Raw genomic sequence first — 45,670 nt, forward strand, 5'->3', positions numbered from 1 at the left:
GCTGCTGGGCAGGCGCGCCCAGCGACTGATCGCCTTGGCGCTGTAACCGGCCAGGAAGCCGGCGACGATACCGCCGATGAAGCCCGCGCCCAAGGTGCTGGCCAGCAGCCCACCGATCATGCCCGGCGCCAGGCCCGGACGGTCGGCGATGGACCAGGCAATGTAGCCGGCCAGCATCGGCACCATCAGCTTGAACGCCGCTTCGCCGCCGATCTGCATCAGCGCGGCAGGCAAGGTACCTGCCTCTTTGTAGGCTTCGATGCCGAAGACGAACGACAAGGCGATCAACAGACCACCGGCCACCACCATCGGCAGCATGAACGACACGCCCGTCAACAAGTGCTTGTACACCCCAGCCTTCTCGCCCTTGGCCGGCGCCTGGGCGCTGGCGGCGTCAGCCGTTTCGACACGCCCCTCGGCCAACGCCTTGTCCAGCGTGGCGCGTGCCTGCTTCAAGGCGATACCGGTGCCGCAGCGATAGATGCGCTTGCCGGCAAAGCGCGCGGTGGGCACTTCGATGTCGGCAGCCAACAGCACCACGTCGGCCTGGGCGATGGCCTCGGCCGACAGCGGATTGCGTGCACCGACCGAGCCCTGGGTCTCGACATTGAAGTCGTAGCCCAGGTCGCGCGCCGCTTGCTGCAGCGCTTCGGCAGCCATGAAGGTGTGCGCCACGCCAGTCGGGCAGGCGGTGACGGCGACGATACGCGGCGCGGCATGGACGTGCGCAGGCTCGGCAGCGACGCTGTGCTCCAGCACCTGGGCCTTGGCCGCCGCGTCGTCGAGGAAGTTTTCCCGGTCGGCCAAGGCCTGGGCCGGCGTGCTCTGGAACAGGCGCTTGCCGACGAAGCGGCTGAGGTCCACGGTCCCGGTGCTGACCACCAGCACCCAGTCAGCCTCGGCGATCTGCGCCGCACTCAGGCGTCGCTCGGGATGGTCGGCATCCCACACCTCGACGCTGGTGCTCCAGCCTCGACGCTGCGCTGCCGCCGCCAGCAGGCGCGCACTCAATACACTCGACACCTGGCCATTCGGGCAGGCGGTGACGATCGCGATGTTCATCGGCGAGCCTCTTGTTGTTGTTCGGTCAGTTGCACGGCGGCCTCCAACTGCGCGAGTTGCTCGCGATCAGTGATCCCGAAGCCAACCTGGGTCACCGCCTGGGCGGCGATGGCGGTGGCGCGGCTCAGGGTCTGGCCGGCGTCTTCGCCCAGTAGCAGCCCGTGCACCATACCGGCGACCAGCGAGTCGCCCGCGCCCACGGTACTGGCGACGCTGACCTTGGGCGGCTGGGCATGCAGGGTGCGCTCGGCGCTGAACCAGTTCACGCCCTGGGCACCCTGGGACACCACCACGTGGCCGACGCCGCTGGCGAGCAGACGCTGGGCCGCCGTCTGCTGGGCGGTGAAGTCTTCGACGCCACTGCCCGTCAGCTCAGCCAACTCGTCAGTGTTGGGCTTGATCAGCCAGGGGGCGGCCTGAAGACCAGCACGCAGGGCCTCGCCGCTGGTATCCAGCACCACTTTCAGCCCTTGCGACTTCAGTTGCTCCAGCAGGTGAGTGAACCACTGCGGGCTGATACCCCGCGGCAGACTGCCCGCCACCACCACCAGCGCATGTTCGCCCGCCAGCGCGGCCAGGCGTTCGAGCAGCTCGGCCTGGGCAGTTGCATCCACCTGCGGTCCTTGCCCATTGACGTCGGTGACTTGCCCGTGCGCTTCGACCAACTTGAGGTTGGTGCGGGTTTCACCGTCCACGCGTACGAACGCGTCGACAAAACCGCGCTGGGCAATCAGCGCCTCGAAAGGCTGCGGATTGTCGCGCCCGAGAAAGCCGCCGACGGTGATCTGGTGGCCGAGATCAGCCAGCACCTGGGCCACGTTCAGGCCCTTGCCAGCGGCGTGGCAACGCTGCTCCGTGGCGCGATTGACCGCACCGATGCGCAGGCGCTCGACGCTGACGGTGAGGTCCAGCGCCGGGTTGAGGGTCAGGGTGAGAATCTTGGCCATTCAATAACGCTCCACCAGCGCCCGTACTGCCTCGGCGCTGTCTTGTTGCAAGGCCTCGCGCGCCAGGGCGCAGGCCGTCGAGTAATCGGCCTGGCGGACCAGGGCCTTGACTTCGGCGATGCTACGCGGCGAAACGCTGAGCTCATCGACCGCCAGCCCCAGCAGCACCGACACCGCTTGCGGGTCGGCGGCCAGCTCGCCGCACACGCCCACCCACTTGCCTTCGGCATGGGCGGCGCGCACGGTCATGTCGATCAGTTGCAGCACGGCCGGGTGCAGGCCATCAGCCTGGGCCGACAGGCTCGAATGGCCACGGTCGATGGCCAGGGTGTACTGGGTCAGGTCGTTGGTGCCGATGCTGAAGAAATCCACTTCGCGAGCCAGTTGCGGGGCCAGCAGCGCCGCCGAGGGCACTTCGATCATGATGCCCACCTGCAGGTCGGCCACTGGGATGTCCTGGCGCAGGCGCTCGACCATGGCCTTGGCCGCTCGCCATTCGTGCATCTGCCCGACCATCGGGAACATGATGCGCAGCGGTCGGTCGTCGGCAGCCTGCAGCAGTGCGCGCAACTGGTCTTCCATGACCTGCGGACGCTGCAGGGTCAAGCGCACCCCGCGCACGCCTAGAAACGGATTGTCCTCGGCGGCGATGGGCCAGTACGGCAGCGGCTTGTCGCCCCCCACATCGAGGGTGCGCACCACCAGGGGACGCCCTTGCAGGCCATCGAGCACACGGCGGTACTCGGCTTCCTGGGTGGCCACGTCCGGCACCTGCGGATGGGCCATGAAGATCAGTTCGGTGCGCAGCAGACCGACGCCTTCGGCGCCCTGTTCGACCACTTTGTCGATACCGCTGCTGTCGCCGATGTTGGCGAACACTTCGAGGGCATGGCCGTCACGGGTCACTGCCGGCGCGTGACGCTGACTCCAGGCCGCCTGCAAGCGTTGTTCGCGCTGGTCGCGCTCGGCCAGCGCACGCTGCAACTCGTCGGCCGGCGGCGCCACGCTGACCTTGCCGCGCTGGCCATCGAGGAGCAATGCCGTGCCGGGCTCGAGCAACAGGATCGCTGCGCCCGCACCGACCACGGCAGGAATGCCCAGGGCGCGGGCGACAATGGCGCTGTGGGCGGTGGCGCCGCCATGGGCGGTGACGATACCGGCGACCCGCTGCGGGTCCAGGCGCGCCACGTCGGACGGCCCGACTTCGGCCATGACCAGCACGTAGGGCTGCTGCGGCTCAGCCTGCTCGGTCACGCCGCACAACTGGGCCAGCACCCGCCGGCCGACATCGCGCAGGTCGGCAGCGCGCTCGGCCAGCAAGGCATCGCGCAGGGCTTCCTGCTGGCTGGCGGCAGCCTCGATCACCGTCATCCAGGCCGCTGCGGCGCTCTCACCCTGGGTCAGGCGCTGATCCACTTCGTCGGTCAGGGCCGGATCGGCGAGCATTTCCTGGTGGGTGACGAAAATCTCCGCGATGGCCTTGTCGCTGCGCTGTACCAGCGCCTGCAACTCATCGTTAACCGCAGCCAAGGCAGCGCGCAGACGCGCGCGCTCCTGGGCGCAGGATTCGCCGCGCAGTGGGTAGTCGATCTCGCGTTCGACGCGCACGTGGGCCGGGCCACTGGCGATACCCGGCGCCGCACCGACACCCTGCACTTGAGTGCCCGGCAGCGGCGCCTGGAGGGTTTCGTGTACGGGCTGCGGGTCAAGCTCAGGCGTGCTCGGCAGCGGCTCGACGTCCTCGCCCAGGCCTTGCTCGATGGCCGCCAGCAGCACCGGCAGCGCGTCGGCGGCAATGCTCGGCTCGGCGATCAGCTCCAGTTCCTGTCCCCGGCGGGCGCCCAGGGACAACAGGCGGCTCAGGCTCTTGACCGAAACGCCAGCCTGACCGCTGTCGGTCACACGGATACGGATCTCGCCGTCGAACCCTTTGGCCAACTGCGCCAGTACCTTGGCGGGGCGCGCATGCAAACCGTGAGGGTTGGCCAGCATCACCCGGACACTGGGCCAATCGGCTGGCACCTCGCCGCCCAGCACCTGAAGCACATCGCGGCTGCTGGTGGCCTGGTAGAGGGTCTGACCCCGACCTTCGATGAGCACCTGGCACAGGCGCTCGAGCAACGCCTGGTGTGCAGCGCCCAGGCTGGCCAGGCAGAACAGGCCATTGAGCGGCTGGTCGCGGTGGCGCAAGGGCTGCTGCGGGGTCACGAAGGCCAGCCCTGGTTGCAGCACCTCGCGCTCGCTGTGCAACCACCACAAGCCCTCGCCCAGCGGCAGCGGCTCGGCCTGTTGCAGCAGCGCGGCAAAGCCACTGTCCACACACCCTGCGCGTTGCAGCAGGCGAGCGCCGCGCCAGGCCAGTTCGTCAAAGTCGTCGGCGGGCAGGTTCAGGCTGATCAGTTGGGCGTCCAGTTCCAGTTCGCGTGGTGCGCCCTGCAACAGCTTGAGCAGCGCGTCGGCGGAACTGGCGCGTCGCAGCGCCTCGGCCAGGTCGGTTTCACCCAGGGCACGGGTGAGCAGTTGCAGCAGGCGCAAGTGCTCGTCCGAGCGCGCGGCGATGCCGATGGCAAGGTAGACGATCTGACCGTCGCCCCAGTCGACGCCGTCGGGGAACTGCAAGAGACGTACACCGGTGGCGAACACCAGGTCGCGGGTCTGCGGCGTGCCATGGGGAATGGCGATGCCCTGACCGAGAAAGGTGGAACCTTGCGCCTCGCGGGCCTGCAACCCGTCGAGGTATCCCTCGGCGACCAGACCATCGGCGACCAACCGGTCCGCGAGCAGGCGCAGCGCCGACGCTTTGTCGACGGCCACCTGGCCCATGGCTATCTGCTCATTGGCGAGCTCGAGCATGACCCTCTCCTTTTGCAGTACCCGCAGTCGGGAACTGAGGTTATTGTTGTGGGATTCAACGTATTTTTCATCCTGGGGCTTTCAGGGCAGACCCCAATTAACGGATGCTGAAACGTTTAACCTGACGAGGCCGCCACGTTACTCGATAATCTGCGTGGGAAAAAGCCCCAGTTTGTCGGAACAATTGCGACAATGGTCGCCTGCACTTGGACACAATTGCGGGTAAGACTACCTCACCACGCGTCTCCGACTGCCTCGGTAATAACAAGGAAAATGCGGTGAAACTCAGCGATATCGCACGTCTGGCCGGTGTCTCCGTGACCACTGCCAGCTATGTCATCAACGGCAAGGCCGAACAGCAGCGCATCAGCAGTGCCACCGTCGAGCGGGTGCGCGCCGTCGTCGCAGCCCATGACTTCACACCCAATCCCCAGGCTGCCGGCCTGCGCAGCCGTCACACGCGGACCCTCGGCTTCATCTTGCCGGACCTGGAAAACCCCAGCTATGCGCGCATCGCCAAGCAACTGGAGCAAGGCGCGCGTGCCCGTGGCTATCAGTTGCTGATTGCCAGCAGCGACGACCAGCCCGAAAGCGAACGTCAGTTGCAGCAGTTGTTCCGCGCCCGCCGCTGCGACGCGCTGTTCGTCGCCAGTTGCCTGCCGGCCGAGGACGACAGCTACCGCGAGATGCAGGCCAAGGGCCTGCCGGTGATCGCCATCGACCGCTGCCTGGACCCCGAGCATTTCTGCTCGGTGATCAGCGACGACCACAATGCCAGCCGCCAGCTCACCGACAGCTTGCTGCTCACCGCGCCGCGCAGCATTGCGCTGATCGGCGCACGCCCGGAACTGTCGGTGAGTCAGGCCCGTGCGGCAGGCTTCGACGACGCCTTGCAGGGCTTCGTTGGCGAGGTGCGACGCCAAGAGGGCGAGGCGTTCAGCCGCGCCTGCGGTCAGCGACTGATGCAGGCGCTGTTGGACGAATTGGGCGGCCTGCCCGACGCCTTGATCACCACCTCGTACGTGCTGCTGCAGGGCGTGTTCGATGCCCTTCAGGCACGCGGCAGCGAAGCCCGGCAATTGCAGTTGGGCACCTTTGGCGACAACCAGTTGCTGGACTTCCTGCCGCTGCCGGTCAACGCCATGGCGCAGCAACACGGGCAGATCGCCGCCACTGCCCTGGAACTGGCGCTGGCCGCCATCGAGCAGAAGCGCTATGCGCCAGGGGTGCACGCGGTGGCGCGGACCTTCAAGCAGCGCATTGCGGTCTGAGCATGCGCCTGATCGACACCCACACCCACCTGGACTTTCCCGACTTCGACGCCGACCGCGAGCGCCTGCTGGCCACCGCGACGGCGCGGGGCATCGAGCGCATGGTGGTACTGGGGGTTGATCAGCAGAACTGGCAACGGGTGTGGAACCTGGCCTGCCATGACACGCGCCTGCCCGCGGCGCTGGGTCTGCATCCGGTGTACCTCGCCCAGCATCGCCCGGAACACCTGACGCAACTGCGCCAATGGCTGGAGCGCCTGCACGGCGATCCGCGCCTGTGCGCCGTCGGCGAATTCGGGCTGGACTATTACCTTCCAGCGCTGGACAAGGCGCGCCAGCAGTCGCTGTTCGAAGCGCAGTTGCAGATGGCCTGCGATTTCGACCTGCCCGCCTTGCTGCACGTGCGCCGCAGCCACGCCCAGGTGATCGCTACCCTCAAACGCTACAGACCGTCACGCGCGGGCATCGTCCATGCCTTCGCCGGCAGCGCCGAGGAGGCGCGTGAGTACATCAAGCTCGGCTTCAAGCTGGGCCTCGGCGGCGCCGCCACCTGGCCCCAGGCGCTGCGCTTGCGCAAGACACTGCCGCGTCTGCCGCTGGAGAGTCTGGTTCTGGAAACGGACGCGCCGGACATGGCACCGGTCATGCACCCAGGCGTGCGCAACAGCCCCGAGCACCTGCCGGACATCGCCCGCGCCCTGGCCGACATCATGGGCGTCGAGGCGCAGGTGCTGGCCGACGCTACCCGCCGCAACACCTGCGAGCTGTTCGGCTGGCCGCACGACGACTGACCGGCGTCGCCCCGGTGCTCACAGCAGCACCGTCCACAAGGCGAACCCGGCATACCACAACACCGCACTGCGCAGCAGCAGTTCCCACAGACTGTCCAGACGCGCCAGTGCGCTCTGCGCCTCTTCCTGCTCAGGAATATCGTCGGCCACCCTGCCTACGCGAGCGATCAGTTGCCCGGCACTGAGGTGCCAGTTGAGCAACTCGTGCAGCATCACCCGCATCACCGCTACGAAGTTGCCGACCAGCGCGAAACTCAGCGCCAGCACCCGCACTGGTAGCCAGTCCATGAGGTGACGCAATTGCACCGCACGCGCTTTGAGCGCGGGCTGATGAGCGTGGGCGGCGCTCAGGGCGAGCAACCGGTAGCCGAGCGCCGCGGCCGGCCCCAGCAGGACATACCAGAAGATCACCGCGAAGAAGCTCTGGTAGGCCTGCCACAGCAGGTTGCCCTGCACCCGGACCAGAAGGTCGCGCGGGTCGTCTGCGGCCAGGCCCAGGTCGCGCTCGGCCACATGCAGGGCGGCCTGTTCGTCGCCGCGACGCCAGGCATCGCGAAACGGTCCGAGGGCCGCCTTCGCATCGCCGCGGCCGAGGCTGTAGAGCAGGACCAGCAGGTGCACCGGCAGCGCCAGCAAGCCATAGGCCACTGGCTGCAGCACATACAGCAGCAATGCCAGCAGCAGCACGGGCGCCAGCACCAGCAGCACCAGACTCCAGTCGGCCGACACGCGTCCTCGGCGCTCCAGACGCGCCAGTTCGGCGAGGAAAAAGCCGTCTCGCTGCAGACGATGGCGCCATGCCGAGAACTGCTCGACCCAGAGGATCAGGACCAACACCAGAAAACTCATACCGCATCCTCGTTCAGCGCGGCGCGGTAACGCCGCCAGTCGAAAGCCGGGCCGGGGTCGGTCTTGCGCCCCGGCGCAATGTCGCTGTGACCCTGGATGCGCTCCAGATCGATCGCCGGCCATTGCTGGCGGATCTGGCGCGAGAGCTGGACCAGAGCGTCGTACTGGGCATCGGTGTAGGCCAGCGCATCGGTGCCCTCCAGCTCGATGCCGATGGAAAAGTCGTTGCAGCCTTCACGGCCGTCGAAACGTGACACCCCGGCATGCCAGGCGCGGTCGAGCAGCGACACGAACTGGGTCACGGCGCCGTCGCGTTCGACGAACAGGTGTGCCGATACGGTCAGGTGCGCGATGCTGTCGAAATAAGGATGCTCGGCCGGATCGAGGCGATTCTGGAAGAACTGTTGGACTTTGCCGGTGCCGAAACAGGCTGGCGGCAAGCTGATGTTGTGAATCACCAGCAGGGAGATCGCCTCGCCGAGGGGACGGGCGTTGAAATTGGGCGAGGGGCAGTGAGTGACACCGCTGAACCAGCCGCTGGCGCGGTCCAATTGCATGAGGCAGATCCTGAAAGACGCCGGGAACAAGGCATCAGTATGCCCCGGCCAGATGACGCGTGCATGTGAATGATAGCCCCGGCTCAACGCACTTCGGCTGAACGCAGCTCTTCCAGCACGGCCTCCAAGGCGCGCTCGAACAGCAAGCCGTCATCCAGCACCCGCGCCTCGCCTCGGCGCAGCGCCAGGGCCAGGCCAGCACTGCTCCATTCGCGCACTTTCATGCCGGTGCGATTGGCGAAGACCAGCCGATCGCTCCCTTCGACGCGTGCCACCAACTTGCAGCGCAGCGGCTCATCTTCGTCATGCAACTCGACCCAAGTGCCCAGGCGCAGGCGCCTGACCTGCTGCAACTGCAGGCTGTGCGCCGCCAGCGGCGGTACGCAACTGCCGGCCGGCTCCTCGGCGATGGCCAGGATGATCGGCTCACGTATCCGGACCTCGTCGATCTCGCCCTGCCATTGACCGGGCTCGGCGCAAGCGCGCAGGTGCAGACGCTCCAACTCCATGAAGAACGCCCGTTGTACGGCCGAGTCCAGCACCACCCCGGCCAGGCCATCGCGCAAGGCCTTGAGCAGGCCGGGCAACTGCTCGATCAAACGTTGGCGCGCCGGGGGCTGGGGCCGCACGGTGATGCTCTCGAGCAAGGCGTCCAGTGTCGCCAGACCGTGCTCCCAGGCTTGCGAGCCTTCGCCATGCTTGAGCCAGGCGAGCAACAACACCTGACTCCAGCACTCCATCAGCATGGTCTGCACCACGCGTGGCACCAGGCGCCCGCGCAAGCGGCGGTCGAGTTCCAACTGGACCTGTCGACGCGCCTGCAACGCACGCGCCCGCCCCTGTTCGGCATCACGGGTGCGCTGTTCCAGCAACTCGCTGCGCCGACGCTCTTCTGCGCTGAACTGCAGGAACTCCTCGAGCACATCGTTAACGACCTGCAGGTCGTCGTCGAAATCGCTGAGCAGGCGCTGGATGACACGTTCCATCCGCGCATGCAGCGCCTCGCCGGCGCCCTCCCAGTCGATGGCCATGGCGGCGATTTCGTTGAGCAACCGACGCGCGGGATGACTGGTGCGGCTGAACAGACTTTTGTCCAGCAAGGCCACCTTGAGCAGGGGAAGGTGCAGACGGACCAGCAGCGCCCGCAGGGCTTCGGGCAGGTTGTCGTCGCGACGGACATGATCGAACAACAGTCCGATGAGGTTGATCAAGTCTTCATCGTCCGTGGCCAGGCGCCGCCGGGTGCCACTGCGTACGCCAATGCGCAGCAGCAGTTGCTCCAGTTGCTGGCCGAGATCGAAATCATCGGCCTCGACCGGTTCCGGCAGGTAGTGCTGCAAGTGCGTGAGCAGGCGCAACAGGTCCGCAGTACCGATCGCCTGGGCCGCCGCCACGCTCTGTACGCGTGGGGCGAGGCGACCGCGACGGGGCGCCAGCAGGTCCTGCAGCGATGCAAAGAAGGCCTGTCCGGCGCTGTCGGCATCCAGGTCAGGCCCGCCAATCAAAGAGGTCGGACCGCAGCGTCCGACCAGCGCCCGATCCTCGACGCGCCGACGCGGCCCCGGCGCCAGATGCCCAAGCACGCCGGCGGCGGCCAGCAATTGGTTGGCTTGCGCGTACAGCACATCGACATCGCGTAGCACGTAACGCTCGAACAATTGCAGCAGGATCAGTTTGACCCGCTGGCCCACGCCCAGCTCGCGGCCCGCATCGAGAAAATAGCGGCACAGACAGGCAGGCCCGAGGGGATTGCCGTGCACCTGCACGGGCCGGTCGAGCAGCGCGGTGAAACGCTGGCTCAGTTGTTCCAGGGCGAACCCATCGCGCGCCAGCACGCGCTCGACCATCGCCCCGACTGCCAGGGTGCGCTCGCGCGAGGGTTTGCCGATGGCCAGGTCGAAGTTTCCCAGCGGGTCGATCTGACCGAGTTGCAGGAAGGTGTCGTGAAGGGTGTCGAGAAAGGCGCGCTCGATACTTTTACGCTTGAGCCGCAGATCGCGCATGGCTTCGAAATACAGGTGCTGCGGATCGCCACCGCCGGCCTTGTCGGCCATCTCGAAGAGGGTGTCGTCGGCGTTGTCGAACAACGCCTGGAGCCCCTGGCGCAAGTGCAACGCGGCTTTGTCACGCACTTGCAGGAGGACCATGGGAAGGCCAGGCAAGGGCGCTGGCCGCCTGCTGTCGAGGGTCACCCCGAAGGGGCCCACCCTGCCTTCATCGCGCATCCCGAACTCCTTGCTGGGTATTGATCGACAGTCGAATTCGATTCGTCAAAGCGATGACGTCAAATACAAGGCGTCATTATTGATGAAAAAGATGACAGCTGCCAACACGCCCTGCCGAGTACGCGACCCGGTGCACAGTTATCGACATCGGCTTGCACGGCTGTAAAGCGTGGTCCCCTGCCCTATAATCGGCGCCACCTTGCTTGTGGAGCCGACCATGCCGAACCTACGTCTCGCCGACCTCACCGCCGAAATCGAAGCCAACGTGCGCCGTGCACTGCTCGAAGACGTCGGCAGCGGCGACATCACCGCCCAGCTGATCCCTGCCGAGCGGTTGGCCAAGGCCACCGTCATCACCCGCGAGCGCTGCGTGATCGCCGGTACCGCCTGGGTCGACGCGGTGTTCCGCCAGCTCGATCCGCGCGTAGCCGTACACTGGCGCGTGGTCGACGGTGAGCAGGCTGAAGCCGACCAGGCGCTGTTTCACCTCGAAGGACCGGCGCGCTCGCTGCTCACTGGCGAGCGTTCGGCGTTGAATTTCCTGCAAATGCTCTCAGGCGTGGCGACCCGCGCACGCTTTCTGGCCAACCTGGTCGAAGGCACCCAGGTGCGGCTGCTCGATACCCGCAAGACCCTGCCCGGCCTACGCCTGGCACAGAAATACGCCGTGACCTGCGGCGGTTGCGACAACCACCGCATCGGCCTGTTCGACGCCTTCCTGATCAAGGAGAACCACATTGCAGCCTGTGGCGGCGTGGCCGAAGCCGTCGCAGCCGCACGGCGCATTGCGCCCGGCAAGCCGGTGGAAATCGAGGTGGAAAGCCTGGACGAACTGCATCAGGCGCTGGCAGCGGGCGCAGATATCGTGATGCTCGACGAGCTGAGCCTGGACGAGATGCGTGAAGCCGTTCGCCTGAACGCAGGCAAAGCCAAGCTGGAGGCCAGCGGCGGGGTCAACGAAAGTACACTGCGGGTGATCGCTGAAACCGGCGTGGACTACATCTCCATCGGCGCGATGACCAAGGATGTGAAGGCGGTGGATCTGTCGATGCGATTGAGCCTGTAACTGCGGCCCGTTCAGGTGGATCGCCGGGCTGCTGTCGTGGCCCAGCGATCGCAAGCGCGGCGCGTTGCGCGCCGCGCCTTCTATCAGAACGACGCGTTGGCCAGGCCGTCCAGATAACGCTCCACATCCAGCGCGGCCATGCAGCCGGCGCCCGCCGACGTGATGGCCTGACGGTACACATGGTCAGCCACGTCGCCCGCCGCGAACACACCGGCGACATTGGTGGCAGTGGCATTGCCTTCGCGACCGCCGCTGACCACCAGGTAACCATCCTTGAGCGTCAGTTGCCCTTCGAACAGCGACGTGTTCGGGGTATGACCGATGGCGATGAACACGCCATCGACCTTGATCTCGTCGCTGCTGCCATCGTTGTTCTTCAGGCGTGCGCCGGTCACGCCCATGTTGTCGCCGAGCACTTCGTCCAGGGTGGCGTTGAGCTTGAGTTCGATCTTGCCCTCGGCCACACGAGCGTGCAGCTTGTCGATCAGGATCTTCTCGGCGCGGAAGGTATCGCGGCGGTGCACCAGGGTTACTTTGCTGGCGATGTTGGCCAGGTACAGTGCCTCTTCCACCGCGGTGTTGCCCCCACCGACCACGGCGACCGGCTTGTTGCGATAGAAGAAACCGTCGCAGGTCGCGCAGGCCGACACGCCCTTGCCCATGAAGGTTTCTTCCGACGGCAGGCCCAGGTAGCGCGCGCTGGCGCCGGTGGCGACGATCAGCGCGTCGCACGTGTAGGTGCCGCTGTCACCGCGCAGGGTGAACGGCTTGTTGGCCAGGTCGACGGCATTGATGTGATCGAAAACGATCTCGGTCTCGAAGCGTTCCGCGTGCTCCTGCATGCGCTGCATCAGCGCAGGGCCAGTCAGGCCATGGGGGTCGCCCGGCCAGTTGTCCACTTCGGTGGTGGTGGTCAGCTGGCCGCCGGCCTGCATGCCGGTGATCAGCAGCGGCTTGAGGTTGGCACGGGCCGCGTACACCGCAGCACTGTAACCGGCAGGACCGGAACCGAGGATGATGACGCGGGAATGACGAACTTCGGACATGGCGTGCTCCTGTCGAGCCGGCCTGAACAGGCCGACACCGCTGTGCCGGCAAAGCCGGCTGGAAATGAAAAAGGACCTGCGCAGCACTTGGGGAAGGCTACTACGCGCAGGTCCGAAAACCTGGGGGCCACCTCCCACAGAGGGCTCGCGGCGTTTCGTGGCGTAAAGAAAGTGAACGCACTGTAGCGAGGTGGCAAAGAGTAAGGAAATATCCTTCGACAATCCACCTCATAGGCAGGCTCTATCCGCACGCGCCGTCGTTGCCGGTACTGTCGCTCAGCTTTGTTACAGAGGGTGTCGCGTCTTTCGCCGACGCCGCAAACTCGGTAAGGTCAGCGCGTTTTCCCTTACGTGGAGCCTTTCGATGCAAGCCCCCGTCCTGTCCGGCCCGCAGTACCTGCGCGAAGGCCTGAAGCTGGTCCTGAGCCCCAGCCTGCGCCTGTTCGTGCTGCTGCCGTTGGCGATCAACATCCTGCTGTTCGGCGGCCTGATCTACTTCGCCGGCCATCAGTTCAGCCTGTGGGTCGACACACTGATGCCGACCCTGCCCAGTTGGCTGAGCTTTCTCACCTACATTCTCTGGCCACTGTTCGTCGTGCTGGTGGTCCTGATGGTGTTCTTCACCTTCACCCTGCTGGCCAACATCATCGCAGCACCGTTCAACGGCTTCCTGGCCGAGAAGGTGGAAGTGGTGGTACGCGGCGAAGACCACTTTCCGGCGTTCAGTTGGGGCGAGCTAATGGCCATGGTGCCGCGCACGCTTGGCCGCGAGATGCGCAAGCTCGGCTACTTCCTGCCACGGGCCATCGGACTGTTCATCCTGTCGCTGATTCCAGTGGTGAACGTGGTCGCCGCGCCGCTGTGGCTGGTATTCGGTGTGTGGATGATGGCCATCCAGTACATCGACTACCCGGCCGACAACAACAAGATGAGCTGGCAGGACATGCTCGCCTGGCTGCGCCAGAAGCGCTGGCAGAGCCTGGGCTTTGGCGGCATCACCTACCTGGCGCTGTTGGTTCCGGGTGTGAACGTGCTGATGATGCCGGCGGCGGTGGCGGGGGCGACGGTGTTCTGGGTGCGCGAGCGCGGTCCGAAGGCGGTGACTGGCGCTTGAGGGCAAACAGCACCCGCCGGGGCAGAATGATATCAATGAGCCACTTATCCGTGTAAAGTTGCGCGCCGCGACGCAGGTTGCGCGCTAGAAACGTACTTACACTTAGGAAAAGTTGGATGTCCACAGTTAGAAATTTGACCGCTGCCGCGCTGATTGCCATGACCACCGGCTGTGCATCGGGCCTGAACTCGGCCCAGGAAGCGGAGCTGAACGGCTATCGCGCCCGCAACCTTGCGGTCGAAGAAAAGAAACCCGGTCTTGCTGCCGGTCTGGGCCTGCTGCCAGGCGGGGGTTCATTCTACGGCCGGGCCTATGGTTATGGCGTGGTCAACCTGCTGTTCTGGCCTCTGTCGATTTTGTGGGACCCGGTCAGTGGCTACGATGCGGCAGAAGCCATCAACTACCAAGCGACCAAAACCCGTGTCTCGGCATTGAAAAAACAAGAGATGGAGCGGTTGGATGCTCAACTCGAGTCCGACGCCATCGACTTGAAGCAGTACACGCTCGACAAACGCAAAGTCGAAGACAAGTACAACCTCTGAAGCCAGCTCTTACCCGGCCGCTCGGCTGGGTGCCCGGCGCGGGGTCCGCCCCCGCGCCAGGCGGTCAGTGGGTCAGTGGCTCAACTGATTGGAAAACTGCCCCACCGCGCTGACCACTTGCCGCGCCCCATCCTGAATCTCCACGATCACCTGGCCGGTCTCATCGGCCAGTGCCAGGCCTTGCTCGGCCTGACGCTTGCTGGTGTCGATGATGTCCACCGCCGCCTGGGCCAACTGCTCGTTCTGCTGCACCACGCGGGCGATTTCCTCGGTGGCGCTGCTGGTACGCGAGGCCAGTTGGCGGACCTCGTCGGCGACCACGGCAAAGCCCCTGCCCTGCTCGCCAGCGCGCGCTGCTTCGATTGCCGCGTTGAGCGCCAGGAGGTTGGTCTGCCCGGCGATGTCGCTGATGGTCTTGATGATCGAACCGATCACCTTCGACTGCTTGTCCAGCGCCTGAATGCCTTCGGCCGCCTCCTGCATGGAGCGCTCCAGGCCACGCATCACCTCGAAGGTCTGGGTCACCACCTCGGTCGCCTTGCGCGCGGCGGCATCGGTGTCCTGGGAGGTGCCGTAGGCCATGTCGGCGGCCCGCGCCACGGCCATCTCCTGATTCACCTGATCGGTGATCACGGTGGCGAACTTGACCACCTTGTACAGCACATCATGGGCATCGATGATCGGGTTGTAAGACGCCTCCAGCCAGACAACCCGCCCGTGGGCGTCGATGCGCTTGAAGCGCTCGACCACGAATTCACCGCGGCGCAGCTTGTCCCAGAATTGCTGGTAGGCCGCCGAATTGGCTTCCTCGGGTTCGCAGAACAGGCGGTGATGCTTGCCGCGGATCTGCTCGAGGCTGTAGCCCATCGCGTGCAGGAAACGGTCGTTGGCAGTGAGCACGATGCCGTCGAGATTGAACTCGATCACTGCCGTGGAGCGCATCAATGCCTTGATCAGGCTTTCGTGCTCACGCGACGTCTTGATGGTACGCGTCAGGTCGCTCGAATGCAGGCTGAAGCACTGGATACGCCCGTCGGTGCCCTTGACCGGTTGCAGGATCGAGCGCAGCCAAGCCTCCTCACCGTTGCCACGCAGCAGACGGAAGGCACCGTTCAGGTGCTCGCCACGGGTGATGGCGGTGTTCATGCGCTGATAGAAATCCAGCGACTTCACATGCTCGGGAACGATGTCCTCGATGTTGCGGCCGATCAGGCGATCACGGGTGTAGAGCATCTCCTTCTCGAAATTGCCGTTGGCCGACTCGATGCGCCCTTTGGGGTCGAGTTGCAGCACGAGCATTTCGCTGTCGAGGCTGTTCTTGATCTGCTCGATGGATTGCAGCTCCTCGCGCAGTTGCTGGATTTCTTGCTTCAGTTTGCTATTGAACATCACCGCTCTCCCCGAGCGCACGCGCCCGCCAATGGCATCTTCATCGGCGGAGACAAGACAGTCTTGAACCGCCGAAAAACAAATAATTGCGCAGCGGAAAAGTGCCGGAAAACAGGCGTCATAAGGCCATCATTTTTGTGTCACATGACGGCAATCAAGCAGGCGGAAAATTTTTCACATGAATACACCGCCGCTACGCGTCACCCTGGTCAGCGAGACCTTTCCACCCGAGATAAACGGCGTGGCCAACACCCTGGGCCGGCTCAGCGATGGCCTGCGTCTGCGCGGGCATCTGGTCGAGGTGGTGCGTCCGCGCCAGGCCGGCGAAATGGCCACCAACGCCGACGATAGCCTGCTGCTGTGCCGTGGCTGGCCGCTACCGGGCTACCCGGGACTGCAATGGGGCGAAGTGTCGATGCACAAATTGTGGCGGCGCTGGCGGCGGCAGCGTCCGGACGTTCTGTACATCGCCACCGAAGGCCCACTGGGCCTTAGCGCCCTGCGTGCGGCCCGACGCCTGGGCATCGCCGTGGTCAGCGGCTTCCACACCAATTTCCCGCAGTATTCCGGACAATACGGCCTGGGCCTGCTGGCCCGCCTGCTCACGCATTACCTGCGCTGGTTCCATCGGCGCACGGCCACCACCCTGGTGCCCAGCGCCAGCCAGCGCCTGGAGCTGGAACGGCGCGGCTTCGAGCGTCTGGCATTGATGGCTCGCGGCGTCGATGGACAATTGTTCAATCCGGCAAAGCGCGATCAAGCGCTGCGCGATCACTGGGGGTTGGCGGCGGACGATATCGCGGTGCTGCATGTCGGGCGGCTGGCGGCGGAAAAGAACCTGGCCCTGCTGCAACCCTGCCTGCGCGCCCTGCAACAGGCCCATCCACAGCGAAAGCTGCGCCTGATCGTGGTGGGCGACGGGCCGCAGCGTGCGCAGTTGCAACAGCAGATGCCCGAGGCGATCTTCTGCGGCGCGCAACGCGGCGAAGTGCTGGCTCAGCATTACGCCAGTGGCGACCTGTTCCTGTTTCCCAGCCTGACTGAAACCTTCGGCAACGTGGTGCTCGAAGCGCTGGCCTCGGGCCTGGCAGTGGTCGCCTACGACGAAGCCGCCGCGGCCCAGCATATTCGACACGGTCATAGCGGCGCGCTAGCCATGCCGGGCGATCAACCGGCGTTCATCGACGCCGCCTGCTGGCTGCTCGAGGACGACGAAACCCTGCGACGCGTGCGCCTCAATGCGCGCCAGCACGCCAGCCGCCAAGGGTGGCAGACGATCGTCGAGCAATTCGAAGGTCATCTGTATGCCGCCTGCGCGGCGAGCACCACCCACGATGCCCAGGCAATCAAGCCGCTGGCAATAAAGCCGGGCTCGACTGCCTCGAACAACTGAGCGTCAGCCTGGTCGGCGCGCGATCAGCCCAGCGCCTTCTCGATCGCCTGCAGCACGCTCGGCTCGTCCGGCGCGATGCGCGGGGCGAAACGCGCCAGCACACGGCCGTCCTTGCCGACCAGAAACTTCTCGAAATTCCAGGTGATGTCCCCCGGAAACTCGGCGCCCTCGCCCGCCAGTAGCCGGTACAGCGGGTGACGCTCGGGCCCATTGACCTCAAGCTTGGCACTGAGCGGGAAACTGACCACGTAGTTCAGGCTGCAGAACGCCTGGATCTCCTGCGCCGATCCTGGCTCCTGCCCGGCAAACTGGTTGCAGGGCAAGCCGAGCACAGCAAAGCCTCGATCCTTGAACTGCTGGTACAGCTTCTCCAGTGTCGCGTACTGGGGCGTCAGGCCGCACTTGGAGGCGACGTTCACCACCAGCACGACCTGCCCCTTGAACGGCGCCAGAGGCAAGTCCTCGCCGTCGAGCGACTTCAGCGTCAGGCCGTGAAATGCACTCATGTTGATTTCCCTCTCAGGTGACCGATGGTCGCTGGGGCGAATGGCGCCCACTAAAAAGGCGCTCGGCCAAGCCGTTCACCCTCCCTTGATGGGCGGGTCGGCTTGCCCGAGCGCCTGACGACTCTCAGAGCTTAGCTGAGAAATCAGTGCTGATGGCCACCTTCGCCATGCACGTGGCCATGGGCGAGTTCTTCCTCGCTGGCATCACGCACATTGACCACCTTGACCTTGAAGTTCAGGCGCTGGCCGGCCAGCGGGTGGTTGCCATCGACGGTGACGTCGTCGCCATCGAGGTCACGGATGGTGACGATCTGCATCTGGCCGTCCGGCGCCGAAGCGTGGAACTGCATGCCGACTTCCAGTTGGTCGACGCCTTCGAACATGCTGCGGTTCAGGGTGCTGACCAGCTCGGCCATGTACTCGCCGTAGGCCTCTTCCGGCTCGATGGCAACGGTGAGTTCATCACCGGCCTGCTTGCCTTCCAGCGCCTTTTCCAGGCCCGGAATGATGTTGGCGGCACCGTGCAGGTAGACCAGCGGCGCGCCACCGGCGGAGCTGTCGATGGTCTCCCCGGCGTCGTTGGTCAGGGTATAGTCGATGGAGACTGCCTTGTTGGCGGCGATCAGCATGGGGCAAGACCTTTTGCAAAAGTATGTAGAGCGCACAAGTGTAACGAAGGGTTCGCCCGAATGCGAACGCGCAGCCGAGGGGGAACGCCCCATCAGTCGGATCGTCGACTTCCTGCAAGACGAGAACGGCCATTGGGTGGTGGCACTGTCCTGCGGCCATACCCAGCACTTGCGCCATCAGCCGCCCTGGCAGAACCGAGCCTGGGTGCTCGCCCCAGAGCAGCGCGCCGCCCGTGTCGGCCAGGTCTTCACCTGCGGCTGGTGCGCGAGAGGGGCTGATGGCGCTACCCTTGACCGTTGATTCCTTGCACCGCTCATTCGAGACGCCACGCATGCAGACATTTTTCATCGCGCCGACCGACTTCGGGGTCGGCCTGACCTCCATCAGCCTGGGCCTGGTGCGCACGCTCGAGCGCGGCGGGCTCAAGGTCGGGTTCTTCAAGCCGATCGCCCAGCCGCATCCCGGTGACACCGGCCCGGAACGCTCCACCGAGCTGGTCGCCCGCACCCACGGCATCAAGCCACCGACGCCGCTGAGCCTGGCCCAGGTCGAGCGCATGCTCGGCGACGGCCAGCTCGACGAACTGCTCGAGCAGATCATCCGCCTGTACCAGCAGGCCTGCGTCGGCAACGACGTGGTGGTGGTCGAAGGCATGGTGCCGACTCGCCACGCCAGCTACGCGGCGCGGGTCAACCTGCACCTGGCCAAGAGCCTGGACGCTGAGGTGATCCTGGTATCGGCTCCGGAAAACGAAGTGCTCAGCGAGCTCTCGGGGCGGGTCGAATTGCAGGCGCAGATGTACGGCGGCCCGCGCGACCCGAAAGTGCTCGGGGTCATTCTCAACAAGGTGCGTACCGACGAGAGCATGAGCGACTTCGCCACTCGCCTGCGCGAGCATTCGCCGCTGCTGCGCGGCGACGACTTCCGCCTGCTCGGCTGCATTCCCTATCAACCCGAACTGAACGCGCCACGTACCCGTGACGTGGCCGAGCTGCTGGGTGCCCAGGTGCTCAATGCAGGCGACTACGAACAGCGGCGCATGAACAAGATCATCCTCTGCGCGCGCACGGTGGCCAATACCGTGCCGCTGCTGACGTCCGGCACCTTGGTGGTGACCCCAGGCGATCGCGACGACATCATCCTCGCGGTGAGCCTGGCGGCGATCAATGGCGTGCCGCTGGCCGGGCTGCTGCTGACCAGCGACAGCAAACCGGACGCGCGCATTCTCGGCCTGTGCCGCGGTGCGCTGCAGGCCGGCCTGCCGATTCTGTCGGTGAGCACCGGCTCCTACGACACCGCCAACCTGCTGAACTCGCTGAACCGGGAAATCCCGGTGGACGATCGCGACCGCGCCGAGTTCATCACCGACTTCGTCGCAAGCCGCCTGGACGCCGCCTGGCTGCACCAGCGCTGCGGCACGCCCCGTGAACTGCGGCTGTCGCCGGCGGTATTCCGCTATCAGTTGATCCAGCGCGCACAGCAGGCCAACAAGCGCATCGTCCTGCCCGAAGGCGCCGAACCGTTGCTGGTGCAGGCTGCTGCCATCTGCCAGGCCCGAGGCATCGCCCGCTGCGTCCTGCTGGCCAAGCCCGAAGACGTCGAGGCCGTAGCCCGCGCGCAAGGCATCAGCCTGCCGGCAGACTTGGAAATACTCGATCCCGAGTTGATTCGCGCGCGCTACGTGCAGCCGATGGTTGACCTGCGCAAAAGCAAGAACCTCAATGCGCCGATGGCCGAGCAACAACTGGAAGATCCGGTGGTGATCGGCACCATGATGCTCGCCCTGGACGAGGTCGATGGCCTGGTGTCGGGCCTGGTGCACTCCACGGCCAACACCATTCGCCCGGCCCTGCAACTGATCAAGACCGCGCCCGGCGCCAGCCTGGTGTCCTCGGTATTCTTCATGCTGTTTCCCGAGCAGGTGCTGGTGTACGGCGACTGCGTGATGAACCCGCACCCCAACGCCAGCGAGCTGGCCGAGATCGCCCGGCAGAGCGCCGAATCGGCGCAGGCCTTCGGCATCGCTCCACGGGTGGCGATGATCAGCTATTCGAGCGATTCGGCGAGCGATGAGGAAGTGGAGAAAGTGCGGGAGGCCACGCGCCTGGCCCAGGATACCGAACAGGGGCTGCTGATCGACGGCCCTCTGCAATACGACGCAGCAGCCAACCCGCAGGTCGCCCGCCAGCTCGCGCCCAACAGCGCGGTGGCCGGGCGCGCGACGGTGTTCGTTTTCCCCGACCTGAACACCGGCAACACCACCCACAAAGCCGTGCAGCGCAGCACGGACGGGGTCAGCCTGGGGCCCATGCTGCAGGGGTTGCGCAAGCCGGTGAACGATTTGCCGCGCGGCGCACAGGTGGATGACATCGTACACACCATCGCCTTGACCGCCATCCAGGCCAGTCAGGTGCGGTGATCAGACATCGGGGCCGCAGTGCGGCCCCTTCCTGGGATCAGGGATACTGCTGGACAGTGCCCTGCTGGCCGGCGCCCTGTTGGTCATACTGCTGACCCGGAATCGGCTTGAGGTTGACCTCGACGCGACGGTTCTGCGCACGGCCATTGGCGTCGGCGTTGCTGGCAATCGGCTGGTCCGGGCCCATGCCACGCACGCTCACGCGCGAAGCATCCACGCCTTGGGACGTCAGGTAGGTGCTGACCGCCTGGGCACGACGCTGGGACAGGTCCATGTTGTGCTGGCGACTGCCGGTGCTGTCGGTGAAGCCGACCACTTCGATGGTGTTCTGGTTGAACTGCTTGAACGAGTTGGCGAGGTTGTTCAGCGGGGTGTAGAAGCTGGGGGCGATGTTCGCCGAGTCGGTGGCGAAGGTGATGTTACCCGGCATGATCAGCTTGATCTGGTCGCCTTGGCGCTGCACCTCGACACCCGTATTGGCCATCTGCGCGCGCAGCTCGGCTTCCTGCTTGTCGGCATAGTAGCCATAGCCGGCCGCGGCGGCGCCCACGGCGGCAGCACCGATCAGCGCGCCCTTGCCACGGTGGTTGTGGTCGATGGCGGCACCGGCCAGCGCACCGGCCAAGGCGCCCAGACCACCATACTTGGCGGTCTTGCTCATCCCGGAACCGTCACCCTGGGCCTGCCCCTGGTTGTCGTAGGGGTTCTGCCCGGCACAGCCGGTCATCAGGGCAGCGGTAGTAGCGACGATAATCAGACGGCGCATGTTGAACATGGACAAGCTCCTGGTGAAGTTCGGAAAGTGCGGCGGATCGCAGGCAGGTTTCTGCTGGGATTGGATCACAGCGAAGCGCAAAGATTCCATGAAATGCCGTTCATAGAGCGGGCGCGACCGGATCTTCGGAACACGCCTACCTCCACTCAGGAAAGCACACTCACCGCAACAGACCACTCAGGGCAAGTACAAGCGGAACAGCCCACCACCCAATGCACCGCCATTGGCCAACTCGATTCGCCCACGCACGCCGTCACGCTCATGCAGCGCGGCGATCCTGGCGGCGAAGTACAGGCCCAGTCCGGTACTGCCGCTGCGCCCATCGATGCCCTGGATGTAATCGTGCTGACGTTCGAGCATGTAGGGCGGGTATCCGGCGCCGTCGTCGTTGACGCTGATCACCAGTTGTTCGCCCTGCTGCTCGACGCCGATCAGCAAGGCATGCCCGGCATGGCGAATGGCGTTGGTCAGTACATTGCCCACCACCGAGGCGACCAGTTCGCGGTCGAAGAAACCCAATGGGCTTTCGCTGTCGATGCGCCAGGTGGCCAGCAGGTCGCGATGGCGAATGACCTCCTGCTGCTGCGCCAACTGCGCTTCGACGAAGTCCTCGAGCTCGTGATAGTCGGGACAGATGGGCAATTGGTTGATGCCCAATTTGTACAGCCCCAGCATCTGCACCAGCATGCCGTTCAGATGGCGGAACTCATGCTCGATCACCCCTTGTTCGCTCCCGCTGCGCGCCTCTTCGGGCAGGCGCGCCAGCCACTGGTCATGGGCCTGGATCAGCGCCGACAGCGAGTTCTTCATGTCATGGACGGTGGAGGCGATCACCGTGGAGAAGTCCAGCCCCTGCTCATCCTGGCTCATGCCCCGAACACCCGTACATGCAGTTTGCGGTAGCGATCGAAGCGGTTGTCGCTGGCCGGAATGCCGGCCACGCTGTTCAGGCAGTTGCGGCATTCCTGCATGATCGCCTCCGGCGGGCTTTCACCCCCCACGCGCAGCAGCGCCTGGGCGGTGTTGAGCGCGATACTGATGTTTTTCGGCTGCAGCGAGAGTGCCTTGCGGAACATCTCCAAGGCCTCGTTCAATTGACCGCCCTGGTAGCTGCGCACCCCTTGGCGGTTGAGATCGACGGCTTCGGTCACAGCGCCGAGCACGGTGGGATCGTCAGTGATCTTGGCCACGCTCTGCATCACCTTCGGATCGTCACCATAGGTTTCCACGCAGCCTTTGAGAATGGAGGTGCCGGCCGATGCCTGGCCCAGCGCATTGAGCTGGCTGGCCACGGTCAGCGCCGCATCGACCGAGAAGAATTGGTCCATCTTCTCCAGCCGCTGCATGGCCTGCTCGGTCAGCTTGGCGGCGGTCTCCGCATCGCCCGCCTGCTGCAGACTGGCGGCCTTCATCAGGCGCGCCCGCACCTGCAAGCCCTGGTCCTCGGTATTCTCTTTGGCCACTTCGCTGAGCACGCTGTTGATTTCCACGCGGGTGCGCGCATCCAGGCCATTACCGACGTTCTTGTTCATCAGCGCCTGGGCCAGGCCGAGGTTGCTCTCGGCATCCTTGTAGCGCGAGCTCTGCCCCTGACTGACCGCATGTCGGTAAGCCTTGGAGGCGCCTTCGAAGTCCTCGTTGTCCAGCGCCAGCTTGCCCAGCGCCGCCTGACGCCGAACAGCCAAGGGCGACAGGCGCACGGCTTCTTCAAGCATGTTCTGGGCACGCTTGGTCTCGCCCTTGGCCACCAGCACCTCGGCCATGCCGTCGTACAAGGCAGGCATGATCGGGAAGGCCTTCAGGGCCTGCTCGTACACACCCTGGGCCTGGTCCTGCTGACCGCGCTTGTGCAGCAGACTGCCCAGGGCGGCATAGGCCCAGGGCTGTGGGCGGCTGGCCAGGATACTGGTGAGGAACTTCTCCAATTCTTCGAAGCGGTTGAGCTCGCGCAGCGCGTCTGCCCGATAGCGCAGGCACAGCGGGGCGAAGCGCGGATCCTGCTTGCACAACTGCGCACAGGCGGCCAGCACTTCGGCCGGCCGTCCCCGGTCCAGGGCCTGGAGGATCGGCTTGAGCAGCGTCTTGCGCTGCGTCAGTTTCTCCAGGCGCTGGGCCAGCCCCACACGGTTGAACGGTTTGGTCAGGTAAGCATCGGGTTCGTGCTCCAGCGCACTGAGCACAATGGACTGACTGCTCTCGGCGGTGACCATGATGAACACGCACTCATGGCTGATGAGCTTGTCCAGCAGCAGGTCTTCGAGCACTTGCTGGCCATTCTTCTTGCCATCGCCCAGGTGGAAGTCCTGGAGGACGAAGTCGTAGCGCTTCTGCGCGCACATGCGCAGGGCCTGCTCGCCACTGTCGGCGGTGTCCACGTCGCGCACGCCAAGTTCGCGCAGCATCGAGCGCGTGGAGGTACGAAAGTCGGTGTAGTCGTCGACGATCAGAAAGCTTTTTTGCCCGTACTGCAGCATCGACACGACCTGTATTGGGGAATGGGAAATTGACTGCGGCGCTTTGCTGTATCGGCCGTGCGTCGGAAAAGATGAGGCGAGGATGACGGCAGCAGGATAGCTATTAGCCATCATCCTAACGGGCCGCGCGCACCTAGGCCAGCAAGCCCAACGATTTGGCCCTGGCCACCGCCTGGGTACGCCGCTCCACGCCCAACTTGCTGTTGATGTGACTGGCGTGGGTTTTGACCGTGTGTAAGGAAATGAACAGGCGCTCGCTGATCTGCTGGTTGGAACAGCCCTGGGCGATCAGTTCCAGAACCGCCAATTCGCGACCGCTGAGGGTCTCGCTGGCGACCGCACCCAGAACAGGCGCCTGCGGCAGGCGCGCCAACAGTCCTCGCTGAACGGGGCATGCCGGCAGTTTATCGAGCAGCTCGCGCAGCCAGGCCGGGTGCTCGTCGAGCAGCGCCTGAAAGGGATAGAGCGCACCGCCGCGGGCCGCCAGCAGGGCGTGACCGGCCACCTCGGACGCCTCCTGCCAACGCCCTTGCCCCAGTAACACGCTGATCAACTGGCACGCGGCACTGAGCACCAGCATCAAGCCGCCGGTGTCCTGACCCTGCCTCATCAGCGCCCGCAGGCGTTGCTCCGCCACATCGGTACGCCCAAGGGTGGCGTCGAGCAACGCCTGTTGCAGGTCGATGTGCAGCGCCAGCAAGGGGTGAAATTCCGGCGCTGCCGCCGCCTGTTCACCGCCGTAGGTCTGCCCCAGGCGTTGCAGCCAGGACTCGGCCAGGTCGGTGCGGCCCTGGGCCTGCCACAGCTCGCATTTGATCAGGGTGATCATCGCCAGATAGAAGATCGGTGGGACGTCCCAGATATGCATCAGCCGCTCGGCCTCAGCCAGTTCGGCAAAGGCCTCGGTGAATCGACCCTCCCGCCCCTCCAGCGAAGCGATCATGCAATGGCCGATCAACACGCTGATATCGCGACAGGCGCGCGCCTCGGCGATCCCGGCGCGCAAGCGCACACGGCCCTGCTCAGGCTGCAGCCGTGAAGCCTGCAGATAGCCTTCGTAGAGCACCAGTCGAGCACGCACCGCATACAGACGCTGGCTCGACAACCCCTGCAGTCGCTTCAAGCCGCTCTGCACCTCGTCCAACGCCCGCAGCACCTGGCCGCGGGCATGCAGCACACGGGCGCGGTCGTAGTGCGCCAGCGCTTCGAACAAGGGATTGCCGACGCGCTGAGCCAACTCCAACGCCTCACGGTTCCAGCTCCGCGCCCGCCAGAAGTCGCCATCGGCAATGGCCAGGTTGGACAACGTCGACAGGCACACCAGGCGCTGCCCATAGCGTTTGCACGGCAGGCTGTGCAGCGCTTCTTCACAGTACGCCAGCGTGCGCTGACGATCTCCGCGACCACGCGCGATGACACCGCTGAGCGCCAGCCACTGGGCGAGCATGGACCGTTGTGCAGTGGCTGACGGCGCCGGCAGAAAACGACTGAGATGGGCTGCCAGCTCCTCGGCGGCATCGAGCTGGCAAGCCAGACCCAGCGCCCAGCTGTACAGCACGATCAGCCGCGGCGTGCTGATCAGCAGGCTGTCGGGCAGGTCCATCTTCCAGCGCAGCAACATACCGACGTTCTGCTCGGCCAGCAGTTGCTCCTCGGAAAGGCTCTGCACCAGCTCGGCGGCGGCCTCCAGCGACCCCGCACGCAGCGCCTGCTCCACGGCTTCGTCGAGCAGCCCCTGGCGCTCGAACCAGCGACAGGCGCGCAGGTGCGAGGCGCTCGAAGGGTCGCTGACCTGCCGGCTGCGCAGCAGGTCGGAGAACAGGTGGTGGTAGCGAAACCAGCGTCCGTGCTCATCCAATGGCACCAGAAACACCTGGTGGGCCTGGAGGTAGCTGAGGATCTGGGCGCTGTCCTGGCGCTCGCGCAGGGCATCGCACAGGTCGCTGCAAAAGCGCTCCTGACACGCGGTGTCGTAGAGAAAGGCCTGAACCTGCGCAGGCAGAATCTCGATCACCTCCTCTAGCAGGTAGTCGCGAATCAGGCCCTGGGCGCCATGCAAGGCGTGGGGCAGCGCCTGTTCCTCGCCTGCCTCGCTGGCCGCCAGTTGCCAGAAGCGCAGGCCGGCGACCCAGCCATCGCTGCGCTGGATCAGGTTGTCCAAGGCTTGCCCGCGCAGACCGGTGGGCTGCCGCCCGATCACCGCCAGGGCTTCGTCAGGGGTCAGGCGCAGGTCCTGTTCGTTGAGTTCGACCAACTGCCGCGACAGGCGCAGCCGGGCCAGATGCCAATCCGGCCGCTGACGGCTGGTGACCAGCAGCGTCAAGCCCGACGGCAGATGATTGAGCAGAAATTGCAGGCAGCGGTCGAGCACCGGCCCTTGTGCCAGGTGATAGTCATCCAGCACCAGCAGCAACGGCATCTCGGCATCGAGGTGCAGGGCCAGTTCGTCAAGCAGGCCGTCCAGCCACGCTTCATAGGCAAACGGCTGATGGCGCTGGCGCATGCGCAGCAGACCCATGGCCTGACCGCCGACCGCCGGACAGCACTGCTGCAGGCCTTCGAGCAGGCGCTCGAGAAACCGACCAGGCTCGGCATCGCGCGCACTCAGACCCAGCCATAGACTGCGCCAGCGCTGCGGCAGGCGCTCGCAGAATTCGATCGCCAACGAGCTCTTGCCAAAACCTGCCGGCGCATTCACCAGCAGCAGACGCCCCTGCAACCCGGCCTGCAACCGCTGGCACAGACGGCCACGCAGCACATGCCCCTCCGGTAGCGGTGGGCGAAAGAAACGCCCATCCCGCAGACCCTGGGCCTCGCTGGCGACTCCATGCATGCGGGACAGATCTGTCATGGCCGACTCGTTCGAACAGGAAGGTAACGGCGCGGATGTGCTGCGAGACTAGCGACAATTCCCCCGCGTTTGAAGCAGATGAACGCGCTTGCTGGGAAAAAGACTACGACAAAAAGCAACAAGACTCACAGGCATCAGTGAGATCTATGGCGAGTCATAGAACAGCGGGTGCATTACCCAACGCAGTCAGCGAGCAGCCAACCAGACCAACGAAGCGAAACGCCCGCCTTGAGGGGTACGGCGATAGGAGAAGAAGCGGGGGTCGTTAACCGTGCAGAAACCACCGCCATATACGGCAGTGACGCCGCAGGCGGCCAAGCGAATGCGCGCCAGCGCGTAGATATCGGCCATCAGTTTGTCTGGGCGCTGGCCTGGCACGAAGGCACTGGCCGCGTGCGGATGGAGGTCGGTAAATGCATCGCGCACCTCCAGACCGACTTCGAAGGCGTGTGGACCGATTGCCGGCCCGAGCCACACCAGCACCTCCTCAGACGCCAGCCCCAGGCGCTCGAGGGTGGCTTCCAGCACGCCGCCAGCCAAGCCACGCCAGCCGGCGTGGGCGGCGGCGACACGGGTACCGGCACGGTCGCAGAACAGCACCGGCAGGCAGTCGGCAGTCATCACGCAACAGGCGATGCCCGGCTGATCGGTCCAACTGGCATCGGCCTGCGCCACGTGAGCGGGGTCGGCGTCGGCCACGTGCGTACCGTGCACTTGCTGGAGCCAGACGGGTTGGGTATCCAGCGTGTCGCGCAGACGCCGACGGTTTTCGGCAACCGCTGCCGGATCGTCACCGACGTGATCGCCCAGATTGAAGGTGGCATAGGGCGGCAGGCTGACGCCGCCATCGCGGGTGGTGACGCAAGCGCGAACCGAGGCCGGGGCCGGCCAGTCGGGGTTGATCAGCGATTGCGTCAGTTCACTCATCCGATGAAGCTCTCGCGGTCCTGATCCAGCAGCGACAGCAGCCACATGAAGTCATCCGGCAGTGGCGACTTCCACTCCATGCGCTCACCCGTGGCCGGATGGTCCAGCGCCAGGAAGCGCGCATGCAGGGCCTGGCGAGGGAAATGCTTGACCGCCTCGACCATCGCCACACTGGCCGCCGGCGGGATGCGGAAGCGACCGCCGTAAGTCTGGTCGCCCACCAACGGGAAACCGACATGGGCCATGTGCACGCGGATCTGGTGGGTACGCCCCGTTTCCAGCTTGACCCGCACATGGGTGTGCGAGCGGAAGCGCTTGAGCACGCGATAGTGGCTGACCGCCGGTTTGCCACCGTCGGTGACCGCCATGCGCTGGCGCATGCCGCCATGACGACCGATGGGGGCGTCGATCTTGCCGCCGGCGGTGACCACGCCGACCACGATGCATTCGTAGATGCGGCTCACCGAGCGCTTCTGCAACTGATCGACCAGGTTGATCTGCGCCTGCAGGGTCTTGGCCACCACCATCAGGCCGGTGGTGTCCTTGTCCAGACGATGAACGATGCCGGCGCGCGGCACGTTGACGATGTCCGGCACGTGGTGCAGCAAGGCGTTGAGCAAGGTGCCACTGGCATGCCCGGCGGCCGGATGAACCACCAGCCCGGCCGGTTTGTTGATCACCAGGATCTGATCGTCTTCATAGACGATGTCCAGCGCAATGTCCTCGGCCTCCCACTCGCCCTGGGCTTCCTGTTCAGCCTCGAGCGCCAGGACCGAGCCACTGTGGACGGTGTCGCGCGGGCGCAGTACCGCACCATCGACGGTCAAGCGACCTTCCTTGATCCACGAAGTCAGGCGCGAACGCGAGTACTCGTCGAACAATTGGGCGGCGACTTGGTCGAGGCGTTGCCCCCCCAGTTCGGACGGGACCTCTGCACTTAATTGAATGATCTCGGACATGCTCGAATCGATGGGCTTACAGCCTTTGGTTTCGGCTGCGTGCTTGTGGTTAAATACGGCTTCTTTTGCCCCGGGGTTCGCCGGGGGCGCTCATCATAACAGGACGGCACCGCCCAAGACAGCGGCCGTCAAAGGACGCAAGCCGCCATGCAAGTGAAACACCTGCTGCTGATCGCCATCCTCGGGCTCACCGCTGCCTGTTCCTCGAACAAGGAAGTCATTGACGAGAACCTCAGCGAAGCCGAGTTGTACCAGCAGGCGCAGGCCGACCTGGACAACCACAGCTTCACCAGCGCCGTGAACAAGCTCAAGGCCCTGGAATCGCGCTACCCGTTCGGCCGTTACGCCGACCAGGCCCAGCTCGAACTGATCTACGCCAACTACAAGAACACCGAGCCGGAAGCCGCCAAGTCGGCCGCCGAGCGCTTCATTCGCCTGCACCCCCAGCACCCGAACGTCGACTACGCCTACTACCTCAAGGGCCTGACCTCGTTCGACCAGGATCGTGGCCTGCTGGCGCGCTTCCTGCCGCTGGACATGACCAAGCGTGACCCGGGCGCAGCCCGCGACTCCTACAACGAGTTCGCCCAGCTCACCAGCCGTTTCCCCAACAGCCGCTACGCCCCGGACGCCAAGCAGCGCATGATCTACCTGCGCAACCTGCTGGCCTCCTACGAGATCCATGTCGCCGACTACTACCTGAGCCGCGAGGCCTACGTCGCTGCCGCCAACCGTGGCCGCTACGTGGTGGAAAACTTCCAGGAAACCCCTTCCGTGGGCGATGGTCTGGCCGTGATGACCGAGGCCTACCAGAAGATGCACCTGGACGAGTTGGCTGCCACCACCCTGGAAACCCTCAAGCTCAACTACCCGAATCACCCGAGCCTGGTCGATGGCCAGTTCGTGCCGCAGCAAAAAGACGATGACGACCGCTCCTGGCTGTCCAAGGCCACCCTGGGCTTGATCGAGACCGACACCCCGCTGCCACCGGGCGAAACCCGCGCCAACCAGGATGTGGTGCGTCAGTTCAAGGACGCCCGTTCGGAAATGCCAGCCGAACTGCTGCCCAAGGACGAGAACGGCGATCCGATCCTGCCAGCAGGTCCGAAGGATGCCGACGAAGATCGCTCCTGGTTCAGCTATCTGACCTTCGGTCTGTTCGACTGACCGCTCGCGTAACGACAGAAAGGGAGACCCGCAGGTCTCCCTTTTTTCATGGCCGCAGCCTAGACTGTGGCCTCTTCAATTCACGACAAGCTGGACACCATGGTTCGTCTACTCTTCTGGATCGCCCTGATCGCCGCCGCGTTCTGGCTGTGGCGCAAATTCAAGATCAGCCAGCAATCGCGCCCAGAGCAACGCCTCGAAGATCCCCTGACCATGGTGCGCTGCGCCCACTGCGGCGTGCACCTGCCTAACGACCGGGCGCTGCGCCTGGGCAGTGACTGGTACTGCAGCCAGGCGCATCTGGAGCAGGGGCCTGGTCGGCAAGGCTGACCTCGATCGTCATCGACCCCATTGCGCTGACGAAACGTTCAATCGACCCGTCCTGCTGGCGCATAGGGAGCAGGATCAATGAGCGGCCTGGCGCCGCTCATCAGGTCGACCAACAGCTTGCACGAGGCCGGGGCAAGCACCAGTCCATTGCGATAGTGGCCACAGTTCAGCCATAGCCCTGCATGCCCCGGCACCGGTCCTATATAGGGAACGCCTTCTGGCGACCCAGGCCGCAGTCCCGCCCAATGCGCCACCACTGGCGCCTGCGCCAACTGCGGCAACAACTCGATCGCCGATGCCCGCAGGCTGTTCAGCGCCACCTCGGTCGGGGTCTTGTCGTAGCCTTCGTGCTCCAGGGTGCTGCCCACCAGAATGTGCCCATCCCGACGCGGAATCGCATACCGCCCTTTGGCCAGCACCATACTCGGCAGAAAATCGGCGGCGCACTTGAACAGGATCATCTGCCCTTTAACCGGCTCCACTGGCAGCGCCAGACCCAGCGTGCGCAACAAGTCGCCGCTCCAGGCGCCAGCGCAGAGCACGACCTCGTCGGCACTGAGCACACCCTCCTGCGTGACCACACCGCTGATCCGCTCGTGCGTGCGCACAAAGCCGCTGATCTGGCAGTGTTCGCGCAAGCTCACATTCGGCAGCGCCAGCAATGCTGCTTTCAGCGACTTCACCAAGCGGGGATTACGCACATTGGCCACCCCAGGCATATACAGGGCTCGCTCGTAGCCAGGACCCAGCGCCGACACCGCCGCATAAGCGGCCGAAATGGCCACTTCACTCAGCGGCCGCTGCTCACGCGCGGCCCAGGCCAGGGCCTGATCCTGGTCCTCCAGGTCGAGCCAGTACAATCCAGTGGTGTGAACCTGCGGGTCGATACCCGTACGGGCGAACAGATGGTCGCCCAACTGCGGATAGAAATCCTGCGACCAGTGCGCCAGCGCAGTCACTGCCGGGCTGTAGCGCCACGGGTACAACGGCGAGACGATTCCCCCTCCTGCCCAGGACGACTCTCGCCCCACGGCCCCCTGATCGCACACCACCACCTGCTCGACGTTCGCCGCCAAGTTGTAGGCCGTCAGCAGGCCGATCACGCCACCACCGACAATTACTACGCGCTTGCTCATCTGTCGTTCCACTGCCTGAAGGAAAATGCCTCACCAGCACGCTGTCGCGTCCTGAGCACCGGGGTTGTCGCGCACGCCTGCCTGATCGAGAAGATAATCACCGCAACGATCATCGGCCATCAGTCCACCGGGCAGACGTACGGCCAGCAAACGATAGCGATCCGCCTCTCGCCAGGCGTGCAGGCGATAGAACCGGCTGCCTTCTGGCAGCGTCGTGTGCAATGGGTCGGTGTCGGCATACTGGCCGGTGCGCGCATGATGATACTCCAGGCGCTGGGCGGCATCATGCAACAGACCGACCACCTCACTGCGAGCTGCGCGCCGCAAGGAGTCGCTGTAGCTGGGATAGGCAACGCCCGCCAGGATGCCGAGCACCGCCAGCACAAGCAACAGCTCCATCAGGCTAAGGCCGCGCTGCATCGCTGCGCTCCCTGAACCGCTGGCGCCAGACGAGACGCCGTGGCGGGTGGGCCTCGACGCTGTCCTGCGCATAGATCGCCTCGATCACTTGACGCGCACGAACCTCGCGACTCACGGCGGTGACACGGTACAGCGTCACAGGCGTACCCTGCGGCACATGCACTGCGCGGGTCGTGACGCCAAGATGCTGAACGAGAAAGAAGCCATGCTCGCTGGTTTGCCAATCTCCTTGATCAGCGATCAGCTTGTGAGGATCCGCAGGCGGCGCACAGGCACTGCACGCTTGCACCGGTGTTTGTGCAAGCGCCCGGGCTCCGGCCAGCAGACTCGCCTCGGCCTGCTCCAGCGCAATGGCGGACGCCAGCACATTGCCCGCCAACGTGGACTGCAACAAGGCTTCTCGCAATGCCGAGGTTGCGAACAGTCCAAGCAACAGGCTCGACATCAGCGCCAGCAGCAGCACCATGCCTCGCTGACGACTCATGACGGGGGCAACCGATTGCGCAGGGCCACACTCAGGGCATAGGTGCGCTCCACCTGCCCCTCCAGGTCGCCCAGGATCAGCTGTAAATCGAGCCGTGTGCCCTGCGCGGCCTCAACGCGCGTCACCCGGAAATCACGCACGTTGTCGATCAGCGACGCATTGAATCCGCCGCTGGCAAGCATCAGGCTGCCGCCCTGGAGCCTATAGGTATGGCGGCGCAAGCCAATCGACAGCGGCGCACCCGGGAGCGAGTGACGCTTTCCATGCACTTGCGCCCATTCCAGGCAGTCGGTGTGCAAGGTCCAGTCGGGTGAGCCCGCCGTATCGGACAGCTCGGCCGTGACGAGACTGAGCCTGGCCAGGCGGCCATCGCTGAGGTGCTCGATGTGCAAGGGGTGGGCGAACGCCTGCCGCGCGCTGGCATCGTGGAACTCGACGGCCTCCGGGGACAGGCAGCCAAAGCTTGCAGTCATGCGAATGTCCAGAGCCAGCCGTTGCAGCACCAGCATGGCATCCTCCTGCAGGCGCGCCAGAGCGCCTTGCACACGCCACAACTGCTGGCCCGAGAACAGCACCTGGCCCGCTGCGGCCAGTACCATCAAACCCAACGCCAGTGCCAGCAGAGCCTCCATGAGCCCGAAGCCGCGCTGCCGGGCGCTCATGGCAAGACCCAACCCTGCAACTGGATGGTCTGAGGCTGGGCACCGCGCGCATCCTGCCAGCAGGTTTCCAGACGCAGCCACTGACCCGCTACCACCGCCTGCCCCCGACCGGAACTCCCCAACAGCGCCTCCAGGCGCGCTCGCCAGTCATGCAACGCGCGGGGCTGAAGCTGCCCGGCACTACGCGTCTGCTCGATGAGGCTCTGCCCCAAGTGCACCACCTGGGCATCACGCCGTGCGCCCTCCGCCGCGTGCAGCGCGCGCATCTGCAGCGACGCCGAGGTGAACAGCCCCACCCCCAGTACCAGTACCGCCACCACCACCTCCAGCAAGGTCATGCCCTGCTCCCTGAGCTTCATCATTCGCCTCCTGCGAAATTTCCCGCCTGACGTGATCGGTTCGGCCGACTGGACCTCCTGGCCCCAGACCTCGAAGCTACAGAGAAGCACTTCCAGGGAGGAATGCACGATGCGGCAACAGGGAGTAACACTGATGCAACTGCTGGGCGTCCTGGCCCTGCTCGGTGTTCTGACACAACTCGGCGCGCCGGCCTACGCCGACTGGCGCGAACGCGCCTATCAGGCTGCCGTCGCACGGGAGTTGGCACAGAGCCTGCGCAGCGCCCGCAGCCAGGCACTGCTGCACAGCCAGGCCATGGTTGTGCGACCTATCGAGCAAGAGTGGGGACAGGGGTGGCGCGCAGTGCTGGAAGCCAGCGGGCAGGTGGTGCGTGAACACCGATTGCAGCGTCAGTCGAGCATCGCCGCCAATCTGGCCGAAGTGAGGTTCGATGCCCTGGGGATACCGAGGCGCGACAACGGCGCTTTCGTCGGGGGAACGTTGCAGATCTGCACAGAGGCTCGAGGCCTCAGCCAGCACCGTGTGGTACTGGCGCCCAGCGGGCGTGTCAGTGTGCGCAGCGAGGCAATGCAGACACCCCGCTGCGCAGAGCCCTGATCAGATCAGAGAACGCACGCGCAGCTCTTTGGGCATGGAGAAGGTGATGTTCTCCTCGCGCCCATCGAGTTCCTCCGCGCCACTCGCGCCCCAGGCCCTGAGCTGATCGATCACGCCACGCACCAGCACTTCGGGCGCCGATGCACCAGCGGTGATGCCGATTCGCTGAACACCGTCGAACCAGCTGCGCTGCAGGTCCTCGGCGCCGTCGATCAGATAGGCTGGCGTGCTCATGCGCTCGGCCAGCTCACGCAGGCGATTGGAGTTGGAACTGTTCGGGCTGCCGACCACCAGCACCACATCGCACTCGTCGGCCAGTTGCTTGACGGCATCCTGGCGATTCTGGGTGGCATAGCAGATATCGTCCTTGCGCGGCCCGCCGATGTTCGGAAAGCGCGCTCGTAGGGCGTCGATGACGCGACTGGTGTCATCCATCGACAAGGTGGTCTGGGTGACGAACGCCAGATGTTCCGGGTCGCGCACCTGCAAGGTGGCGACATCCTTCTCGTCCTCGACCAGGTAGATCGCACCGCCATTGCTGGCATCGTACTGACCCATGGTGCCTTCGACTTCCGGGTGCCCGGCATGGCCGATGAGAATGCACTCACGACCATCACGGCTGTACTTGGCCACCTCGATGTGCACCTTGGTCACCAACGGACAAGTGGCATCGAATACCTTCAGTCCGCGCCCCGCCGCTTCTTGACGCACAGCCTGGGACACGCCATGGGCGCTGAAGATGACGATGACATCGTCTGGCACCTGGTCCAGTTCTTCGACGAACACCGCACCACGGTTACGCAGGTCTTCCACCACGAACTTGTTGTGCACCACTTCATGACGCACATAGATCGGCGGACCGAAGACTTCCAGCGCACGGTTGACGATCTCGATCGCCCGGTCAACGCCCGCGCAAAAGCCGCGCGGGTTGGCGAGTTTGATTTGCATGCTCGGCTCCAGACTCACAGGGCCTTCACGTCGAGGATCTTGACCTCGAAGCTCAAGGTCTTGCCAGCCAGCGGATGGTTGAAATCGATGGTCACCTGGTTATCGTCGAAGGCTTTGACCACGCCCGGAAGCTCGGTGTTGGCAGCATCGTTGAAAATCACCAGCAGACCGTCGGACAGTTCCATACCTTCGAATTGCGTACGCGGCATCACTTGGACGTTCTGTGGATTCGGCTGACCGAAGGCGTTTTCCGGGGCAATGCTCAAGGTGCGCTCGTCGCCAGCCTTGAAGCCGAACAGCGCATTCTCGAAGCCCGGCAACAGGTTGCCATCACCTACCTTGAACGTGGCCGGCGCCTTGTCGAACGTACTGTCGACAGTGTCGCCGTTTTCCAGATGCAACGCGAAGTGCAGGGTGACTTCGGTGTTCTGGCCGATACGGGTGTCAGTCATGCACGGCCTCCTCGGACTTCTTGCTCTTGAACATGTCCAGCGCCAACATCACCGCACCCACCGTAATTGCGCTGTCGGCCAGGTTGAAGGCGGGGAAATAGTGCGTATTGCGCCAGTGGACCAGGATGAAGTCGACCACATGGCCAAGCACTACCCGGTCCCACAGGTTGCCGATGGCGCCGCCCAGTACCAAGGCCAGCGCGACAGCCAGCCAGGTCTCGTTGCGCCCCAGGCGCTTGAGCCAGACCACCAGCACGGCGCTGACCACGACCGCGATGAGCGCGAACAGCCAGCGCTGCCAGCCCGAGCTATCGGCCAGGAAACTGAAGGCCGCGCCTGTGTTGTAGGCCAGCGTCCAGCTGAAGTAGTCGGGAATCACCACGATCTGCTGGTACATGGTCAGGGCGTTGTCGAAGTACAGCTTGGTGGCCTGGTCGAGGACCAAGACCAGCAAGCTCAGCCACAGCCAGGCCAGCCGGCCGAAGCGCCCTGCGGCAGGATTAGGCATAGCGGCGCACCTCGCCCTTGCCGCTGATGTTGTCGACGCAACGCCCGCAGATCTCCGGGTGCTCCGGATGGCTGCCGACATCGGCGCGGAAGTGCCAGCAACGACCGCACTTGGCGTGACCGGACTTGACCACCTTGAGCTTCAGGCCCTCCACCTCGGTTGCCACCGCCTCGGCCGGGGCCTGGGCGAATGGGGCCAAACTGGCGGCCGACGTGATGAGCACGAAGCGCAGTTCATCGCCCAGTTTGGCCAGGTCGGCGCTCAGGCCCTCTTCAGCGAACAGGCTCACTTCGGCCTGCAGGTTGCCGCCGATGACCTTGGCCGTGCGCTGGTTCTCCAGCTCTTTGTTGACCGCCGCCTTGACCGCCATGATGCGGTCCCAGTACGCGCGGTCCAACTCACTGTCCTGCGGCAGCTCGGTCAGGCCCTGATACCACTCGTTGAGCATCACCGATTCATTGCGCTCACCGGGCAGGTACTGCCAGATCTCATCGGCGGTGAAGGACAGGATCGGCGCAATCCAGCGCACCAAGGCCTCGCTGATGTGGTACAGCGCGGTCTGGCAGGAGCGGCGGGCGACGCTGTTGGCGCCAGTGGTGTACTGACGGTCCTTGATGATGTCGAGGTAGAAGCCGCCCAACTCCTGCACGCAGAAGTTGTGCACCTTGGAATAGACGTTCCAGAAGCGATACTCGCCGTAGTGCTCCTGCAGCTCGCGTTGCAGCAGCAACGTGCGGTCGACCGCCCAGCGGTCGAGCGCCAGCATGTCTTCGGCCAGCAGCAGATCGCGGGCCGGGTCGAAACCGGACAGGTTGGAAAGCAGGAAGCGTGCAGTGTTGCGGATGCGCCGGTAGGCATCGGCGCTGCGCTGCAGGATCTGCTCGGAAACGGCCATCTCGCCGGAGTAGTCGGTCGCGGCCACCCAAAGACGCAGGATATCGGCGCCCAGGGAGTTGTTGACCTTTTCAGGCTCGATGGTGTTGCCCAGCGACTTGGACATCTTGCGGCCGTTCTCGTCGACGGTGAAGCCGTGGGTCAGCAGCTCGCGGTAGGGGGCATGACCATCGATGGCGCAGCCGGTGAGCAACGAGGAATGGAACCAGCCGCGGTGCTGGTCGGAGCCTTCCAGATACAGGTCGGCGCGAGGCCCCGTGGCATGACCGATGTCATGCGAGCCGCGCAGCACGTGCCAATGAGTGGTGCCAGAGTCGAACCAGACGTCCAGGGTGTCGGCGATCTTCTCGTACTGCGCGGCCTCATCACCCAGCAGCTCGGCAGCGTCGAGCTTGAACCAGGCCTCGATACCCTGCTGCTCGACGCGTTTGGCTACCGCCTCCATCAATTCGACGGTGCGCGGGTGCAATTCACCGGTCTGTTTGTCGAGGAAGAACGGGATTGGCACGCCCCAGTTGCGTTGACGCGAGATGCACCAGTCCGGACGGGTGGCGATCATCGCATGCAGGCGCGCCTGGCCCCACGCCGGCACGAACTGGGTGTCCTCGATGGCCTTGAGCGCGCGCTCACGCAGGTTCTCACCGCTGGCAGGCTGCTTGTCCATGCCGACGAACCATTGCGCCGTGGCGCGATAGATCAGCGGGGACTTGTGGCGCCAGCAATGCATGTAGCTGTGGGAGATGGTTTCTGTGTGCAGCAGCGCGTCGACTTCCTGCAGCTTCTCGACGATGGCCGGATTGGCCTTCCAGATGAACTGGCCACCGAAGAATTCCAGTGAAGGCGCGTACACGCCGTTGCTTTGCACAGGCGTGAGAATTTCATCGTTTTGCATGCCGTAGCGCTTGCAGGTGATGAAGTCGTCCTCACCATAGGACGGCGCAGTATGGACGATACCAGTGCCTGCGCTGAGCTCGACGTAGTCGGCCAGATAGATCGGCGAGTTACGGTCGTAGAAGGGATGACGGAAGTTGATCAGTTCCAGGGCCGCACCTGGCGTACGCGCGATGATCTGACCCTCACGGCCGTAACGATCGAGACAGGCAGCCACCAGCTCCTCAGCCAGCACGAGCAGGCGGTCGCCCACATCCACCAAGGCGTAGCTGAAATCGGCATGGACACTCAACGCCTGGTTGGCAGGAATCGTCCAGGCAGTAGTGGTCCAGATCACGATGGAAGCAGGCTTGGGCAGCGTGTCCATGCCGAACGCTGCCGCCAGCTTGCCGGTGTCGGAAGGGCTGATGGGGAAAGCGACGTCCAGCGTCTGGGACTTCTTGTCCGCATACTCGACCTCGGCCTCAGCCAATGCCGAGCCGCAATCGAAGCACCAGTTCACTGGTTTGAGGCCCTTGAACACGAACCCTTGCTTGACCATCTCGGCCAGCGCACGGATTTCACCGGCTTCGTTGGCGAAGTCCATAGTCTTGTAGGGATTGTCCCAGTCGCCCAGCACACCCAGGCGAATGAATTCGGCCTTCTGCCCTTCGATCTGCTCGGCGGCGTAGGCGCGGCACAATTCGCGGGTCTGGTCGGGGCTCAGGTGCTTGCCGTGGGTAACCTCGATCTTGTGCTCGATCGGCAGGCCGTGGCAGTCCCAGCCCGGAACATACGGCGCGTCGAAGCCGGACAGGGTCTTCGAACGCACGATCATGTCTTTCAGGATCTTGTTCAGTGCATGACCGATGTGGATCTTGCCGTTGGCATAGGGCGGGCCGTCGTGCAGGACGAACTTCGGACGGTCCTTGCCAATCTCGCGCAACTTCCGGTACAGGCCAATGCTGTCCCAGCGCTGCAGGATCTGCGGTTCGCGCTGAGGCAGGCCGGCCTTCATGGGGAAGGCGGTGTCCGGGAGGTTAAGCGTGGCTTTGTAGTCGGTCATTTCAGGCTCTTGGTTAGCGGTTGAGCGTGCCAGTGGGCACGTGCGGCGGCGATGTCCGCGTCGATCGCCGACTTCAGCGCCTCCAGGGAGGCGAATCGCTGCTCCTCGCGCAGCTTGTGGTGGAATTCCACCGTCAGGCGCCGGCCATACAGGTCGCCGGCGTAATCCAGCAGATGAATCTCCAGGTGGGGACGGCCGTCACCGGCGACGGTGGGTCGAACCCCGATATTGGCGATGCCTGGCCAAACCTTGCCGTCGATCTCGGCGCTGGTCAGGTACACGCCGGACAACGGTATGCGGCGACGCTTGAGCTGGACGTTGGCGGTCGGCGTGCCCAGCTGGCGAGCCAGTTTCTGGCCGTGCAGGACGCGTCCGCTGATGGTGTAGGGACGGCCCAGCAGGTGCGCAGCCATGGCGAAGTCAGCATTGGCCAAGGCCGTGCGCACTTGCGTGCTGCTGACCCGCAGACCGTCCTGAACCACGGTTTGCGCGGCCTCGACGGTAAATCCATGGCGCTTGCCAGCCTCGACCAGAAAGGCGAAGTCGCCGGCGCGATCGCAGCCGAAGCGGAAATCGTCGCCCACTTCGAGATGACGCACACCGAGGCCGTCGACCAGGATCGTCTCGACGAACTGCTCGGCACTCAGCTCGCTCAAGCGCTGGTTGAAGGCCATGCACAGCACTCGGTCGATGCCCTCGGCGGCCAGCAACTCGACCTTGTCGCGCAGACGCGCCAGGCGGGCCGGCGCAGTATCCGGCGCGAAGTACTCGCGCGGCTGGGGCTCGAAGATCACCACGCACGTCGGCAGCCCGAGCGCTTGTCCGCGCTCGCGCAGGCGCGCCAGGATGGCCTGGTGGCCCCGGTGCACTCCGTCGAAGTTGCCAATGGTGGCGACACAGCCCCGGTACTCGGGGCGCAGGTTGTGAAGACCTCGAACCAGCTGCATAACGCGCTTCTTGCTCATAAAGTGGTCGATTATAACCACACCAGGGCGCTGGTGACAGGCAGCAACGACTTGGTGGGCCATGGAGTTGGAAAAATCGACGCCAGGGCGACGGAGGGTCTCAGTGCAGCGCCTTGCGGGCAAAATGCCGTGGCCGGAAGCCGCACAGCAGCAGGCAGCCGAAGTAAGTCACCACGCCAGCAAAGATCAAAGCCCCCAGGCGCAGAAAGCGCGCGAGCATGTTGCCCTGCTCCCAGGCCGGCATGACGTGCATGCCCAGCAACAGTACCGCCGACATCAGCGTCACCGCCAGCACCAGTTTGGCGAGGAACAGCATCCAGCCAGGCTGTGGCTGGAACAACTGATGGCTGCGCAGCTTCCAGAACAGCAGTCCGGCATTCAGGCACGCGCCCAGACTGATGGCCAGGGCCAGGCCCGCATGCTGCAGCGGGCCGACCAGCGCCAGGTTGAACAACTGGGTGCAGACCAGCGTGAAGACCGCGATCCTGACCGGGGTACGAATGTTCTGCTGGGCATAGAAGCCTGGAGCCAGTACCTTGACCAGAATGATCGCCAGCAGTCCCACGGAGTAGGCGATCAGTGCTCTCTGGGTCATCGCGGCATCGGTCGCGGTGAACTTGCCATACTGGAACAGCGCTACCGTCAGGGGTTCGGCGAGGATCGCCAGGGCCAGGGTGCAGGGCAATACCAGCAGGAAGCACAGGCGCAGGCCCCAATCGAGAATTCGCGAATACTCTTCACGATCCCGATTGGCGTAGGTCTTGGCCAGCGTAGGCAGCAGAATGGTTCCCAGCGCTACACCCAGCACCCCCGAGGGTAACTCCATGAGACGGTCGGCGTAGTACATCCAGGACACCGACCCGGCGACCAGGAACGAGGCGAAGATGGTGTTGATGATCAACGAGATCTGGCTCACCGACACCCCGAGGATTGCCGGCAGCATCTGCTTGAGCACGCGCCATACACCTGTATCGCGCAAATTCAGGCGCGGCAGTACGAGCATGCCGATTTTCTTCAACGCGGGCAGTTGGTAAAGCAACTGCGCAAGGCCGCCGGCCAGCACACCCCAGGCCAACGCCATGATCGGCGGGTCGAAGTAAGGCGTGAGGAACACGGCGAAGCCGATCATCGCCACGTTCAACAGCGTGGGCGTGAACGCCGGTACCGTGAAGCGGTTCCAGGTGTTGAGAATCGCCCCTACCAGCGACGACAGCGAGATCAGCAATATATAAGGAAAGGTCACTCGCAGAAGCGCAGTGGTGAGCGCGTACTTCTCGGTGCTGTCGACGAAACCTGGCGCGGTGACCCACACCACCCAGGGCGCAGCCAGTATCCCCAGTGCCGTGACCAACGCCAGCACCAATGTCAGCAGGCCGCTGACATAAGCGATGAAAGTTCGCGTCGCCTCCTCGCCTTGTTGGGATTTGTACTCGGCCAGAATAGGCACGAATGCTTGGGAAAACGCGCCTTCGGCAAAAATACGTCGCAGCAGATTGGGCAGTTTGAAGGCGATGAAGAAGGCGTCGGTGGCCACGCCAGCGCCGAAAATGCGCGCCAGTATGGTGTCGCGCACAAAGCCGAGCACCCGGGAAATCATGGTGATCGAACTGACGGCAGCCAGGGATTTGAGCAGGTTCATCGAAAAGTTTTACGCCTGAGACTTGAGAGCGCTGCCAGATGGCGCTGGAGTATGCGATAATCCCGCTTCTCTGCAGGGGTGCAATAAACTTCCGAGTTTACAGGTCGTTGCGCAGAAAGGAATCTCTCCTTCCGCGCTCGCATGCCACTCGGCAGATCCTTGCAACTGGCCTTGACATCCGTCCGAGTCATCGGCATGATTCGCGGCCTTATTTGTTTGCTATTTACCCAAAAGTCTTTCGAGGAGCTCGACGGTGGCCAACACACCTTCCGCCAAGAAACGTGCAAAACAGGCTGAGAAGCGTCGCAGCCACAACGCCAGCCTGCGTTCCATGGTCCGTACCTACATCAAGAACGTAGTCAAGGCCATCGACGCTAAAGACGCCGAAAAAGCGCAAGCTGCCTACACTCTGGCTGTGCCTGTCATCGACCGTATGGCCGACAAAGGCATCATCCACAAGAACAAGGCTGCTCGCCACAAAGGCCGTCTGAATGGCCACATCAAGGCGCTGAAAGAAGCTGCAGCTGCCTAAGCGACGCGCTTGAACAAAAAAAACCGACCTTAGGGTCGGTTTTTTGTTGCCTGAAATTTGAGCATGCCTTGTAGTCAACGTGCGTTCACAAGAACGGGCTGCGCTTGGCAGCCCGGCAGTTGTTCTATTTGCCCAGCGGAATCTTGGGCGCCCACACTAACCAGGCGTCGTCTGGCTTGTCGAACAGCGGGAAAGTCTGCTGCGCACGTGCAGGATTGCCCATCTGCTCCCCGTCTGGCGTCGCGAAGGCGATACCACCGTCAATGAGAGTTTCCAACGATTCGGTACGCACTGTGGCGCCCTTGAACAGGCCCCAGTCGAAACCAAAGCCGCTGCTGTTCCAGAAACGACTACCGCCGCGCACCAAGGCCGCATAACGAGGCTCGATGAGTATGTGGATCAACACACGATCGGCACTCTGGCCCAGCTCATAGCCGGTGACCTTGCCTACTTGCACCTCTCGATAAGTGACCGGTACGCCAGGCTTGATGGAGCCGCGCCTCGGTGCGCTGAGTGTCAGCGGCAGGCCAAGTTCAGGACCTTTCACTTCAGGGGCCTCGCTCAAGGCGATGAAATCGCGCTGCGGCCCTCGATTGTTCGAGGCAGGCTGCACCTCCAGGTACTGCCCACTGACCAAGGTATCCAGGTTCTCGGTGCGAACGAGCCCGAGCGCCGGCTTCACCACCCAGAATTGAGTCCCTACACGAGCGATACGGTCTGCCGACTCGGTAATCCGCGCACGCAGCAGCACAGCCTGCAGGTCGGCAGTGAGGTCGACGCTTTCGAGGCTGCCGACTTCAAGACCACGGAAGCGGATCGGCGTACCGGGCTTCAGACCATCGGCGCGATCCACGCGAATGGTAATCAGGCTGCCAGCTCGATTGGCGGCCTCCTCGTTCTCCAGCAGACGGAAGCGCGGAATATGGCGTTTCAAAGGCACGTTTGGCTGCGGCGTATCGAATGCGATACCCCCAGCCATCAGCGTTTGCAGCGACTCACTCTTGATCTTGATACCCGATAGACCGCCGGTGAGCGTGATGCCGCTGGCATTCCAGAAACGTGTAGAACCATTGACCAGATTGGCGTACTCCTTCTCGATATGAACGCCAATCAGAATACGCTTGCTGTTGCGAGCGAACTGATAGCTCTGCACGCTGCCGACCCGGACCTGGCGGTAGGTCACCGGACTGCCCACTTCCAGCGAACCTAGCGTATCGGCGAACAGCACCAAGTGCAGCCCGGGCGCCTTGAGATCGAGTGGCGGCGCCTTGGGGCGGGCTTCAAACTCGCGCTGCGGACGCGCCCCTTTCTCGCCCGGCCGAATGGCGATGTAGTTACCTTTGACCAGCGCCTCGATACCGGTGATACCGGCCAGGGAAATGGACGGTTTGACCACCCAGAACTGCGTACCCTCGACCAGGTAGTCCTCGGCCAGCGGATCGAGCGTCAGTTCTGCCATTGCACCGGTGAGGTCGTCGTCGATCTTCAGGGTCTTCATCGAGCCGACCTGAATCCCCTTGTACATCACAGGCGTACGGCCAGCCTGCAAACCGTCATAGTCGGTCAGGTGCACCTTGACCCGGATACCGGCTTGGGCAGCATCGAAATCCTCGTACAGCCGGAACGGGAGATTCGGGTCGGTGGGCGGGCTGTCCTTGCGATGCTCAGGCGTGGCGAAGGCGATACCGCCGGCGATGATGCTCGACAGCGACTCACTGCGCACCTTCACGCCGGACAGGTTGGCGTCGATGCTGATACCGCTGGCATTCCAGAAGCGCGTGTGTTTGCGCACCAGGTTCGCGTATTCAGGTTCGATGAACAGCTTGATCTCGACCGTATCGTGATCATCGGACAGTTTGTAGCTCTTCACCTTGCCGACTTGAATCTGTTTGTAGAACACCGGACTGTCACGGTTCAGCGACCCCAGACGGTCAGCCTTGAGGGTCAGGTGCAAGCCTGGCTCCTTATCGGACAGCGGCGGCGCCTCGGCCAAGGCCTTGAACCGCTTGGTAGGCTCACCCTGCCCCGGATCGACTGCAATGTAGTTGCCGGAGACCAGCGTTTCGAGTCCCGATATGCCAGCAAGGCTCACGCTCGGTTTGACCAGCCAAAAGCGCGTGCCTGTGGTCAGGTGTACTTCGGCTGCCTTATTCATCTCGATGGTCGCGATCACGCCTTTATTGCTGCCTTCGGCATCCAGCACCAATGACTTGACCTTACCGACCGACATCCCTTTGAAGATGACCTCAGTCTTGTTGGCGACGATCCCCTCACCCGTTTCGAAGCGCACCTGGATCTCCACACCCGCCTCACGATAAGCCTGCCAGGCAAGCCAACCGCCGATAAGTAGCGCAATCAAGGGAAGGATCCAGATGGCCGACCAATTGGAAGCTGGGCGGGTTTTTGCCGTTGGCAGATCACTCATGGTCGTCATCCGACTCCGTGTTGTCCCAGATCAGTCGGGGATCGAAGGTTAAGGCAGCAAGCATCGTCAAAATCACTACGGCAGCGAAAGCAACGGCGCCGAGATTGGGTTCGACACTGGCAATACGGCCGAATTTCACCACGGCCACCAAGATGGCGATGACGAAGATATCCAGCATCGACCAGCGACCGATGAACTCAATGAACCGGTACATCAGAATCCGCTGCCGTGCGGAAAGAGGCTGGTGACGCTGAACCGAGTACAGCAACAGCCCTATACCGATCAGCTTGAAGGTAGGCACCAGAATACTGGCGGTGAAGACCACGGCGGCAATCGGCAACATGCCATGCTTCATCAATGTAATGACTCCGGACATGATGGTGTCCGGACTGCCCTGGCCCAGTGTGCTGACGGTCATGATCGGCAGCAGATTGGCCGGAATGTAGAGAATCATCGCCGTGATGAGCAAAGCCCAGGTGTAGACGATGCTATTAGGGCGCCGGGCATGCACTACAGCGCCACAACGGCTACAAGCCTGCGAGTCGTGGCCATGACGCTGACGGTTTAACGCATGACATTCGTTGCACACCAGAATACCGGCATCAATCGCCCGCATGGGTGTCCTCCCCCGACAGCGCGACCCAGATCTGATGTGGGGACATCACCACCTCGAGCCACACTTGGACCAGTAACAGGCTGATAAAGCAAAACAGCCCCAGGCCCAGCGTCAATTGCGCAAGATCGACCAGTTTGACGATCGCCACCAGTACACCCATGAAATAGACCTCAAGCATGCCCCACTCACGCAGGTGGTGATAAATGCGATAGACCAGCAGGCCATGACTGCGACCGATATTCAGGCGAATACTCAACAGTACCAGCAACTGACATAGCAGCTTGAGCAGCGGAATAGCCATGCTGCAGAGGAACACCACCACGGCGACTCCTCGCATATCGGAATGATACAGACCTAGCACGCCGCTCCAGACGGTGTCGTCGGAGGTCTGGCCGAACAGGTGAAGCTGCATGATAGGTAGGAAGTTGGCCGGAACGTAGAGCAACAGGGCGGTCAGGACCAATGCCAGACTTCGATTGACCACATTGTGTCGATGCGCGTAGAGCTCATAGCCGCAACGCGGGCATAGGGCTTTCTCATCGTTTTTCAAAACGGGCCTGCGTAATAGCAGGTCGCACTCATGACAAGCCACGAGGTCATCCAGCGGCAGATCGGCCAGCGCTTCAGGGTCGGCGACGTTAGGCATAGGGAGGTCTGGTAGGAAAGTCGGCTCTATTCTAGTGTTCCGACCGAAAATGTGGGAGATGGTGCGTTACAGGCGCAGTTAGCATTGATTGCAGAGGAAAGGCGCGTCTGAGCTCGTCGTGAGACCCGTCCTCGATCCTATCCTGTCAGAAATTATCAGCCACTAGAAAAGACAAAACCCCTACCTGCTCGCGCAGATAGGGGTTTTGCGAAATGAATCTTGACGATGACCTACTCTCACATGGGGAAACCCCACACTACCATCGGCGATGCATCGTTTCACTGCTGAGTTCGGGATGGGATCAGGT

At 63.9% G+C, this 45,670-nt stretch carries 42 protein-coding genes and 1 rRNA gene (1 of these 43 running past the window's edge); 12 read left to right on the top strand and 31 right to left on the bottom strand.

Annotated elements, in window-relative coordinates:
* The 3 genes in view from Q7C30_RS03985 to ptsP are tightly spaced (each overlapping or abutting the next) and all read right to left on the bottom strand, a layout consistent with a single transcriptional unit that may run on beyond the window.
* Positions 1-1,062 carry the 5' portion of a PTS fructose-like transporter subunit IIB gene (locus Q7C30_RS03985; RefSeq protein WP_317870737.1) on the bottom strand. Its footprint begins 678 nt before the window's first position, so the window shows 1,062 of its 1,740 coding nt (coding positions 1-1,062); the start codon lies at positions 1,060-1,062; its stop codon lies beyond the left edge, outside the window.
* The gene (pfkB, locus tag Q7C30_RS03990; protein WP_317870738.1) at positions 1,059-2,009 is read right to left on the bottom strand and encodes a 1-phosphofructokinase; all 951 of its coding nucleotides are present in this window, start codon (positions 2,007-2,009) and stop codon (positions 1,059-1,061) included. Before pfkB ends, Q7C30_RS03985 begins: the two co-directional genes overlap by 4 nt.
* Positions 2,010-4,862, bottom strand: a complete 2,853-nt coding sequence (gene ptsP, locus Q7C30_RS03995) for a phosphoenolpyruvate--protein phosphotransferase (protein WP_317870739.1) — start codon at positions 4,860-4,862, stop codon at positions 2,010-2,012. It lies immediately after the preceding gene.
* Between the two features lie 278 nt (positions 4,863-5,140).
* Here ptsP and cra point away from each other — a divergent pair, with 278 nt between their 5' ends.
* Positions 5,141-6,133: a catabolite repressor/activator gene (gene cra, locus Q7C30_RS04000; RefSeq protein WP_039575340.1), complete on the top strand. Its 993-nt coding sequence runs from the start codon at positions 5,141-5,143 to the stop codon at positions 6,131-6,133.
* A 2-nt stretch (positions 6,134-6,135) separates the two neighbouring features.
* Positions 6,136-6,924: a TatD family hydrolase gene (locus tag Q7C30_RS04005; RefSeq protein ID WP_317870740.1), complete on the top strand. Its 789-nt coding sequence runs from the start codon at positions 6,136-6,138 to the stop codon at positions 6,922-6,924.
* A gap of 18 nt (positions 6,925-6,942) precedes the next feature.
* Here the strand turns inward: Q7C30_RS04005 and ampE are convergent, their stop codons facing one another.
* The 3 genes from ampE to Q7C30_RS04020 all read right to left on the bottom strand — a co-directional run bounded on the left by ampE (position 6,943) and on the right by Q7C30_RS04020 (position 10,555).
* Positions 6,943-7,773: a regulatory signaling modulator protein AmpE gene (gene ampE, locus Q7C30_RS04010; RefSeq protein ID WP_317870741.1), complete on the bottom strand. Its 831-nt coding sequence runs from the start codon at positions 7,771-7,773 to the stop codon at positions 6,943-6,945.
* A complete protein-coding gene (ampD, locus tag Q7C30_RS04015) occupies positions 7,770-8,330 on the bottom strand; it encodes a 1,6-anhydro-N-acetylmuramyl-L-alanine amidase AmpD (protein WP_029614597.1) in 561 nt (186 codons plus the stop codon). The genes ampE and ampD overlap by 4 nt, the downstream gene beginning before the upstream one ends.
* A gap of 83 nt (positions 8,331-8,413) precedes the next feature.
* The gene (locus Q7C30_RS04020; protein ID WP_317870742.1) at positions 8,414-10,555 is read right to left on the bottom strand and encodes a DUF1631 domain-containing protein; all 2,142 of its coding nucleotides are present in this window, start codon (positions 10,553-10,555) and stop codon (positions 8,414-8,416) included.
* A 217-nt stretch (positions 10,556-10,772) separates the two neighbouring features.
* On the opposite strand from Q7C30_RS04020, the gene nadC reads away from it, so the two are divergent.
* The gene (gene nadC, locus Q7C30_RS04025) at positions 10,773-11,621 is read left to right on the top strand and encodes a carboxylating nicotinate-nucleotide diphosphorylase (protein WP_304484718.1); all 849 of its coding nucleotides are present in this window, start codon (positions 10,773-10,775) and stop codon (positions 11,619-11,621) included.
* An 83-nt stretch (positions 11,622-11,704) separates the two neighbouring features.
* Here nadC and trxB read toward each other — a convergent pair whose 3' ends face one another.
* Positions 11,705-12,667, bottom strand: a complete 963-nt coding sequence (gene trxB, locus Q7C30_RS04030; protein ID WP_039575324.1) for a thioredoxin-disulfide reductase — start codon at positions 12,665-12,667, stop codon at positions 11,705-11,707.
* Positions 12,668-13,031: 364 nt separating this feature from the next.
* On the opposite strand from trxB, the gene cysZ reads away from it, so the two are divergent.
* Both cysZ and Q7C30_RS04040 read left to right on the top strand, forming a co-directional pair.
* Positions 13,032-13,781, top strand: coding sequence for a sulfate transporter CysZ (cysZ, locus tag Q7C30_RS04035; protein WP_317870743.1), 750 nt, complete (start codon positions 13,032-13,034; stop codon positions 13,779-13,781).
* 116 nt (positions 13,782-13,897) lie between these two features.
* Positions 13,898-14,323 (top strand): hypothetical protein, encoded by a 426-nt coding sequence (locus Q7C30_RS04040; protein WP_317870744.1) that lies wholly within the window; start codon positions 13,898-13,900, stop codon positions 14,321-14,323.
* 72 nt (positions 14,324-14,395) lie between these two features.
* Here Q7C30_RS04040 and Q7C30_RS04045 read toward each other — a convergent pair whose 3' ends face one another.
* Complete coding sequence (locus Q7C30_RS04045) at positions 14,396-15,712, bottom strand: PAS domain-containing methyl-accepting chemotaxis protein (protein ID WP_317870745.1); 1,317 nt, start codon at positions 15,710-15,712, stop codon at positions 14,396-14,398.
* A 178-nt stretch (positions 15,713-15,890) separates the two neighbouring features.
* On the opposite strand from Q7C30_RS04045, the gene Q7C30_RS04050 reads away from it, so the two are divergent.
* On the top strand, positions 15,891-17,105 hold the full coding sequence (locus Q7C30_RS04050; protein ID WP_317870746.1) for a glycosyltransferase family 1 protein: 1,215 nt from the start codon (positions 15,891-15,893) through the stop codon (positions 17,103-17,105).
* Positions 17,106-17,128: 23 nt separating this feature from the next.
* Here the strand turns inward: Q7C30_RS04050 and Q7C30_RS04055 are convergent, their stop codons facing one another.
* Both Q7C30_RS04055 and Q7C30_RS04060 read right to left on the bottom strand, forming a co-directional pair.
* Positions 17,129-17,611, bottom strand: a complete 483-nt coding sequence (locus Q7C30_RS04055) for a glutathione peroxidase (RefSeq protein WP_317870747.1) — start codon at positions 17,609-17,611, stop codon at positions 17,129-17,131.
* 143 nt (positions 17,612-17,754) lie between these two features.
* Complete coding sequence (locus Q7C30_RS04060) at positions 17,755-18,240, bottom strand: peptidylprolyl isomerase (protein ID WP_039575313.1); 486 nt, start codon at positions 18,238-18,240, stop codon at positions 17,755-17,757.
* Here Q7C30_RS04060 and Q7C30_RS04065 point away from each other — a divergent pair.
* Together Q7C30_RS04065 and pta are read left to right on the top strand one after the other, a co-directional pair.
* Positions 18,239-18,541 carry a DUF3565 domain-containing protein gene (locus tag Q7C30_RS04065; RefSeq protein WP_317870763.1) on the top strand — a complete coding sequence of 101 codons (303 nt, stop codon included), beginning with the start codon at positions 18,239-18,241 and terminating at the stop codon, positions 18,539-18,541. The two genes, Q7C30_RS04060 and Q7C30_RS04065, sit on opposite strands and share 2 nt — an antisense overlap.
* 31 nt (positions 18,542-18,572) lie before the next feature.
* Positions 18,573-20,660 carry a phosphate acetyltransferase gene (gene pta, locus Q7C30_RS04070; protein ID WP_295488054.1) on the top strand — a complete coding sequence of 696 codons (2,088 nt, stop codon included), beginning with the start codon at positions 18,573-18,575 and terminating at the stop codon, positions 20,658-20,660.
* Between the two features lie 37 nt (positions 20,661-20,697).
* Here the strand turns inward: pta and Q7C30_RS04075 are convergent, their stop codons facing one another.
* The 6 genes from Q7C30_RS04075 to rluD all read right to left on the bottom strand — a co-directional run bounded on the left by Q7C30_RS04075 (position 20,698) and on the right by rluD (position 28,646).
* Positions 20,698-21,435 carry an OmpA family protein gene (locus Q7C30_RS04075; RefSeq protein WP_039575305.1) on the bottom strand — a complete coding sequence of 246 codons (738 nt, stop codon included), beginning with the start codon at positions 21,433-21,435 and terminating at the stop codon, positions 20,698-20,700.
* Positions 21,436-21,612: 177 nt separating this feature from the next.
* The gene (locus Q7C30_RS04080) at positions 21,613-22,305 is read right to left on the bottom strand and encodes a HAMP domain-containing sensor histidine kinase (protein WP_029614588.1); all 693 of its coding nucleotides are present in this window, start codon (positions 22,303-22,305) and stop codon (positions 21,613-21,615) included.
* Positions 22,302-23,909: a response regulator gene (locus Q7C30_RS04085; protein WP_317870748.1), complete on the bottom strand. Its 1,608-nt coding sequence runs from the start codon at positions 23,907-23,909 to the stop codon at positions 22,302-22,304. The genes Q7C30_RS04080 and Q7C30_RS04085 overlap by 4 nt, the downstream gene beginning before the upstream one ends.
* Positions 23,910-24,042: 133 nt before the next feature.
* A complete protein-coding gene (locus tag Q7C30_RS04090) occupies positions 24,043-26,760 on the bottom strand; it encodes a LuxR C-terminal-related transcriptional regulator (RefSeq protein ID WP_317870749.1) in 2,718 nt (905 codons plus the stop codon).
* Positions 26,761-26,946: 186 nt separating this feature from the next.
* The gene (gene pgeF, locus Q7C30_RS04095; RefSeq protein ID WP_317870750.1) at positions 26,947-27,687 is read right to left on the bottom strand and encodes a peptidoglycan editing factor PgeF; all 741 of its coding nucleotides are present in this window, start codon (positions 27,685-27,687) and stop codon (positions 26,947-26,949) included.
* Positions 27,684-28,646 carry a 23S rRNA pseudouridine(1911/1915/1917) synthase RluD gene (rluD, locus tag Q7C30_RS04100; protein WP_317870751.1) on the bottom strand — a complete coding sequence of 321 codons (963 nt, stop codon included), beginning with the start codon at positions 28,644-28,646 and terminating at the stop codon, positions 27,684-27,686. Before rluD ends, pgeF begins: the two co-directional genes overlap by 4 nt.
* 147 nt (positions 28,647-28,793) lie before the next feature.
* Here rluD and Q7C30_RS04105 point away from each other — a divergent pair, with 147 nt between their 5' ends.
* A complete protein-coding gene (locus tag Q7C30_RS04105) occupies positions 28,794-29,813 on the top strand; it encodes an outer membrane protein assembly factor BamD (RefSeq protein ID WP_317870752.1) in 1,020 nt (339 codons plus the stop codon).
* 99 nt (positions 29,814-29,912) lie between these two features.
* On the top strand, positions 29,913-30,143 hold the full coding sequence (locus tag Q7C30_RS04110) for a PP0621 family protein (RefSeq protein ID WP_029614584.1): 231 nt from the start codon (positions 29,913-29,915) through the stop codon (positions 30,141-30,143).
* Between the two features lie 38 nt (positions 30,144-30,181).
* Here Q7C30_RS04110 and thiO read toward each other — a convergent pair whose 3' ends face one another.
* The 5 genes from thiO to Q7C30_RS04135 are packed head-to-tail and all read right to left on the bottom strand — an operon-like array spanning position 30,182 to position 33,204.
* Positions 30,182-31,279, bottom strand: a complete 1,098-nt coding sequence (gene thiO / locus Q7C30_RS04115) for a glycine oxidase ThiO (RefSeq protein ID WP_317870753.1) — start codon at positions 31,277-31,279, stop codon at positions 30,182-30,184.
* Positions 31,280-31,309: 30 nt separating this feature from the next.
* Positions 31,310-31,699 carry a type IV pilin protein gene (locus Q7C30_RS04120; protein WP_317870754.1) on the bottom strand — a complete coding sequence of 130 codons (390 nt, stop codon included), beginning with the start codon at positions 31,697-31,699 and terminating at the stop codon, positions 31,310-31,312.
* Entirely contained in the window at positions 31,683-32,183 is a 501-nt protein-coding gene (locus tag Q7C30_RS04125) for a hypothetical protein (RefSeq protein ID WP_317870755.1), read from the bottom strand. Before Q7C30_RS04125 ends, Q7C30_RS04120 begins: the two co-directional genes overlap by 17 nt.
* Positions 32,180-32,845, bottom strand: coding sequence for a prepilin-type N-terminal cleavage/methylation domain-containing protein (locus tag Q7C30_RS04130; RefSeq protein WP_317870756.1), 666 nt, complete (start codon positions 32,843-32,845; stop codon positions 32,180-32,182). The genes Q7C30_RS04125 and Q7C30_RS04130 overlap by 4 nt, the downstream gene beginning before the upstream one ends.
* The gene (locus Q7C30_RS04135; RefSeq protein WP_317870757.1) at positions 32,842-33,204 is read right to left on the bottom strand and encodes a prepilin-type N-terminal cleavage/methylation domain-containing protein; all 363 of its coding nucleotides are present in this window, start codon (positions 33,202-33,204) and stop codon (positions 32,842-32,844) included. Before Q7C30_RS04135 ends, Q7C30_RS04130 begins: the two co-directional genes overlap by 4 nt.
* Positions 33,205-33,337: 133 nt before the next feature.
* Here Q7C30_RS04135 and Q7C30_RS04140 point away from each other — a divergent pair, with 133 nt between their 5' ends.
* Positions 33,338-33,802, top strand: coding sequence for a GspH/FimT family protein (locus Q7C30_RS04140; RefSeq protein WP_317870758.1), 465 nt, complete (start codon positions 33,338-33,340; stop codon positions 33,800-33,802).
* Here Q7C30_RS04140 and ispH read toward each other — a convergent pair whose 3' ends face one another.
* The 6 genes from ispH to murJ form a co-directional block, all read right to left on the bottom strand.
* Positions 33,803-34,750: a 4-hydroxy-3-methylbut-2-enyl diphosphate reductase gene (ispH, locus tag Q7C30_RS04145; RefSeq protein WP_295488044.1), complete on the bottom strand. Its 948-nt coding sequence runs from the start codon at positions 34,748-34,750 to the stop codon at positions 33,803-33,805.
* Between the two features lie 14 nt (positions 34,751-34,764).
* Positions 34,765-35,202 carry a peptidylprolyl isomerase gene (locus Q7C30_RS04150; protein ID WP_029614581.1) on the bottom strand — a complete coding sequence of 146 codons (438 nt, stop codon included), beginning with the start codon at positions 35,200-35,202 and terminating at the stop codon, positions 34,765-34,767.
* Complete coding sequence (lspA, locus tag Q7C30_RS04155; RefSeq protein ID WP_039575279.1) at positions 35,195-35,710, bottom strand: signal peptidase II; 516 nt, start codon at positions 35,708-35,710, stop codon at positions 35,195-35,197. The genes Q7C30_RS04150 and lspA overlap by 8 nt, the downstream gene beginning before the upstream one ends.
* On the bottom strand, positions 35,703-38,540 hold the full coding sequence (gene ileS / locus Q7C30_RS04160; RefSeq protein WP_317870759.1) for an isoleucine--tRNA ligase: 2,838 nt from the start codon (positions 38,538-38,540) through the stop codon (positions 35,703-35,705). The genes lspA and ileS overlap by 8 nt, the downstream gene beginning before the upstream one ends.
* Complete coding sequence (gene ribF / locus Q7C30_RS04165; protein ID WP_317870760.1) at positions 38,537-39,487, bottom strand: bifunctional riboflavin kinase/FAD synthetase; 951 nt, start codon at positions 39,485-39,487, stop codon at positions 38,537-38,539. The genes ileS and ribF overlap by 4 nt, the downstream gene beginning before the upstream one ends.
* A gap of 118 nt (positions 39,488-39,605) precedes the next feature.
* A complete protein-coding gene (gene murJ, locus Q7C30_RS04170; protein WP_317870761.1) occupies positions 39,606-41,144 on the bottom strand; it encodes a murein biosynthesis integral membrane protein MurJ in 1,539 nt (512 codons plus the stop codon).
* Positions 41,145-41,397: 253 nt separating this feature from the next.
* Here murJ and rpsT point away from each other — a divergent pair, with 253 nt between their 5' ends.
* A complete protein-coding gene (rpsT, locus tag Q7C30_RS04175; protein ID WP_029614579.1) occupies positions 41,398-41,676 on the top strand; it encodes a 30S ribosomal protein S20 in 279 nt (92 codons plus the stop codon).
* Positions 41,677-41,800: 124 nt separating this feature from the next.
* Here rpsT and Q7C30_RS04180 read toward each other — a convergent pair whose 3' ends face one another.
* From Q7C30_RS04180 to rrf, 4 genes are all read right to left on the bottom strand, one after another.
* Entirely contained in the window at positions 41,801-44,101 is a 2,301-nt protein-coding gene (locus Q7C30_RS04180) for an MlaD family protein (RefSeq protein WP_029614578.1), read from the bottom strand.
* Entirely contained in the window at positions 44,094-44,717 is a 624-nt protein-coding gene (locus tag Q7C30_RS04185; RefSeq protein WP_039575270.1) for a paraquat-inducible protein A, read from the bottom strand. The genes Q7C30_RS04180 and Q7C30_RS04185 overlap by 8 nt, the downstream gene beginning before the upstream one ends.
* Positions 44,704-45,363, bottom strand: coding sequence for a paraquat-inducible protein A (locus Q7C30_RS04190; protein ID WP_317870762.1), 660 nt, complete (start codon positions 45,361-45,363; stop codon positions 44,704-44,706). Before Q7C30_RS04190 ends, Q7C30_RS04185 begins: the two co-directional genes overlap by 14 nt.
* Positions 45,364-45,580: 217 nt before the next feature.
* Positions 45,581-45,670: ribosomal RNA gene (rrf, locus tag Q7C30_RS04195) — 5S ribosomal RNA — on the bottom strand; the annotation flags it as partial.

Origin of the sequence: Pseudomonas sp. RAC1, assembly GCF_030658255.1 — a bacterium.
Taxonomy (GTDB): Bacteria; Pseudomonadota; Gammaproteobacteria; order Pseudomonadales; family Pseudomonadaceae; genus Aquipseudomonas; species Aquipseudomonas boreofloridensis.

Coding starts and splice junctions, on each gene's coding strand:
- pfkB (WP_317870738.1), bottom strand. CDS start 2,009: ATGGCCAAGATTCTCACCCTGACCCTCAACCCGGCGCTGGACCTCACC.
- ptsP (WP_317870739.1), bottom strand. CDS start 4,862: ATGCTCGAGCTCGCCAATGAGCAGATAGCCATGGGCCAGGTGGCCGTC.
- Q7C30_RS04005 (WP_317870740.1), top strand. CDS start 6,136: ATGCGCCTGATCGACACCCACACCCACCTGGACTTTCCCGACTTCGAC.
- ampE (WP_317870741.1), bottom strand. CDS start 7,773: ATGAGTTTTCTGGTGTTGGTCCTGATCCTCTGGGTCGAGCAGTTCTCG.
- ampD (WP_029614597.1), bottom strand. CDS start 8,330: ATGCAATTGGACCGCGCCAGCGGCTGGTTCAGCGGTGTCACTCACTGC.
- Q7C30_RS04020 (WP_317870742.1), bottom strand. CDS start 10,555: ATGCGCGATGAAGGCAGGGTGGGCCCCTTCGGGGTGACCCTCGACAGC.
- nadC (WP_304484718.1), top strand. CDS start 10,773: ATGCCGAACCTACGTCTCGCCGACCTCACCGCCGAAATCGAAGCCAAC.
- trxB (WP_039575324.1), bottom strand. CDS start 12,667: ATGTCCGAAGTTCGTCATTCCCGCGTCATCATCCTCGGTTCCGGTCCT.
- cysZ (WP_317870743.1), top strand. CDS start 13,032: ATGCAAGCCCCCGTCCTGTCCGGCCCGCAGTACCTGCGCGAAGGCCTG.
- Q7C30_RS04040 (WP_317870744.1), top strand. CDS start 13,898: ATGTCCACAGTTAGAAATTTGACCGCTGCCGCGCTGATTGCCATGACC.
- Q7C30_RS04045 (WP_317870745.1), bottom strand. CDS start 15,712: ATGTTCAATAGCAAACTGAAGCAAGAAATCCAGCAACTGCGCGAGGAG.
- Q7C30_RS04050 (WP_317870746.1), top strand. CDS start 15,891: ATGAATACACCGCCGCTACGCGTCACCCTGGTCAGCGAGACCTTTCCA.
- Q7C30_RS04055 (WP_317870747.1), bottom strand. CDS start 17,611: ATGAGTGCATTTCACGGCCTGACGCTGAAGTCGCTCGACGGCGAGGAC.
- Q7C30_RS04065 (WP_317870763.1), top strand. CDS start 18,239: ATGGGGCAAGACCTTTTGCAAAAGTATGTAGAGCGCACAAGTGTAACG.
- Q7C30_RS04060 (WP_039575313.1), bottom strand. CDS start 18,240: ATGCTGATCGCCGCCAACAAGGCAGTCTCCATCGACTATACCCTGACC.
- pta (WP_295488054.1), top strand. CDS start 18,573: ATGCAGACATTTTTCATCGCGCCGACCGACTTCGGGGTCGGCCTGACC.
- Q7C30_RS04075 (WP_039575305.1), bottom strand. CDS start 21,435: ATGTTCAACATGCGCCGTCTGATTATCGTCGCTACTACCGCTGCCCTG.
- Q7C30_RS04080 (WP_029614588.1), bottom strand. CDS start 22,305: ATGAGCCAGGATGAGCAGGGGCTGGACTTCTCCACGGTGATCGCCTCC.
- Q7C30_RS04085 (WP_317870748.1), bottom strand. CDS start 23,909: ATGCTGCAGTACGGGCAAAAAAGCTTTCTGATCGTCGACGACTACACC.
- Q7C30_RS04090 (WP_317870749.1), bottom strand. CDS start 26,760: ATGACAGATCTGTCCCGCATGCATGGAGTCGCCAGCGAGGCCCAGGGT.
- pgeF (WP_317870750.1), bottom strand. CDS start 27,687: ATGAGTGAACTGACGCAATCGCTGATCAACCCCGACTGGCCGGCCCCG.
- rluD (WP_317870751.1), bottom strand. CDS start 28,646: ATGTCCGAGATCATTCAATTAAGTGCAGAGGTCCCGTCCGAACTGGGG.
- Q7C30_RS04105 (WP_317870752.1), top strand. CDS start 28,794: ATGCAAGTGAAACACCTGCTGCTGATCGCCATCCTCGGGCTCACCGCT.
- Q7C30_RS04110 (WP_029614584.1), top strand. CDS start 29,913: ATGGTTCGTCTACTCTTCTGGATCGCCCTGATCGCCGCCGCGTTCTGG.
- thiO (WP_317870753.1), bottom strand. CDS start 31,279: ATGAGCAAGCGCGTAGTAATTGTCGGTGGTGGCGTGATCGGCCTGCTG.
- Q7C30_RS04120 (WP_317870754.1), bottom strand. CDS start 31,699: ATGCAGCGCGGCCTTAGCCTGATGGAGCTGTTGCTTGTGCTGGCGGTG.
- Q7C30_RS04125 (WP_317870755.1), bottom strand. CDS start 32,183: ATGAGTCGTCAGCGAGGCATGGTGCTGCTGCTGGCGCTGATGTCGAGC.
- Q7C30_RS04130 (WP_317870756.1), bottom strand. CDS start 32,845: ATGAGCGCCCGGCAGCGCGGCTTCGGGCTCATGGAGGCTCTGCTGGCA.
- Q7C30_RS04135 (WP_317870757.1), bottom strand. CDS start 33,204: ATGAAGCTCAGGGAGCAGGGCATGACCTTGCTGGAGGTGGTGGTGGCG.
- Q7C30_RS04140 (WP_317870758.1), top strand. CDS start 33,338: ATGCAACTGCTGGGCGTCCTGGCCCTGCTCGGTGTTCTGACACAACTC.
- ispH (WP_295488044.1), bottom strand. CDS start 34,750: ATGCAAATCAAACTCGCCAACCCGCGCGGCTTTTGCGCGGGCGTTGAC.
- Q7C30_RS04150 (WP_029614581.1), bottom strand. CDS start 35,202: ATGACTGACACCCGTATCGGCCAGAACACCGAAGTCACCCTGCACTTC.
- lspA (WP_039575279.1), bottom strand. CDS start 35,710: ATGCCTAATCCTGCCGCAGGGCGCTTCGGCCGGCTGGCCTGGCTGTGG.
- ileS (WP_317870759.1), bottom strand. CDS start 38,540: ATGACCGACTACAAAGCCACGCTTAACCTCCCGGACACCGCCTTCCCC.
- ribF (WP_317870760.1), bottom strand. CDS start 39,487: ATGCAGCTGGTTCGAGGTCTTCACAACCTGCGCCCCGAGTACCGGGGC.
- murJ (WP_317870761.1), bottom strand. CDS start 41,144: ATGAACCTGCTCAAATCCCTGGCTGCCGTCAGTTCGATCACCATGATT.
- Q7C30_RS04180 (WP_029614578.1), bottom strand. CDS start 44,101: ATGAGTGATCTGCCAACGGCAAAAACCCGCCCAGCTTCCAATTGGTCG.
- Q7C30_RS04185 (WP_039575270.1), bottom strand. CDS start 44,717: ATGCGGGCGATTGATGCCGGTATTCTGGTGTGCAACGAATGTCATGCG.
- Q7C30_RS04190 (WP_317870762.1), bottom strand. CDS start 45,363: ATGCCTAACGTCGCCGACCCTGAAGCGCTGGCCGATCTGCCGCTGGAT.